Genomic DNA, 54,873 nt, shown 5'->3' on the forward strand with positions numbered 1-54,873 from the left:
GTGTTGGTTGTTCGGTGGTTTTGGCGAAGGGGAAACACCCGGTCCCATTCCGAACCCGGTAGTTAAGCTCTTCAGCGCCGATGGTACTGCATGGGTGACTGTGTGGGAGAGTAGGACGCCGCCGGACGTTTTCTTCAGTTGGGAGGCCCCCGCGTTGTGGCGGGGGCCTTTCTCTTTTCCTCGAGGTGTTTTCCGGGGTTGTTTGGTGGCGGTGCCGCCGCCGTTCTGGTTTTTGTGCCGGTCGTGATCAGGGTGTGGCCTGGTCGGTGTCGCCGGGATTCCCCGCGGGATCTCGAAATCTCGATATCTCGCGCTTATGCGGTGTCGAGATCTGTCGGGGATCTTTCAGGCGACGACCGGCGGCAACCTCCACCTCGTACGCGGTGTGCGCGTTCGGCATCCAGGTGCTCAACACCACCAGCGCGCAATCCTCGCTTGTCTGTGCGATGTGATGCTCGTCGTCGGGGCTCGGCCCCGAGGGCTTCTTCCGGCCGGTCGGCGGTGAATGGCCCGGCGACCCGACCGGCTCCGCTTCCGCCTGCTCGGCACGTCCGACCGTGTGCACCCGGCTGCCGTTTCCGCGTTGCCAGGGGCTGTTATCGGCTCGCCTGCGGAGCGACTGAGAGTGGTCTGCTCGGCGCGGCCTGGTCGCGGCCGCGGTCGGCCGACGGACGCCTGGGCCGCCGACGAGGGCGGCCAACCCCGCTACAGCGCGGCCGACCGGCACCGCCAGGACTTCTGGGGGGATCCGGTTGCGCGAAGTGGTGTCGAGCTCCGTTGCCGATGTTTCGAGGGTGGATTTTCTGCGAGGCGGCTGCGAGAAGTCGGCCCGGCGCGGCCTGCTCGCGGCCGCGGTCAGGCTGCGGACGCCTGGGCCGCCGACGAGGGGGCGTGCAACGGTCCTTCGGACGGGCGGCGCGGCCTCCAGAGCGGCGGCTGTGTGACATCGTTGCGGTTGCCGCCGGCCGTCGCCGAGGCGAGCCGGGGCGCCGGGGCCCGCGGTGAGCGTGTGGTGCTCCGAGCCGCCTTGGGCAGCGGTCGGCCGGGCTCGGCTGGGTTTGGGACTGCCCCAGAGCACCCGCACGGGGAAGCCGGTTTATAACCCTGGACCCGCCCGGCCGCCCAGCGCCATGCGGTTCCTTGCAGCCCTCCAGCCGCTGGTGGCCGGGATGACGCGTGCCACGCTCGACTTTCGACGGTAGCACTCCGGCGGGGCCTGCTCTTGGCTCGGGACGCGGTCCGGCGTGGCGGTGCCGGGATGGGTTTGCGCTGCCTAGTGGCGTCCGCGGAGCTGGTCAGGTGCTTGCTGACCGTGATCGCGGTGGGCCTGGTCGGCGTGCCGGAATCTCGTGCGGATCCGCACTCACGGTGTTGTGTGAAGCCGGTGCGGCTTTGCTGCGGGTGCCGGCTTTGCCCCGGTGCCTGGGCTGTCACACCGCCTCCGGGAGGGGCGCAGGTTTACTGCGATCTGCGGCCTGGCAACTGTGACACCGCTGCCCTGATCGACTGATTGCCCGGCTTAAGGCGTTATTGCCAGGGAGGAATGCGTGGTGTTGATCTGGGACGGGCCGGGCGCGTGCCAGATGCCGCGAAATGCGGGCATGGGCGGTCGGGCGGGCCCGGCTCACAGCTGCCCGCCTACGCCCCCAAGCCTCAACCCGGTCGAGATGCTGTGGTCGAGCATCCCTGCTCCAACGCGGCACGGACCTGCTCGACCTGGGCGTCATCGAGCTTGGCGGGACGGCCGGTGGCCGGGCGGCGCCGCAGCGCGCCCACTCCGCCCGCCTGCATGCGCCGCTTCCAACGCCCGGCCGACACGCCCAGCATCCGGGCGATCTCGGCCTGGGAACGGCCCTGCTCGAGCAGTCCGGTCGCACGCATCCGCCGCGCCTCGGCCAAATGCGGCCGGGTCAACGGCGGGACGGTTTTTCGAGACCTTCAGGCCGGGCGTTGGGGGCATGCCGCGATACTGACAGCCGTCACCTCGTCACGCCCACAGAACTAACGAGAAGCTCAGTAGGTGTGCTGTTCGGGGACGTTGGTGACAGGCGACATGCTGTGTGCGGTTCTTGAACGGCAAGAAAGCCTTCTGGGTTCGGTGTGGATTGCGACATCTACCACCGACGTTAAGGAGGCCCTCGTGTCCCACCGCAACGCCCCCTTTACTCCGATCGGACGCCTGCGTCTGGCCCGGTGTGTCGTCGAGCGGCCGGCCGCTGCGCCGAGCTGCCGAACGCTTCGGCGCCGGCCACACGACCGCCGCATGGTGGGCCGCCCGCCGCAGTTGGGCGCTGCCGGCATGCACGACCGCACCCGACCGGACACCACCACTGCGTCGAGGCGCAAATGATTGCCCCGGGACGGGCGTATCGCATCGGCCCGCGTCGGGCGTATTGCATCGGCCCGGTCCGCCCGCCCGCATCGGCATTGCGCTCTCGACCGCGCACCGCATCACGGTCCGCCACGGCGTGGTGCCCCTGGCGGCATCCGACCGGGCCACCGGCGAACCCGTCTGCCGCTTGCGAGCACCAGCGCCCGGCGACCTGGTCCAAATCGACGTTGAGAAACTCGGCCGCACCCCCGGACGGCGGCGGGCACAGGGTGCTCGGGCGTGCCGCAGGCCGCCCGCGACGGCATCGGCCACCTCTACTTGCACGCCGCCCCGGACGGAGCACTCCCGTCCGGCCTGCACCGAGATCCCGAGCCTCCGCCTGCGCTGCGTTCTTGGCGTGCCTAGGGCGGTGAGATGCGGGCGGGGTCCGGGCCCGCACGCCACCGGCGGGGCGGCGGCGGGGGCGTCCCGGCCAGCCGCAGCGCGTGCTCGACCAGCCCCACCAGCACCTCCTTGGCCGACGCGCGCCGCCGCGCGTCGCACAGGATCACCGGCACGTGCGGGTCGATGTCCAGGGCGGCGCGGATCTCCGGCGGCTCGTACCGGTCGGCGCCGTCGAAGCAGTTGACCGCCACCACGAACGGCGTGCCCCGGCGCTCGAAGTAGTCGATCGAGGCGAAGCTGGCCGCCAGCCGCCGGGTGTCGGCCAGCACCACCGCGCCGAGCGCCCCGCGCGACAGCTCCTTCCACATGAACCAGAACCGCTCCTGCCCGGGCGTGCCGAACAGGTAGATCGCCACGCCGTCGCGCAGCGTGATGCGGCCGAAGTCCATCGCCACGGTCGTGGTGGCCTTGGCCGCCACGCCGTCCAGGTCGTCGACGCCGATGCCGACGTCGGTGAGCGCCTCCTCGGTGCGCAGCGGGCGGATCTCGCTGACCGCGCCGACGAGGGTCGTCTTGCCCACCCCGAACCCGCCGGCCACCAGAATCTTCAGCGCCACGCGCGGGCCGTCGACGCCCGGCCGCTCCACCGGCGGCCCGGCGCTGCGCGGCGGCCCGGCGGGCGGGAGCGGGCCGGCGGACGGGCCGTCCGCCGGCTCAGAGCGCGCGGATTCCATCGAGGACCCTCCTGAGCAGGTTCGGATCGGTGTGCGGGGCGGCCGGGGCGGACCAGCGCTGGACGCCCAGCAGGCCCGCCTGGATCAGCTCGTCGGCCAGCACCCGGACCACGCCGAGCGGCAGGTCCAGGTCGGAGGCCAGGTCGGCCACCGTGTACGGGCGGCGGCACAGCGCCAGCAGGCGGCGCCGCTCGCGCGACAGCCGCTCCGGTTGGGCGGGCGCCGCGCCCGTCGCGACCAGGATGGTGACCAGGTCCAGCGGCTCGCCGCGCGGCCGGGTCCGGCCGCGGGTCACCGCGTAGGGGCGGACGATCGGCCCGGCGGCCTCGTCGAGCCACCGCTCCCCGCCCGGACCGGGGACGCTGCCGTCCACGCCCGCTCACCCGGATCCCGGCCCCGGGCCCGTTCCCCGTCCGCTATGGCGCAGCCCGGTGGACAGCTGCCTGCCGACCCGCTTGACCAGCATCGTCATCTCGTAGGCGACCAGGCCCGCGTTGGCGCCCGCGTCGCTGAGCAGGGCCAGGCAGCTGTTCGCCCCGGCCGGGACGACGAAGAACAGCCCCTTGTCCATCTCGACGATCGTCTGCCTGATCTCGCCGGCGTCCAGGTGCGGCCCGGCACCGACCGCCAGGCTGTGGAACCCGGACGCCAGCGCGGCCAGGTACTCGGCGTCCTCGCGGCCCACGTCCCGGGACGCCCCCATCACCAGCCCGTCGCGGGACAGGACGACGACCTTGCGGACCGGCGGCACCCGGTCCACCAGATCGTCCAGAAGAAAGCCCAGCTGGGCCGCCACTTCCTGCTGCGTCATGGTGACGTTCCCCTTTCCTGCCGGTGGTCCCCCGGTCCCTCGTCCTCCTCCCGGCCGCGCAGCCAGCCCGCCTGCAGGGATGCGAACAGCTCCCGCGACGCCTCGGCCGACCGCCGCTCCCACGCCTCCAGCGGGTCCTCGCCCTGCGGGGCGGGCGCCGCGAGCGGGGCGTCGTCGTCGCGCAGCTGCGGCGCCAGGTTCGCCTGCCGCACGCGGCGCGGCAGCGGCGCCCGCCCCCTGCCGGACGCACCCGTGCCGTTCGAGGTGCCCGGGTCCTCCTGGCGGGGCGGCGGCGGGGCGGCCGCGCGGTCGGTGTGCGATGCGTCGAAGGCGACGGCCCCCTCGAACGACGGCGGCCTGTCGGATGGCGGCTCCGTCCCCGATCCCCAGGTGTCGACGGCGGGCGGCGCATTCAGCATCGCCTTGGACGGGGGAGTAGAGGGCGACCAGGCGGCGGTCGGGACGTCCGCGCCGTCGGGGCGGGCCGAACGCGGCGGCCGCTGGGGCGCCGGCCGCGGACCCGCCGCGACCGCCTCGTCCTCGGACTGCTCGACGTTCACGATCAGCTTGCGCGGTATCAGCACGACCGCGCTGACACCGCCGTACAGCGACGGCTGCAGCGCGACCCGGATGCCGTGCCGCCCGGCCAGCCGCCCGACGACGAACAGGCCGAGCCGGTCGGTGACGGCCAGGTCGAACTCCGGGGGCTGCGCCAGCCGCAGGTTGAGCGCGTCCAGCTCGGACTGGTCCAGGCCGATGCCGCGGTCGATGACGTCGACCGCGAACCCGTTGGCGCCCATCTCGCCGCGCACCAGCACCTCGGTCGGCGCGGGCGAGAACACCGTGGCGTTCTCGATCAGCTCGGCCAGCAGGTGGACGACGTCGGCGACCACCTCGCCGATCAGCGCGGCCCCGGACGACACCACGACCACCTCGACGCGGGTGTAGTCCTCCACCTCGGCGACGGCGGCGTGCAGCGCGTCCTCGATGTGCACGGGCCTGCTCCAGCCGCGCGCCGGGGTCGCGCCGGACAGGATGACCAGGCCCTCGGCGTGCCGGCGCATGCGTGTGGTCAGGTGGTCCAGGCGGAACAGGTCCGCCAGCACCTCCGGGTCGGACGTGCGGCGCTCCATCTCGTCCAGCATGTGCAACTGGCGGTGCAGCAGCGACTGGCTGCGCCAGGCGACGTTGAGGAACACCCGGCTGATGCCCTGCCGCAGGTACGCCTCCCGCACAGCGGTGTCGATCGCGGTGTGCTGCACTTTCGTGAACGCCTCGCCGACCCGCGACACCTCCCGGGTCTTGCCGATCACCAGCGGCGGCGCCTCGGCCTCGACGTCCACCTCCTCGCCGCGGCGCAGCCGCGCCACCACGCCCGGCAGCCGGTCGGTGGCCAGGTCCAGCGCGGCCCGCTGCAGGCCGCGCAGCTCGCGCGACAGCCCGCGCGCGGCCAGCAGCGACAGCACGATGGAGGCGACCACCGCGAGCAGACCGAACCCGCCCGCCAGCACCAGCCGCCGCACGATCCGGTCGCCGATCGGCTCGGCCAGGTCGTTGAGCGCCGCGCTGGACTGGGTGAGCCGCTGCTCCCAGACCTGCGACAGCTGCCCCGTGGCCGCCTGCAAGGACGCGGCCTCCGCCGGCAGCCGCCCGCCCGAGGAGTTGACGACGGCGGTCTCGGCGGCCCGGTACCGCCGGTACTCGGGAGACTCGGCCAGCTGCTGCAGCGGCGCGCGGACGGCGCCGTCCAGGTCCGCCAGCCCGGCGTCGAACTCCCGCCGGCCCGCCGCCGCCCACTGCACGAACGCCAGGTGCTCGGCCGCGGTCAGCCGCCCGTCGCGCAGCCGCGCCGCCGTGATCAGCGCGTCCTGGCGCAGCATGTAGGCGCGCGCGTTGCCGATGCCGATCAGCGCCCGGCCCTGCTCGAAGATGGCCAGGTCGTTGACCAGCACCAGGTTGCCGAACACCTGGATGACCTTGTCCAGGACGGCGCTGTAGTCGTCGATGACCTGCAACACGGTGGCGTCGCCGGCGTCGACCCGGCCGCGGTACTGCGGCAGCCGGTCCAGCCAGCGCAGCGCCTCGGCCAGGCGCTGCTCGGTCTCGGGCTTGGCGGCGTCGGTCGCGTCCCGGGACAGGGCGCTGCCGCGGAAGACCCGCTGGACGGCGTCCACCCGGGCGCGCTGCACGCCGAGCCGCTGGCGGGACTGCGCGTCGCGGCCGGTCATCGCGACGACGCTCAGCGAACGCTCCTGCTGGAGCTGGTTCACCAGATACAGGCCCGGCTTGACGATCTTCTCGTAGGTGGTCGAGAAGTCGTATTTGTCGAACGCGGGCCCCAGGGTGAGATTTGCGGCGAACACCCACAACGCGACCAGCGATGTCAGCGGGACCACCAGCAGCGCCGTGATCCGCAGGCGTATCGGACGCTTCCGGCGGGTTTTTCGGGCCGGTTTCCGGGAGTCCCCGCGGGCCTTACCGTCGAGGTCGCCGCCGGGGTTCCCGCGGGCACCGCTCTCCCTTTCCGGATCGCTGTCCGCCGCGTCGTCCGCGGCCCCGGACGGGAAGGGAAGCCGATCTTCGGTGGCCATCACCTCACCCCCCATCCGCGGCCCCGCCCGCCGTCCCGTCGGATGCTCCGTCTGCGGCGGCCCGCGCGACCAGGTCGCGCAGCCGTTCGGTGATCAGCGCGACCGCCTCCCGATGGCCGCGCTCGGCCTGCTCCCGCGTGGTGTACCGGCCGACGTCCGCGTGCATCGACAGGTCGGATACAAGTGTCTGCCATAGCAGTGGCCTTCCGTTCGCCGCCAATCCCAGATCGGTCACGGTGAACCATGTGGAGACGACCACGACGACCGGTCCGACGCGAACGACGTCCTGTGCGAGCAGGCGGGCGTTCGTGTCGAGCAGGAGCCGTTGCGCCTCGTCCGCCGTGGCGGGCGTCCCGTCCGCCCGGTACCAGTCCACGGACATTGCCATCCCCATCGCTGCCGATTCAGCCGTCTGCGCCCCGTATCCGACGAACCATAAATAGGCATGTAGACCCGCATGGCTTTTCCGTTCCGGGAATTGCGGTTCGTGTGGTGGGTCCGAGCGAGGGCGAGGGTGCGCGGTTGCCCGGTCAGGCGGATCCGGTGCCCGGCCGGGCGCGGATCAGCAGGTGGGCGCGGTGGGCGCGCGGGACGCGGGCCGGATCTCGCAACGGGGACGGATGTCGGAACGGGGGCAGGCCGGGGAAGGGGGACGGCGGCGCGGCGGGGACCGGCGGCGTGGCGGTCGCCGGGGGCGGCGCCGCCACGGCCGGTCGCGGGGGACCGCTACTTCGCCGTTCGATGGTGCGGTGGTCGCCTGACATGGTGGACGCCTCCTCGGGCGGGGCGCGGAGGGGACGGCACGGTCATCCGCCCTCCTCGGTCCGGGCCGCGGCGCGCTCGCGCAGGAGCCGGGCGGTGCTCTGGAACCACTCCAGGTTCTCCTGCTCGAACCGCAGGCCCCGCAGGCAGGTGAGATACGGGCCGACCGGGGAGCCGTGCCGCAGATAGGTCTCCTCGTCCATGTCGCCGCGCAGGCGCTGCAGGGTGCGCCGGAAGATCTCGATCTTGGCGGCCGAGATCTTGGCGCGCTCCTCCAGCTGGGCGATCACGGGCTCGGCGGAGATGTGATCCACGGCCTGCACCATGACCAGCAGGTTCTCCCGGATGATCCCCGGCTTGGCCGCGGTGGCGGCGAACCGCTCCAGCTCGGCCAGCCCGGCCGGCGTGACGGTGTAGACCCGCTTGTTGGGACGGTCCTTCTGAATGACGCGCCGTCCGCTGATCAGCCCCTCGGTCTCCAGCTTGGCCAGTTCGGCGTACAGCTGCTGCGGCACGGCGTGCCAGAAGTTCGAGACCGACACATCGAAGATCTTGGCGAGCTGATAGCCGCTGTACTCGCCGTCGAGCAGCGCTGCGAGCACCGCGTGACGAAGCGCCATGGCCCATGTCTCCCCGCCTGACTCAGGGTGGTGTCAGACGTTAGCACCCGATTGTCGGGCCAGTCACTGTTTTGACTAGGAAATTTTCAGATCGCCAGAGCGCCGGAGCCGTTACCCGTTGGCGACGCCGCCCCGCCGGTTTTCGGCACGCGATTCCGGGCGCGTTCAATGCCCGGTTTCGGCGCCGCCGGGACCGGTTCCGGGTCGGCGGCGAGGACGTCGATCCGCCCGTCCAGGAAGTCCCGCCGGGTCGCCCGCCGCCGGGTCTTGCCGCTGGTGGTCCGCCGCACCGCGCCCCGCCGGGCCAGCACGACGCTCACGGCGGGCAGCTCGAACGCGCGGGCCACGCGCTCCCGGGTGAGCGCGGCCAGCTCGCCCAGCGGCGTTCCGCCCGCCGCGCCGGTGCTGATCTCCTGCACGACCACGACCCGCTCGGCGCCGCCCGGCGCCTGCTCGTCCGGATCGAGCGGGAACGCGGCGGTGGTGCGGGCCGCCGGATGCGCCGCCTGCGCCACCTCCTCGATGTCGTGCGCGTACAGGTTGCGGCCGTTGACGATGATGAGGTCCTTGATCCGCCCGGTGACGTACAGCTCGCCGTCCGCGCGGAACCCCAGGTCGCCGGTGCGCAGGTAGGGGCCGGCGCCGTCGGCGGTGACGGCGCCGAACGCCGCGCGCGTCGCCTCGGGGGCGCGCCAGTAGCCGCGGGCGACGCTGCCGCCGCGCACCCAGATCTCGCCGACGCGCCCGTCGGGGAGCGGGACGCGGGTCTGCGGGTCGACGATCCGCACGTCCAGCGTGACCGGGCGGCCGCAGCTCACCAGCCGCCGCACCCCGGCGTCTTCGGCCCGCGCCGGCGGCTGCGGGCCGAGGGGCGCGGCGGGGACCGCCTCGCCGCGGCCGAGCGCCTCGGCGTCGAAGGAGCGGACCACCGGCCCGGCGCCGACCGGCGCGGCCGTGATGAGCAGCGTCGCCTCGGCCATCCCGTAGCACGGCATCCACATCTCCCGCCGGAACCCCACCGGCCCGAAACGCTCCACCATCCGGTCCAGCGTCGCGGCCCGCACCGGCTCGGCCCCGTTCTTGGCGGTCCGCAGCGACGCCAGGTCGAGGCCGTCGAGCTGCGCGTCGGTGACCCGGCGCAGGCACAGCTCGTAGCCGAAGTTCGGCGCCACCGTGATCGTCGCGCGGTGCCGGGTGATCAGCTCCAGCCACAGCACGGGCCGCTTGATGAACGTCAGGGGCGAGGTGAACACGTAGCGGCAGCCCAGGTACAGCGGCTCCAGGAACTGCCCCACCAGGCCCATGTCGTGGTAGTGCGGCACCCAGCCGACCCCCACGGTGTCGGCCGACCCGCCGATGCGGCGTTTGATCTCCTCGCCGTTGCACAGCAGGTTGCCGTGGGTGACGAGCACGCCCTTCGGGGCGCTGGTCGAGCCGGAGGTGTACTGCAGGAACGCCGGGGTGCCGGAGTCCATGCGCGGCACCGGACCAACACCCGGATCGAAGCCGTGATCGGCCGATGCCGTCTCGGTGTCCAGGCACCGGACCCGCCCGGTCAGCCCCGTGCGGGCCAGCCACCCCTCGATCGGGCCCCGGTGCGCCGCGTCGGTGAGGATCCAGGCGATGCCGGCGTCGTCGATGATCCGCAGGGTGCGGTCCGCCCGGCCCGCGTCCAGCGCGGGCAGCGGCGCCGGGACGGCGACGACCCGGGCGTACAGGCAGCCGAGGAACGCCGCCAGGAACGCAAGGCCCTCCGGGTACAGCAGCAGGACGGCCGAGTCCCGCAGGCCCCGCTCCTGCAGCAGGCGCGCCAGCACGCGCGCCCGCCGGTCGAGTTCGGCGAAGCCGAGGAAGTTCTCCCGGTACCGGCGCCCCGGCCCCGGCTCCTCGCTGACGAAGGTGAAGCCGCGCCGGTCACCGTGCTCCTCGACGGCGTCCCGGACGACCGACACGAAGTCACCGCGCGGACGCATCCGCCGTCACCCCCTCGTCGGCCAGGGCGGTCAGCGAGAACCAGCGGCGCGCGTCCCGGCACCGGAGCATCGCCTCCTCCACCGGCGGCACGAACTCCTCCGACAGCGCGGTGTCGGGCCGGGCGCGCTGCACGAGCCGCTCCAGGCACAGCACGAGCCACTGCCCGTCGGCGAACGCCCCGCCGAACGCGCGGTGGTTGTGCAGCCAGGTGAGCATGCACGACACCATCGCGTGGACCTCGCAGTGACGGCGGGCCCGGTCCAGCGCCGCCACCGACGAGGTGTCATCCGGGGTGGCCATGACACCCCTGCGCATTTGGGTGCGCAGGTCGCCGACGATGTCCACCAGGTCGGCGAGCCTGGCCGCCACGCCCGGGGCCGCGTGGACGCCCGCCTCGGCCACGACGGCGCCCGCGGTCTCCTCGAAGTGCGCCCCGATCTCGTCCCGCCCCTCGTTGGTGAGCCGCAGCGCCCGGCCGTCGGGACGCCAGGCCGGCGGCGCGTGCGTCCAGGAGAACAGGTCGGCGAGCAGGCCGCCGTCGCCCGGGCCGCCGCCGTCTTCCACGAGGTGGGGCAGCTGGGCGGCGATGTTGGCGAGGTTGACGTGGGTCGTCCCCTCGAAGACGCTCGCGATGGCGTGGTCGCGCTGCAGCTTCTGGAACGCGCCGTGCGCGACGCCCTCCCGCAGGTAGCCGCGCGCCGCCAGCACCCTGCCGATACCGGCGACGACCTCCTCGCCCTGCACGGGCACGAAGTACTTCACGACCGACGACCACAGGCTCAGCCGTCCGGGCGCCACCGTCAGCGCCCGCGCCACCGGAAGCGCCACGCACTCGGCGACCAGCAGGTCGAGATGCGCCTTGAGGAGCTGGTCGCGGATGACCGGGATCCGGTAGATCTCCGCCCCGTAGAGCGTGCGGCGCACCGCGTACTCCATGCCGATGCGCACCACCGCGTCCATCGTGCCGAGCGACAGCGCGGCGATGGCGGTCCGGGTGATCTGCAGCGTCTTGAGCGTCTGGACCAGCCCGGAACCGGGCCGCCCGATGACGCACCCGGCGGGCAGCCGCGCGCCGGCGAACTCCACGCCGCTCAGGTCGTGGCCGCGCAGCCCCACCGTCCGGACCGGCGGCAGCGCCGACCAGCTCGCCGGATCGAGCTCTTTTTTGTCGACCAGCAGGAGGGAGAAGTCACGCGGGCCCGTCCTGGCGTAGGCGGTGACGAACCGCCCGCGGGTGGCGTTGCCGACCGGCCACTTGACGCCGGTGAGCACCAGGCCGTCCCCGGCCGCCTCGGCGCGCGCCTCGCACGCCGTCACATCGCTGCCGTGGTCGGCCTCCGACACCCCGAAGCAGGCCAGGTCGCCGCGCAGGACGCCCTCGGCGACCGTCTTCTGCTGCCGGGGGTCGCCCCACAGCCATACCGGGTTGACCGCCAGCAGGCCCGATCCGTACATCACCGCGACCGTGACGCTGCGCCGCGACACCGCGCGGGTGACCAGGAACAGCTCCTCCAGCGTCGTCAGCCGCCCGCCGAGGTGGCCGGGCACCAGGTAGCCGGGGAACCCCCAGGCCCGGACCGCCTCGACCGCGCCCGGCGGCAGCTCGTCGCGCTCCTCGGCCTCCACGATCGCCCGGTAGGAGAACGGGCCGGCGCCGTCCTCCATCGGGTCTCCCAGATAGGCGTCCAGGTCGGCGGCGACGCGGTGCGCCGGGGACAACCGCGCCTGGACGGTTCGCGTGCGGGTGTGACTGTCCATCTCTGCGACCCCTCCGTCGGGTCCGTGAACGTCCGGCGCCGCCGCCCGGTCAGGGCGCGGCGGGCGCCGCGGGCTCCTCCAGCCGCCGGCCGACCAGCCGGGCGAGCGTCATCGCCGCGGGAAGCGGCCGCACCATGACGGTCAGCCCGGTGACCAGGCCGTCCGTCCCGAACTCCAGCAGGTCCACGCCCTGCACCGCGGTGCCCGCGGCGCGGGCGCGGAAGATCAGCGCGCGGGGCGGCGGGCCCGCGGCCGGGGCGGGGCCGACCAGCTCGTCGGTGTAGCGGAAGTCCTCGAAGACCTCCATCAGGACGCCGAGCAGCCGGACGACCGCGTCGCGGCCCAGGTAGGGCCGCACCACCACGGGGCTGTGGAACACGATGTGCGGGTCGAGGGTGCGGGTGATCGCGGTGAGGTCGGCGGCCTCCACCGCAGCCCGGAACGTTCCGGTCACGATGCCGCCCCTCCCGCCGTCGTGGCCTGCGGTACGTGCGTCGCCGCGGCCCGCGCCAGGTCGTCGGCCCATGCCCGGTAGCCGGCGGGGGAGGGGTGGAACCCGTCGGCGGCGAACAGCCGCCGGTCGCGGGCCATCGCCTCGTCCATGGGCGCGTGCACGGCCCCGTGGACGAGCGCCACCTCGCGCATGACGCGGTCCATCGCCCGCGCCCGGGCGCCGATGACCAGCCGCAGCGGCTGCGGCAGCGCCGGGAACCGGTGCACCGGCGGCATCCCGGCGACCAGCACCGCCGCGTCTCGGTACGCGCCGCGCACGGCGGTGAGGAGCGCGGACAGGTCGGCGGCCCACGCCTTGAGCGGACGCCGCCGGATCAGGTCGTTGATCCCGACGGTGATCACGACCAGGTCGGCGGCGCCGTCCAGCGCGGGCACCAGGTCGGTGGCGACCCTGCGGGCCGTCGCGCCGCTGCGCCCGGTGACCGACCACGCCACGCTCCGGCCGAGCCGCCGGTGCAGCGCGGCGGCCAGGGCCCCCGGCAGCGCCTCGGCGTGCGCGGCCGCGCCCACCCCCACGGCGGTGGAGTCGCCGATCACCACCAGGCGCAGGTCCGGGGCGCCCGTGCCGGCCACGCCGTGGTCGGCGCCGGACGCGGGGTCGAGCCGCGGGGTGCGGCGCGCCGTCCGCCGCGCCTGCACCAGCAGGACCGGCGCGAGCGGCAGCAGCAGCGCCGTCGGAAAATTGACGCGGAAACTCGAAAGGGGAAGGGAAAATGCTTTCTTCATGTCCGTCCTCGGTTCGTTGCGGTGCCGGCGAGGCGTGCTGCGAGCAGGGATCTGGCGATGGGGGCGATCACCTCCGCGACATAGGCGTGTCCCGCCGGATTGAGATGGATTCCGTCCGCGCTCCACAGCGCCGGATCGGCCACCCGGCCGACCGCGCCCGGCGCCAGGAACGCCATCCCGTGTTTCTCGGCGGCCCGCCGGAGCTCGGCGTTGCACTCGTCAATTCTTTGCCGGGTCCGCTTCCTGCGGAAAGCCGACATGGGAACCTGTTGTAGGAACGGCGGACAGGGCACCGGTGCCGCGATCGCCACCGCCCCGCCCCGGTCCGCCCAGGCGAAGACCTCCGCGGCGCGGCGCGCCACCCGCTCCCGGTCGAACCCCGCCAGGGCGTCGTTCATCCCGCAGTTGAGCACCACCAGGCCCGGTTGCGGCTCCCCGGCCGCGGCGAGCTGCTCGCCCGCCACGTCCGCGATGGTCGCCCCCGGCCGGCCGAAGTTGGCGACCCGGTCGCGGGGGAGTTCCAGCAGGTCGGCGAGCCTTCTGGCCCAGCCGGTCCAGCCGCCTGCGGGGTCCGGGTCGTCGCGTCCCTCGGCCACGCTGTCACCGAACACCACCAGCCGCCAGGGGAGGGCGGCCATCACGCGACGAGACCGATCAAGTAGTCGGTGAGGGAGGCGGCGGTGCCGCGGCGGCGCGCCTCGGCCATGTCCACCTCCACCTGGAGGTGGTCCTCGATGTCACTGACGACGCTGATGGCGTAGACCGAGTCCATGCCGTACCGGGCCAGTTCCACCGACGGGTCGATGTCCTCGGCCGGCCGGTCGAGGTAGAACGCGATCCGGTCAATAAGCCACGATTGCAGCTGGTCGTGAGTAATAATTTCCGATCTGCTCATCGCTTTCCTCTCTCCGGTAGGGGCCTTTGATATGCCCGGCGGCAAGAGCATCTTGAAGATACCTGCGGCCCCTCCGGCTGTCACGACCCGAGCTCAAACTGATCGGAACCATACATTTTCTGTCCCGCGAATCAGGTAATCCTGTGCGCAATAGGGGCCATTAAGGACACTCCGCCTGCGCCGCCCGGATATGGGCCCAAACCGCACCCCGCCCGGTTCCACCGCGCCCACCCCGCGACCGGACCCGCGCCGCGCCCGCTCCCGTGACCTGCGCCTTCACCATCGGCCCAGGCCACCCGGCCAGACGCCGCTCGCGCACCCGTCACCTCCTGCTCACGGGGTTTTGGGCCTCCCGGGCCCCACCGCACCGTCATCGACCTGTCACCGTCTGGTGATACGGCCCACCGGTTGTACCGTTCCGGCGGACCGGCATGCGCGCACCCGCAGGCCGCCGACATGCGAGAACCTGGCACTGCCAGACTCGCTGAAACTTGCCGCCGCACCCACCACCCCGAAGCGAGCCCCAGGACGCGAACGCCACCCGATCGCTCCAAGCAGCACATGGGCCGCCCCGTCCACCAACAAGTCGCCGACGGCCCCACGCCTTGGGAGCGAAGATGCGTCAGGGGCACCGCGCGCAGGCCCTGCCAGGCTCGGCGGAAGCTGCCACCGCGGCCGCACCGGCCACCCGGAGAGTGGGGTCTCCGTGCGCGGGCGTCGCCGTGCATGCTCCGGGTGGTGCGGAAGCCCGGCCGTCCGCTGGCGGCCTGCCGCATGCGGGCGGATCTGCGGCGCGGGGGTGCCGCGCGCTGGGACTGCCGGGCTCGGTGGCTATCGCTGCCGCGGCCGCACTGGCCGGACTCGGAGCGGGGTCCCCGCACGTGGACGGGGCCATGCTCGCTCCGGGCGGCGCGTGGACTGGGCTGTCCGCCGGCTGTCCGCCGGCGGATCCGTCGTAGGTAAGGCGGAGGTGTGCCGTGGGGGCGTGCGTTGGGGTTGCCGGACTCGGTGGAAGGTGCGGCTGCGGGCCACACCGGGCCTGGGGCGGGGGGCGGCGATGGGGGCGCGGCGGTCGCGTGGACGGGTGCGGCGGGGTGGGTGGTCAGACCGGGACGTTGTAGGCGAGCAGGCCGGTCTCCGTGCCGTCGATCTCCAGCTCGGTGAGCGCGCAGTTGAGGACCTTGGGGAACACGCGGCGGTAGCGCGACAGCGGGATGCCGAGCAGCTCGCACAGGGTGAGCCGCAGCAGGGTGTTGTGCGCGACGACCAGGACCCGTTCGCCGGGGTGCGCGGCGGCGACGTGGCGCAGCGCGGCGGCGCCGCGCGCGGCGGCCTTGCGCGGGTCCTCGGCGCCGGGGAACGGGGCGTCGACCGGGTCGGCGCGGAAGGCGGCGACCTGGTCGGGGGGCAGTTCGGAGAGCGTGCGGCCCTCCGCGGAGCCGAAGTCGACCTCGGTCAGGTCGGCGTCCACCTTGAGCGGCAGGCCGAGCGCGGCGGCGGCCGGGGCGGCGGTGGCGCGGGCGCGGCCGAGCGGGGAGGCCCACAGCGCGTCGATCCCGGCTCCGGAGGCCCAGCGGCCGAGCGCCTCGGCCTGGCGGCGGCCGGTGGCGTTGAGCGCGATGTCGCTGACGCCGGCGTACCGGTTCTCGGCGTGCCACACCGTCTCGCCGTGCCGGGCTACGAACAGCCTTGTCACCTGGTCATCCCGTCGTCGTCGCGCGGCGGCCCGGGGGGGGGGGACCGCCAGCTGGTTGCAATGCGCCGGCAAGCCGAGGGTACGGCCTGTTGTAACGTTCCAGGCAGCGGTGATGCCGCGGTGCGGCCGCACCCGGCCATCGTCCGTCGAGCGGGTCGCGGAAGGGTGTGCGTCGCCGGGTTGATCGGGCACGGCACCCCCGGCAAATCGCGACTTGCTCTGTGAAGTTATAGCCAGCAAGCGTTAACAAATCAAGTGGATCAGGTTTGAGGCTGTCCGCCAGGCCTCCTCCACGCTCCCGCACGAGGTGCGCCCGGGCGGCGTTCTGCGAGGAAGTTGCAGGAAACGGCCGTCCCGCTTCACAAATACGTAACGAGCTCTTGACGCTGGAGAGGCCTGTGTTACAGGCTCTGTGAACTCCATCACCTCGGGTGTTATCTGCTGGAGGGGCACATGAGCGGGCGTTCCCGCGCCGTCGTCGCCGCCGACCTGGGCGCCGAAAGCGGCCGCGTGGTCCTCGGCCGGTTCGACGGATCCCGCGTCGAGCTGACCGAGGTGCACCGCTTCCCCAACGGCCCGCGGCCCGCCGGCGGGCTGCTGCGCTGGGACCTGGAGCACCTGTGGTCGCAGATGCGCACCGGCCTGGCCAAGGCGGGCGCCCTGGCCGGCCGGGTCGACTCGGTCGGCGTGGACACCTGGGGCCTCGACTACGGCCTGCTCGACGCCGACGGGGAGCCGCTGGCCGACCCGGTCAGCTACCGCGACCCGCGCACCCGGGGCGTGCTCGCCGACGCCGTGCGCCGCGTCGGCGCCGAACGGCTGTACGCCGACACCGGCACCCAGCTGATGGAGATCAACACCGTCTACCAGCTGATGGCCGACGCCGGCCGCGGCGTGCTGGCGGACGCGGCGACGCTGCTGATGATGGCCGACCTGTTCCACCGCCGGCTGTCCGGCGCGACCGTCGCCGAGTACACCGCGGTCAGCACCACCGGCGCCTACGACGTGACCCGCCGCGCCTGGGCGACCGGGCTGCTGGACGACCTGGGCGTCCCCACCCACATGCTGCCCGAGGTGGTGGACGCGGGCACCGTCCTCGGCCCGGTGCTGCCCGCCGCGCTCGACCACCCCGCCTACACCGGAGCCCAGGTGATCGTCCCCGGTGCGCACGACACCGCCAGCGCCGTGGCGAGCGTGCCGTTCGTGCACCCCGACGCCGGATACGTCTCGTCCGGCACCTGGTCGCTGGTGGGCGTGGAGACCGGCGAGGCGGTCGTCACCGAGGCGGCCCGCAAGGCCAACCTCACCAACGAGGGCGGTGTCCGCGGCACCATCCGGCTGCTGCGCAACTGCATGGGCCTGTGGCTGCTGCAGGAATGCCGCCGCCAGTGGGAGCGCGAGGGGCGCCGCTACGGCTACGACGACCTGGTGCGCCTCGCCGAGTCGGCCCCGCCCGCCGTCAGCGTGGTCAACCCCGACCACCCCGGGTTCGTGCAGCCCGGCGACATGCCCGCGCGCATCCGCGACTACTGCCGGCGCACCGGGCAGCCGGTCCCGGCCGGGCCGGCCGAGGTCGTGCGGTGCGTGCTCGACAGCCTGGCCCTGGGCTACCGCGCCGCCTTCGACGACATCGCCGAGGTCACCGGACGTCCCGTGCCCGCCGTGCACATCGTCGGCGGCGGCTCGCGCAACACGCTGCTCAACCGGCTCACCGCCGAGGCGACCGGGCTGCCGGTGATCACCGGTCCGGTCGAGGCCACCGCGCTGGGCAACGTGCTCGTCCAGCTCATGGCGCTGGGCGAGCTGTCCGGACTGGACGAGGCGCGCGCGGCGGTACGGGCCGGGACGCGCACCGGCCGGGTCGAGCCGTCCGGCTCGGACCGCTGGTCGGACCTGTACGGCCGCCTGCGCGCGTTCGCGGCGGCCGACCAAGCGGCGGCGTTTGCCGACGAAAGGAGATCATGATGAGGCTGACCAGGACGGTCACCGTCGGTGTCGCGTTCGCCCTCGCCGCGGGCCTGGGGCTCGCCGGGTGCAGCAAGAAGGAGAACGCCTCCGGCTCCGGCGGCTCGGGCGACGGCAAGATCAAGGTCGCGTTCGTGCCGAAGCTGCAGGGCATCCCCTACTTCGAGGCGATGAACACCGGCGGGCGCCAGGCCGCCGCCGACCTGGGCGTGGAGTGGATCTACAAGGGCCCCACCACGGCCGACCCGGGCGCGCAGACCGAGGTGGTCAAGTCGCTGATCCAGCAGCGGGTGGACGTGCTGGTGGTCGCGCCCAACGACCCCGACTCGATGGCGCCGATCCTCAAGGACGCCCAGTCCCGCGGCATCAAGGTGATGACGTCCGACACCGACGCGCCCAACTCGGTGCGCGAGCTGTTCGTCAACCAGGCCACCGCCGAGGGCATCGGGCAGACCGTCACCGACGCGCTGCTGGAGAAGATGGGCGGCAAGGGCGAGTACGCCATCGTCTCGTGCGGGCAGACCGCCGGGAACCTCAACTCCTGGATCGCGGTGCAGCGCAAGTACACCGCCGAGAAGTACCCCGACGCCAAGATCGTCGACGTGGTGTACGCGGGCGAGGACGAGGCCAAGGCCACCTCGATGGCCAAGGACCTGATGAACGCCCACCCCAAGCTGACCGGGCTGGTCGGCGAGTGCACCACCTCGGCGCCGGGCGTGGCCAAGGCCGTCCGAGAGACCGGCAAGATCGGCAAGGTGTTCACCGTCGGGGTCGGCACCCCGGCGTCGATGAAGCCGTACCTGATGGACGGCTCGTCCAGCACCTCGGTGCTGTGGGACGTCGAGCAGCTCGGCTACCTGACGGTGTGGGCCGGCACCCAGCTGAAGAAGGGCACGCCGCTGCAGGCGACCAACAAGGTGAGCGACAAGCTGCCCGCGGTGAAGTACTTCCCCGACCAGAAGATGCTGCTCCTCGGCGACCCGCTGCGGATCACCAAGGACAACGTCGGCAACTACAACTACTAGAGGGCCCGGCCGGTGGAAGAGGAGACCAACGGCGCCGGGGGGCCGCTGCTGCGGCTGACCGGCGTCCGCCGCCGCTACGGCGGCGTGCAGGCGCTGCGCGGCGTCGACTTCGAGGTGCGCGCGGGCGAGGTGCACGCGCTGGTCGGGGAGAACGGCGCGGGCAAGTCCACCCTCATCAAGATCATTTCGGGGGCGGAGGCGGCCGACGCGGGCACCGTGGAGATGGCCGGGCGGGTGCTGCCCGGCGGCAGCACGGCGGCGGCGTTCGAGGCGGGCATCGCCACCGTCTACCAGGAGCCGCAGCTGTTCGGCGAGCTGCCGGTCGCCGAGAACATCTTCCTCGGCCGGGAGCTGCGCCGCCGCGGCCTGGTGGACCGGGCCGCGCAGCGCCGCCGCGCCGTCGAGCTGCTGCGCCGCCTCGGCCTCGATCCCGGCCTGGCCGACGTGCGCGTCGCCGACCTGCCGGTGGCGCAGCGGCAGCTGGTGTCGATCGCCAAGGCGTTCGCGCACGAGGCGAAGGTGCTGATCCTGGACGAGCCGTCGGCGATCCTCACCGACCGCGAGATCGAGGTGCTGTTCGACGTGCTGCGGTCGGTGCGCTCGCACGGCGTCGGCGTCATCTACATCAGCCACCGGCTGGACGAGCTGACGGTGATCTCCGACCGCGTCACCGTCATGCGGGACGGCACCCGGGTCGCCACCCGGCCGACCGCCGAGCTGACGATCCGCGAGATCGCGCGGCTGATGGTCGGGCACGCGCCGGCCGGGGCGGCGCAGCGGCGGGCCGTGCCGGACGGCCCGCCGGTGCTGGAGGCGGCCGGCCTGTCCCGGCGCGGGGCGTTCCGGGACGTGTCGCTCCAGGTGCGGGCCGGCGAGGTGGTGGCGCTGTTCGGGCTGGTCGGGTCCGGCACCGGGGCGATCGCGCGGGCCCTGTACGGGATCGACCCGCCGGACTCCGGCACGCTGCACGTGGCGGGCCGCGAGGTGCGCCCCCGCACGCCGGCGGACGCGGTCGCCGCCGGGCTGGCGATGCTGCCGGGCGACCGCAAGGTGCAGGGCGTGTTCGCGTCCAAGAGCATCGGCTTCAACATCTCCGTCGGGCACCTGCCGGTGCTGAGCCGCGCCCGCGTGTGGGTGGACCGGGCCCGCGAACGCGCCGTCGCCTCCCAGTTCATCGACCGCATCCGCATCAAGGCGCCCGGCCCGGCGACGCCGGTCGGCACGCTGTCGGGCGGCAACCAGCAGAAGGTCGTGCTCGCCCGCCAGCTTGTGCGGCGGCCGCCCGTGCTGGTGCTGGAGGAGCCCACCCAGGGCGTGGACGTCGGCGCCAAGGACGAGATCCACGACCTGGTGCTCGGCCTGGCCGACGAGGGCAGCGCCGTGCTGGTGGTGTCCAGCGACCTGCCCGAGGCGATCCGCCTGGCCGACCGCGTCCTGGTGGTGCGGGGCGGGCGGATCGTCGCCGAGTTCCCGCACGGCGCCGCGCAGGCGGACGTCCTGGCCGCGGCCGCGGGCGACGCCGGAGACCAGACCCCGGACCAGGGCGCGGACCAGGGCGCGGACCAGGGCGCGGACCAGGGCGCGGACCAGGGCTCGGACGACAGAGGGGAGGAACGATGACGGCGCTCGCACGGCCCTGGACGCGGCGTCCCGCCGCGGGCGCGATCGAGGGCCAGGAAGCGGTGCTGATCGGCGTGATCGCGCTGCTGTGGACGGCGCTCGGCCTGTCGGTCGACACCTTCTTCACCGCGTCCAACCTGCAGAACATCCTGGCCACGGTGGCGCCGGTGACGATCGTCGGGGTCGGCATGACGGCGGTCATCGTCACCGCCGGCATCGACGTGTCGGTCGGCAGCACCATGGCCGTGGTGATGGTGATCGTGGCGCAGCAGCTGCGCGACGGCGGCCTGGCGTTCGCGCCCGCGGTCGGGCTGGCGCTGCTGGTCGGCGGCGTGCTCGGCCTGATCAACGGGGCGCTGGTCGGCTACGGCCGGGTGCACCCGATCATCATCACGTTCGGCACCCTCAACCTGTACCGGTTCGTCGCGCTGCAGATCTTCGGCGGGCGGGAGGTCGCCGGGGTGCCCGGCACGCTCGGCCCGCTGGGCGGCGGCGCCGAGGGCCGCACGTTCGGCCTGCCGCACTCCTGGCTGCTGGCCGTCGCGCTGGCCGCGCTCATGTGGGCGTACATGCGGCACGTCCCGACCGGGCGGCACCTGTACGCGATCGGCGGCGACGCCGAGGCGGCGCGGCTGGCCGGGGTGCGCGTCACCCGGCGGCTGCTCACCGTGTACGCCGTGACCGGGCTGCTGGCGGGGCTGGCCGCCTGCTGCATGATCGGCGGCGGCGGACTGGTCGCGCAGAGCGCCGGAACCGGCATGGAACTGCAGGTCATCGCCGCCGTGGTGATCGGCGGCACCAGCATCCAGGGCGGCCGCGGCACCGTGCTCGGCACCGTGCTGGGCGCCCTGCTGGTCGGCACCGTCACCAGCGCGGTCACCCTGCTGAGCTGGCCGAACGAGCTGACCTCGCTGTTCATCGGAGTGTTCATCCTCGTGGCGGTCGGATCTGACCTGCTGCGCGAGCGCCGGAGGCGGTCCCTGTGATGCCGCAGTCGACCAGTGAGCCCGCGGACACCACCACGCGCGACGGCGCGGCCGGGGCGCGGCCGCCCTCGCCCCTGGCCCGGCTGGGCCGCCTGCTGCTGCACGACCGGGTGGCGCTGCTGGTGCTGCTGCTGGCCGTGCTGGTCGCCTGGATGAAGGTCCTCGACCGGGGCGGCTACCTGCTCGGCCCGTACGACGCCGCGTACATGGCGGCGGCGCTGGAGTCGTTCGTGCCGCTGTGCATCCTGGCGCTGGCCGAGATGCTGGTGATCCTGTCGGGGCGCGGCGGCATCGACCTGTCGGTCGGGGCGATGGTGAGCCTGACCGGCATGGCGTTCGGGTTCATGGTGGGCGAATGGGGCTGGCCGCTGTGGCCGTCCCTGGTGGCCGCGCTGGCGTTCGGGACGGCGCTCGGCGCGGTCAACGGGTTCCTCGTCGCCGTGCTCGGCTTCCCCTCCCTGATCGCCACGCTGGCCACCGGATACGCCTACAGCTCGCTGGCGCTGGTCAGCCACGACAACGCGCCGATCTCCACCAAGCCCGTCCAGGACCTGCACGACCTGACCAGCATGGTCCGGCTGCCGCTCGGCCTGCCGCCGGTGCCCAGGCAGTTCTTCACCTTCCTGCTGCCCTGCGCGGTGCTGGTGTGGCTGCTGGTCAACCGCACCGCGTTCGGGCGCCGCCTGTACGCGGTCGGCACCAACGAGACCGCGGCCCGGTACGCGGCGCTGTCGGTCGGCGGCGTGCGGTTCCGCGCGTTCGCGCTGGCGGGGCTGCTGTCGGGGGTGGCGGCGGTCGTCACGGTGGGGCAGTTCGCCTCCGCGCGCCCCGACGCCGGGACGGTCGGCAACGGCATGGCCCTGCCCGCGATCACCATCGCCGTGCTGGGCGGGGTCGCCATCACCGGCGGCGTCGGCCGGGTCGGCGGCGTGATCGTCGCGGCGCTGCTGGTGGTGTGGCTGAACGCCGGGATCCTGCTGTACTTCGAGGGGTCGGCGGGCTCGCGCTACCAGCTGCTGGCCCTCGGCGTGCTGCTGATCGCCTCCACGCTGCTCAACGCGGTGGCCGGACGCCGCCGGCGGCGACGCACCCGGTAGACGGCCGACGGACCGGTGACAGGGCCGGCGGGGGGCTCGCCGCGGGTGCGCGGGGAGGCCGCCACACGCGCGAGGATGGTGCCATGGAGCAAGGGGAGAGCGAGGCGCGGGGCGCCTCGCGGCGGGCGCAGGGACCCGCGGAGCGGCAGCGGCTGATCGCCGAGCAGGTGCTGTCGGAGGGGTCGGCGTCGGCCGCCGACCTGGCCGAGCGGTTCGGCGTCAGCCTGATGACGATCCACCGGGACCTGGACGAGCTGGAGCGCCAGGGGGTGGTCCGCAAGTTCCGCGGCGGGGTGACCGCGCAGCCGTCCGGGGTGTTCGAGAGCAACGTCGCCTACCGCCGCAAGTCGATGCGGGCGGAGAAGGAGGCGGTGGCCGAGCGCGCCGTCCGGCTCATCGAGCCGGGCATGGCGGTGATGCTGGACGACTCGACCACCACGCTGGCGCTGGCGGCGCGGCTGTCGGAGGTGACGCCGCTGACGGTGGTCACCAACTTCCTGGAGGGGCTGAACCTGCTGGCGCAGTTCCGCGGCATCCGGCTGATGGCGCTGGGCGGCGACTACGACGCCATGCACGACTCGTTCCTGGGCGTGTCCTGCGTGGAGGCGATCGAGTCGCTCAGCGTGGACCTGTGCTTCGTGTCGACGTCGGCGGTGTCGGCCGGGTACGCCTTCCACCAGGAGCAGCACATCGTGTCGGTGAAGCGGGCGATGCTGGCGTCGGCGGCGCGCAACGTGCTGCTGCTCGACCACACCAAGCTGGGCCGCACGGCGCTGCACCGGGTGGCGCCGCTCGGCGAGTTCGAACGCGTCATCGTCGACGCGGGGGCGTCCCCCGAGGCCCTGCGCGACCTCGACGAGCACAAGGTCCCCTACGACGTGGCGCCGCTGTGACCCGGGCCACCGCGCCGCCCGAGGTGGAGGCCGGAATATTCCGGGCATGGTGGTGGTCTGATACCGGATGCATGATTTCAACACCCATGTGAGCAGGGAGATTTCGTGACCGTTCCCAACGTCACGTTCAACAACGGCGTCACCATGCCGCAGCTCGGCTACGGAGTGTGGCAGGTCCCCGACGCCGAGGCCGAGCGGGTCGTCAAGATCGCGTTGGAGACCGGCTACCGCAGCGTCGACACCGCGGCGATCTACGAGAACGAGGAGGGCACGGGCCGCGCCCTGCGCGCTTCGGGCGTGCCGCGCGAGGAGCTGTTCGTCACCACCAAGTTGTGGAACAGCGAGCAGGGCTACGACTCCACGTTGCGCGCCTTCGACGCCAGCCTGGAGCGGCTCGGCCTGGAGTACGTGGACCTGTACCTCATCCACTGGCCGGTGCCGAGCCGCGGCCTGTACCTCGACACCTGGCGCGCGTTCGAGAAGCTGTACGCCGACGGCCGCGTCCGCGCCATCGGCGTGTCCAACTTCACCGTGGACACGCTCACCCGGCTGCTGGACGAGACCGATGTGGTGCCGGTCCTCAACCAGATCGAGCTGCACCCGTACCTGCAGCAGGAGGAGCTGCGCGCCTTCCACGCCGAGCACGGCATCCTCACCGAGGCGTGGAGCCCCCTCGGCCAGGGCCAGGGCCTGCTGGACGACCCCGAGCTGGGCCGCCTGGCCGCCGAGCACGGCAAGACCCCCGCGCAGCTGGTGCTGCGCTGGCACCTGGAGCTGGGCAACGTGGTCATCCCCAAGTCGGCGACCCCGTCGCGCATCGCCGAGAACTTCGACGTGTTCGGCTTCGAGCTGACCGACAAGGACAAGGCCGCGATCGCCGCCCTCGACAAGGGCACCCGCTTCGGCCCGGACCCGGCCACGTTCGCCGGCTGACCTGGCGGCCGGCGCTCTCACCGCGGGGTCGTGCCCGCGGTGGAACGTCGCGATGCCGGGCACCTGCGGCGGCGCCGTCCGCGGGTGCCCGGCGTTCTCCTGCGCTTTCGGGCCGCCGTGGCCGCCGGCGGTGCTCAGCGGTGCTCAGCGGTGCAGGTCGCCGCGCAGGATCCGCTGGACGAGGTCGCCGCGCAGCTGCCCGTACCCGGTGCGGGCCCACAGGCTGTCGTCCGCGTCGACCTCGAAATACGGCACCGGGCGCCCGTCCACCCTGTCCAGCAGCACCTGCGGGGTGCGGCGGGCGCGGACGGCCTTGGCGCAGTCGTGGCACGCCTTGATGCGCAGCCGTTCGCGGCTGCCCAGGGGACGCCAGTTCACGGCGACCGCCGAGTCGCCGTGCAGCGGGTTGAAGAAGCACAGCGGGCTGCTCGGGACCTCCCGGCCGCCGTCCGCCAGCGACCGCGCCGACTCCAGCGCGTCGCGGCCCCGGTCGACCAGCACGAGCACCCCGGCCAGGTCCGGCAGCCCGCGCGCCGCGTCCAGCACCTTGCCCGCCGCCTGGTAGGCGTCCAGCGCCTCGGTCATCAGGGCCCGCACGCGCGGGGCCGAGGCGTCGACGTCGGTCCGGTCCAGCAGTTCGCCGAACGCCACGACCTCGCGGGCGGCCTGCCCGCGCAGCTCCTCCTCGTTCGCGCGCAGCGCGGTGGCCAGCACGGTGCGCGGCAGCCGGTGCTGCGACGGCGGGGGGACGCGGCCCGTCCGCCGCCACCGCCACACCGCCAGCCCGGCGACGGCGGCCGCGCCCAGCCCCGCCGAGCCCAGCACCACGGGCAGGGTCGCGCCGCCGTCGTCGTCGTCGCTTTGGTCGGAGCCGGTGGAGGTGCGCGTCCGGCCCAGGTGCGCGGTGGCGGCGTCGTACTCGGCCTTGCCCCGGCCCGCCGCGATCAGGTCGACGGCGCGTATCAGCCGGTCGGCCAGCGGCGCGTCCTCCATCTCGTCCAGGAAGAACGGCACCTGCGCGGCGTAGCGGGTGTTCTCCTGCTGTTCGGGCGTGCCGCCCCACTGCCGCGCCGCGAGCTGGTCCTGGAAGTCGTCCAGGGACAGGTACGCGCCGTCGCGGCCGAGCCGGTCGTGCACGACGGTGAGGAGCTGCTCGGGGTCCTCCCACGTGCCGCCCTTCACCAGCGGCACGAGCACGACGTAGACGGGGATCGGCGACCGGCGCATGTGGGCCAGCAGCTCCTGCCGCCGCGCCTTCGGCAGGGCCGACGCCAGCGACGAATCGACGTAGATCGGCGACTTGCGCAGCGCCGCCGCGATCCGCTCGCCGGGCGACGGCGCCCTTGCGGCGCCCGCGGGACGTGCAGGCCAGTGTTCAGTCGACACCGAGAGACTCCAGTACCACCGAGGGCAGTTCGCGGCCGTGCGCCGCGGACGCGAACCTGGACCAGCGTCCGGGCACACCGTGGTGGAGGCGGCCGCCCGGGACGCGCAGCGTCCTGCCCGCCAGCGACGACGGGGGCGCGGCGGCGCAGTCGGCGCACACGGGGCGGCGCCCGTGCCCCTTGATCTTGCGGCGGGCGGCGGACGGCTCGTGCAGCGGGTTGACGAAGCACGGCGCCGACGGGCGGTCCTTCGCCCCGTCCAGCACCTCCCGGCCCTGGCGTGCCAGCACGACCGCCCACACCAGGTCGAGCACGGCCTCGTCGGCGTCCGCCGGGTCCTCGGCGACGTCGTCGAAGAGGATCTGCGCGGCGTCGTAGGCGCGGGCGGCGTAGCCGTGCCCGGGGGACTCCTCGTGGTCGGGCAGCATGTCGCGCAGTTCGCCGAGCGCGCGAGCGGCGCGCACACGCAGGGAGCGCACCGACGGCTTGGTCTCCCCCCGGGACGGTGTCCCGGACCGTGCGCGCAGGGCGCGTACCCCTGCGACCGGGGCGCGGATCAACGCGAACAGCAGCAGCGCCCCGAAGGGGCCGACGAGGAGGAGTCCGGTGAGGAACGGCCCCCAGAACTCGGCCTCCAACGGCGGATGCTCCTGCCCGAAGGGAGGCGGTGTGCTGTTGAGCGTGGGCGTGCTCGCGGGAGCGGACGGGGCCGACGCCACGGAGTCGAACAGCTGCCGCAGCCGTGCGGGCACGTCCGCCATGGGCGCGTCCAGGTCGGCGGGGGAGTAGACCTTGCTCGGCGCGTAGGGGATCCGGCGCGGGACGCCGAACGCCACGGATTCGATGTGTCCGTGCTCGTCGACGAGGACGTACAGGCCGTTGCGCCCCACCCGTTCATGCAGGCCGAACAGGAACGCCTCGTCCTCCCCGTAGGACTCCGACTCCATCGGGTTGGGCGCGACGACGACGTACACGGGAACGCCGATGCGCTTGGCCGTCGCGGCCATCTCCGCCTTGATCCGCCTGCGGTCGGCCCGGCTGAAGGCGTCCGCCAGGTACATGTCGACCGACAGCGGATCCTCGGCCAGCTCCGCCGCCACCCGGGCGAACCGGGTCTCCTCGTGCGGCGCGGGTGACGGCGCCGCCGCGGCGGGGCCCGCCGGCGCCCCGAGGCAGGCGAGCAGAAGTGCGGCGGCGAGCACGGCCGCCAGGCGCCCGATCACCGCCGCGCCGCCCGGGCCGCGCCGCGGCGGGACGACCGGCGCAGCAGCAGCACCAGCATCGGCACCCCGGTCAGGGCGGTGCCCGCCCCGAACGCCGCCATCTCCTTGCGGTCCCTGATGTCGCTTTCGCTGGGACCGTCGGACGAGTCGTCCCGGCGCGCCTCCTCGCGCGCCTGGTCGATCCTGCGCTGCGCGTCGGGCGCGGTCACGATGTCGACGAACCGCGTGATCTGCTCCACGAGCCCCTCGTCCCGATCCGACCGCAGGTACGCCGCGGTCCACGCGCTATCGGCCGGGAGCGTTCCACCGAACTGCCGCGCCGTGCCGGACCCGGACGAATCGGTGACGATGTACACGCCGTCCTTGCCGAGCCGGTCGTGCAGCGACGCGATCAGGTCGTCGTCCCTCGGCGAGACCTCTGTCAAGCCCGGCGTCACCACCACGTACGCCGGGACGCCCAGGCGCGCCACCGCGGCGCGGATCCGCTCGTGCGCGTCGTAGGGCAGTGCGCGCAGGGCGTGGTCGGTGACCTGGACCGGGTCGTCGGCCAGCAGCCGCGCGAGCCGGTCGGCGAGGCTCCCCGACGTCGGTGATGGCGACGGCGACGACGGCGGCGAGGGCGCGGCGGCCCGCGCCGTGCCGGTCAGGACGCACCCGGCCAGCGCAAAAGTAATGATCAAGGCGAACCACCGCACGTGCGGAGTCTAACGGCGTTCATCCCCGGCCCCATCGGCCCCTGTCGCCACAACCCCGGAACGTGCCGAGATGTTCACGGAAAGTAACATCGCTCCGTGGGGGAAGATCGGGGGGATGGTGAACGCGGCTGCTGGGCGGGCCCGGGCGGGGTACGGGTCACCGCCGTCCGGCTGATCGGTGCGCACCGGGTGTGGGCGGACGCCGCCGGCGTCCCCGCGGGGGTGCCGGGCGCGTTCCTGGTGACCGACGCGGGCGCCCGCGTCGGTCGCGGCTACTACCCGACCGTCGAGGAGTTGTCCGAGGTGGTGGATCTGGCGTCGCTGCGGCCCTGCGACCCCGGCACCTGACCGTGGTGGCAAGCTTGAGCCCTGCGTCCGTACGGCTTCGGTGGCGAGGAGGGTGCGGTGTCGGAGGAGTTCGACGTCGTCGTGGTGGGATCGGTCAACGCGGACCTGGTGGTGGGCGTCGAGCGGCGCCCGGCGCCCGGCGAAACCGTGCTCGGGTCCGACCTGGCCGTGCATCCGGGCGGCGTGGGCGGCAACCAGGCGGCGGCCGCGGCGCGGCTCGGCGGCCGGGTCGGCATCCTGGCCCGGGTCGGCGACGACGGGCACGGCGAGTTCCTGCGCGCGGCGCTCGCCGACGCGGGGGTGCGGCTGGACCACCTGCTGGTCACGCCCGGCCCGTCCGGCGTCGCCCTCATCACCGTGGGGCCGGACGGCGACAACAGCATCATCGTCTCGCCCGGCGCCAACGCCCGGCTCGCCCCGGACGACGTCACCGCGGCACGCGGCATGATCTCCTCGGCGGCGGTCGTGTCGCTGCAGCTGGAGACCCCCGTGCCGACCGTCCTGGCCGCCGCACGGGCGGCCGCGGACGCCGGGGCGCGCGTCGTGCTGAACCTGTCCCCGCCCGCCGTCGTGCCGGACGAGCTGCTGGCGCTGTGCGACCCGCTGGTGGTCAACGAGCACGAGGCGGCGTTCCTGCTCGGACGCGGCGGCGGGGAGCGCCCGGAGGCCCCTTCGGCGATGGCGGAGGCGCTGCTGGAGCGCGGCCCCCGGTCGGTGGTCATCACGCTCGGCGGGGACGGCGCGCTGACGGCCGACGCGTCCGGTGCGGTGACCGTCGCGGCCCCCAAGGTGGAGGTCGTGGACACCACGGGCGCGGGCGACGCCTTCACGGCCGCGCTGTGCCTGCGCCTGGCCCGCGGCGACGCCCTGGACGAGGCCGCGCGCTACGCGGCGCGGGTGGGGGCCGCAGCCGTCCGCAAGCCCGGCGCGCAGAGCTCTTACCCCGCAGCGGAAGACGAGCTGCCCCTCTGACCGCCGTCCCCCGGCGCGCCGGCGGTCGGCCACCAGTGCGCTTTCTGATGGGTGAGGAGCCTGTTACCACGTCAGACGTCATGATCTGAGAATGCACCGGCCGGCATTCGGTGGTGCGACCATGGTGCTCCCGTTGAGGGAGGAAGCCGATGCGGCGGTTCGTTCACAACGCCGTGGTCGTCGCGGCGCTGGGTGCGCTGGCGGTCGCCTACGGGTGGCTCGTCAGCAGGGGAGTCGAGCTCGACGGCACCGTGACCAAGGTCGTCGTATCGAAGGACGAACGGAGCATCGAGGTGCATGCCCAGATGTCGTCGGGCCTCTACTGCGCGATAGGGGCGGCAGAGACGCGGGACCGGGTGACGGTTCACACTCGGTGTTACCGAGGGTGGAATCCGTACGCCGATGAAGGAGGCGGTGTCGGCGTGCTGAAGGTGACGGAAACGGTGAAGCTGCAGTCCCCGCTCGGTGGCCGCAGCATCCGTACCGGCGACGGTAGGGCCGTTGAGGTCGAGCGCCTCGGCGCTCCCGGGGGTTCCTGACAGGCGGAGCGTGCGGCCGCTCGTCCTCCGCGTCGGGTGGTGCGGCGGTTCAGTGTGTCTTGGGGCGGCGTCGGGGGCTCACCCTGGGCGCCGCCCGGCGTGCGTCTCGCGCAACGCGGGCGCGGCCTCGCCGTAGGCGCGGATGCGGCTCGCGTCAGGCGGTGGGGGCGTTGCCGTTGCGGTAGCGCCTCGGGAGTTCGGATGCGTCCAGCCGCGCGGGCCCGGGCGGGGGCACCACCGGGTGTTCGGGGGGTGCGGGCGGCGGAGTCGGGGCCTCGGTGAGAGAGATGAAGCCGTCCTGCAGCAGTGTGGCCAGGTCCGACATGACGGGGAACAGGCCGCGGCCCAAAGTGAAGGCGATGTCGCGCGGGGTCCGCCGTCCGTTGACGCGGCCGAGGACCTCGCGCCGGGCCGGGTCCACGATCTGATCGGGTTCGTTCCGCACGACCCGCGGCCGGGACCGCACCGTCAGGTCCAGCACGCGCCAGCCGTCGGCCACCTCCAGCCGCCGCGTGATCTCCCTGAGCAGGCGGTCGGTCTCCAACCCGGGCTCCACCGGCACCAACGGCCCGGGCCCGGCCGCGCCGGCGTGCTCGACCGTGCAGGTGTGCACGCCGGTCAGCGCCATCGCGAACAGCGCGTCGACGACCGCCGTCCGGGCCAGCACCTCGACGCCGACCTCGCCGAGCAGGCCCCGCTCCACCAGCTCGTCCGGCAGCCGCCCCGCCGGGGCCGCCGCCGCGAACGCCCGCGACCACTCGGGCTCGGCGATCCGGCCCGACCGCAGCAGCAGCGACTCGGGGCCGGGCGAGGCGGGCGTGGCGGCCGCGACGATCCGGCCGTCCCGCATGGTCACCGTGCCGCCCGGGTTGCCGTCCAGGCGCAGAGTCCCCGAGAAGCGCTCCTGGCCGCGGCGCCTGAGAGCCGAGATCAGAATGCCCGACGGCCGGCCGGCTGCGGCCCCCGAGGGCGTGATGGGAGAAGCGGTCACGTCGTCACTTCCAGCCGAACGCAGCTCTGTGTTGCTGACGGTGGCAACATCATGCCAGGCCCCCCGGAGCGGTCAGGCACCCAGCGTTGGCGTAGATTACTTCCGGTGCCGTCACCGGACAGGTGGAAAATAACGTTTGCGAAAGTCCCGATCCGCCTCGCCCGGGGTGTCCTAGATCGTTACGTTGTTCTCCGGCACTGCTGAGTGGTCCGGTTCAGGGGGTGGAAGACCGATGAACATCGAAACCGCGCTCAAGGAGACGATGGCCATCGACGGGGCGCTCGGGGCGGCGCTGGTCGACTACGACAGCGGGATGGCGCTCGGCGCGCTCGGCGAGTCCGGCAGCGCCGAGGAGGTCGACATGGAGCTCGCGGCGGCCCGGAGCGCCGAGGTCGTGCGGGCCAAGCTCCGCACCCTGGAGGCGCTGCGGATCAGCGACTCGATCGAGGACATCCTCATCACCCTGGACACCCAGTACCACCTGATCCGGCTGCTCTCCAACGCCGGCGGCAGCCGCCTGTTCCTCTACCTCGTCCTCGACCGCGAGCGGGCGAACCTGGCCCTGGCGCGCCACCACCTGCGGCGCATCGACGGCGAACTGCGGGTCTGAGGCGGGACGATGAACAACGAGGCCGTACTCGCCGAACTGCGGGCCCTGCGCGAGCAGGTGACCGGCGTGACCGACGCCGCGGTCGCCTCCTCCGACGGGCTGCCGGTCGCCTCCGACACCGACGGGGTCCGCCCCGAAGTGCTGGCCGCCCTCGCCGCCGCCGCGCTCGGGCTGAGCAAGAGCGCGGGCAACGAGGTCGGCATGGGCGAACTGCGCGAGGTGACGATCCGCTGCTCCGGAGGCCACATCGTCGTCTACGCCGTCCGCGACCGGAACCTCCTCGTCGTCCTCGGTGACGAGGGGCTCGACATCGCCCATCTCCACCTGCAGTCCCGCCCCGTCGTGGACCGTCTCGCCGAAATCCTCGCCCCCGTCTGACGCGTCCGGTTCGGGTGATCCGCCCGTCTGCGGCCGATCGCCGCGCCTAAGCTGCCGGCGTGCGTCGAGACCCCTCCCTCACCTACCAGGGTGCGCTGAACATCCTCGGCCAGTACGACCGTTCCCGCCTGGACAAGCTGAACGGGCTTCTCGGCGGCGTGATCCTCGGCGCAGGTGCCGTGCCGCGCACACCACCCTTGTCGGCGCCGCGTTCTTCGAGGCGCTGGAAGGGTAACCGGGCGCGGACGCGCTCAGGCGCCAGGCCGTCACCGAGGACGAACGCCGCGCTGCGGCTTTGGGGCGTTGTCGCCGCGAAGCGGTGTGCTTGCCTGACATGACCGTGGGACGCCCTGACCGCACAGTCCGGGCATCCCACGGGTTCTGAGAGGGAGAGGTCAGCTCATCAGGGCGGCCGCCAGGTCGGACTCGCGGGCCTGGGCGGGCACCGACGCCTCGGCGGGCTCCTCGGCCGCGGCGGCCGGGTGGGGCTCGTCCTCCTCGGGCGGGAGGAGCCGGCCGTAGGCGCGCAGGGTCTCGGCGGCGATGCGGCTCCAGGAGTAGCGGGAGTGGGCGCGGTCGGCGGCGGCGATGGCGTACCCGTGCCGGGTGGTCTCCTCGGCCAGCAGGCGCCGCACCGCGCGGCCGATCTCCACCGGGCGCCCGGCGGGCACGTGCAGCCCGGTGATGTGGTCCAGGACGCTGTCGGCGTTGCCGCCGACCGGGGTCGTCACGACCGGGACGCCGCACGCCATCGCCTCCAGCGCCACCAGCGGCGACGGGCGGTCCGGCGACAGGCACAGCACCAGGCGGGCGGTGCGCAGCAGCTTGGGCAGGGACCGGCGCGGCATCCGGCCCATGAAGACCACCCGGTCGGCGACGTGCAGCTCCTTGGCCAGCATGCGCAGCCGGTGCACGGCCGTGTCGTTCTCCAGCTCCTCGCGGGCAGGGCCGCCGGTGACGGCCAGCTCGGCGCCGGGGACGCTGACCAGCGTGCGGATCGCGGTGGCGATCCCGCCGTCGGTCAGGTCGCGGCACACGGTCACCAGGCGGGGCCGGCCGCCGCGGGGCAGCGTGGGGCCGGTCTGGCTGAAGTGGCCGCCGTCCACGCCGTAGGGGGTGATGCCGATCCGGGGGCGGGGCACGCCGAGCCGCACCAGTGCGTGCGCCTCCTGCTCGCTGCCCGCCAGGACGGTGTCGGCGCCGCGTCCGAGCGCGGCCTCCAGGCGGATGCGGGCGGGGTGCACCGCCCGTCCGGCGCGGCGCTCGACGGTGCCGAGCCCGTGGTAGGACTGCACGAACGGGATGCCCAGTTCCCTGGCCACCGCGCAGGCCGCCAGCCCGCCGATCCAGCCGTGGGCGTGCACCACGTCGGGGCGTGCGGCGCCCGACCAGCGCCGCCGCAGCTCGTCGGCGACGTCGCGGACGTGCCGCAGGAGTTCGTGCTCGGTCAGCGGGCGCGCCGGTCCGGCATCGATCAGCCGCAGCGTGGCTCCGGGGCCGAGGCGCGTCCGCTCGCGCGTCGCTTCGTCATAGCGGCGCGCGTAGACGGTCACGTGGTTGCGCTGGTCGCCGCCGGGCACCGGACGTGCCAGCGCGCGGGCCAGCTCACGCACCACGGAAGCGTGGGTGTGCTCCCCGGTAAGAACGGACATCGAAACCAAAGCGATGTTCAGGGAGCTTTTCATGACGCAGACCTCCGAAGGCACACATGGCGCAAACCTGGAGGTATCTGCGTCGTAGACACCCGCCTGTGATGGTCTCTTTCCGTAGCGCCCTGGGATCAAACCTCCGAACGTCGTGACGCACGCGACAGACCCCATATGAGACATGTGGGAACCATGTGGCGCCCGAGGTGCCTTCCGCACCCCCAAAAAGGCCCCCGACCTGGCGTGGGACGTTCAAAGCACGGGAGATCGGCGGTAATACTGGGTGACCGTGTGCGCAGATCACGTCTGGTACGTGGCCTACGGGTCCAACCTGGCGCGGGAGCGGTTCTCCTGCTACCTGGCCGGTGGGCGCCCCGAGGGGGCGATGCGCCACTACACCGGCTGCCGGGACCCCCGGCCCGCGCGCGACGAAAAGGCGGTGACGCTGCCCGGCGGCGTCTACTTCGCCTTCAACTCGCTGACGTGGGGCGGCGGCATGGCGTTCTACGACGCCGAGCTGCCGGGCCGCACGGCCGCCCGCGCCTACCTGGTGACCCGCGAGCAGTTCTGCGATGTGATGGCCCAGGAGATGCGGCGCGAGGTCGGCGCCGACCACGATCTGTCGCAGGCGCTGGCCACCGGGCGGCAGCGGATCGGCCCCGGGCACTACGAGACCGTTCTGAAGGTCGGCGAGCGGGACGGGTACCCGATGCTCACCTTCACCGCCCCGCACGGTGCGGGACGGGCCGTGCTGAACGCCCCGTCCGCCCCGTACCTGACCATGCTGGCGCGCGGCCTGCGCGACGCCCACGGCTGGCGGACCGGCCAGGTGGCCGCCTACCTGCGCGCCTGCCCGGGCGCCCGCGGCATCTGGTCCGCACCGGCGATCTCCGCGCTGCTGCACCGCGCCGACACCGCCGCCGCGGCGTCCGCGCCGCGGGCCTCCCTCCAGGCGATGTTCGCCGCATTCCGGCCGGGGCCGGGTCTGCCGCTGGAGCCCGCCGCCGGATAGCGTCGTCGCCATGAACGTCGGTGACGTGGTGGACGATTTCGAGCTTCCGGACGAGACGGGACGGCTGCGCACCCTCAGCGGCCTGCTGGCGGACGGCCCCGTCGTACTGTTCTTCTACCCGGCCGCGATGACCGCGGGCTGCACGGCCGAGGCGTGCCACTTCCGCGATGTGGCCGCCGAGTTCGCCGCGCTGGGCGCGCACCCGGTCGGCATCAGCGGCGACCCGGTGGACAAGCAGAAGGAGTTCGCCGGCAAGCACTCCCTCGGCTACCCGCTGCTGTCGGACGTCGACGGCACGGTGCGGGACCGCTTCGGCGTCAAGCGCGGCTTCGCGCTGGCCCCGACCCGGCGGCAGACGTTCGTGATCGACACCGACCGCCGCATTCTGGAGGTCATCAAGAGCGAGATCCGCATGAACGTCCATGCCGATCGCGCCCTGGAGGCCCTCCGCCGCCGCGCCGCCGCCTCCTGACCGCCCCGCGGATCCCGGTGGCCCGCGCCGCCCGCGCGACCGCGGTGGCCCGCGCGGCCACGCAACCACGCAGGGTCGAGCCGCGTCGGAACTGTATGCGGCCGAGTGCGTTGATCGTCACCGCGGTGGCGGCGCTGTGCGGGTTGGCGGCCTGCTCCACGGGCGGGAGGGATGCCGCCTGCCCGGGGACCAGGCCTGGCGTCGCGGTCCGGGTCAAGGCGCCGCTGGCGCAAAGGGCCGAGAGCGCCTCGGTGACGGTGTGCTGGGACGGGCGGTGCCGCACCAGCGGGGCCCTGGGGCTCATGCCGTCCAGCGTCGCGGTGCCGCAGAACTGCCCTGGCGGGCCGCCCGAGGGCGTCTGCGGTGCGTCGGCCAGCCCGACCGGCGACGCCGACGCCTTCGTCGACCTCAAAGGCCTGCCGTCCGAGCCGGTCGAGGTCGCCGTCGTGCTGCGCGACGGCGCCGGCGGGAAGCTGTTCGACCGCGAGGTCACCGTCACGCCGAAGGGCGTGGGCGGGCGGTGCCCGCACCCTCCGCACGCCGCCGTCGTCGCCGACGGCGCGCGGCTTGCCCCCGCCTGAGCGCGGCCGCCGCGGGTCGGCCGGGCGGCTCGGGCAGGACGATCGCGGACGGGTGTTCTGGGTCGTGGAAGATCTCCTGGCGGGCGGGCGGCATGCGGGTGGCAGGACCGATCGGCTCGCCCGTCCCCGCGGCGGTGACGGGCGGGTCGCGGCGGACGGCGACGCGGTGGGGGCCGTTGGGCAGGCCGAGCGGCGAGACCTCCAGCCGGCGCACCACTCCCAGACTCAGCATCCGGTCGATCGTCACCGCGGGTCAGCGCTTCCTTCCCTCCGAGAGGCCCCCGCCCGCGCCGGCACCCCACTACGATCACCACGTATCGGGACTGGTGCGACATGTCGCACATTTGCCATGCATCGGTCATTTCGCAGGTCCGGCCGGTCCGCCGGACAACCGTCCAGCAGAGGGAGAGAACTCGCGCTATGCCTGACTCACTGGAGTGGGGCTCGGTCATCGCCGCCGCAGTGATCATGGCGGTCGCCGTCGTGGTCGCCATCGTCCTGCGCATCCTGTCGGGGCGGCTGGCCCGGCGGGCCGGGGACACCCGGTGGGCCTGGGACGACCTGGTCGCCCGGCTGCTGCACGACCTCGCGCTGCCCCTGTCGCTGCTGGGCGGCGCGTGGCTGGCGGCCAACGCGCTGCACCTCACGCCGCGCACCCTGGACATCACCGGCCGGGTGCTGACCGCGATCACCGTGCTGATCGTCGCGCTGGCCCTGGCGCGGATGGGTGCGGGCATCGTCGCCTCGATCGCCCTCGGCAAGCAGGACACCCCCGCCAACGTGACGATCTTCGCCAACATCACCCGGGTGGTGGTGCTGGGCGTCGGCACGCTGGTGATGCTGCAGACCCTGGGCGTATCGATCACCCCGGTGCTGGGCGCCCTGGGCGTCGGCGGCCTGGCCGTGGCGCTGGCCCTGCAGGACACCCTGGCCAACCTGTTCGCGGGCGTGCACGTGCTGGCGTCCAAGACCATCGAGCCCGGCGACTACATCAGGCTCAGCAGCGGCCAGGAGGGCTATGTCGTCGACATCAACTGGCGCAACACCTCGATCCGCACCCTGTCGGACAACATCGAAGTCATCCCCAACCAGCGGTTCTCCGACACGATCCTGACCAACTACCACCGGCCCGCCCAGGACATGAGCTTGATCATCGGGTGCAGCGTCGGCTACGGCAGCGACCTGGAGCACGTGGAGAAGGTCGTCGTGGAGGTCGGCCAGGAGGTCATGGCCGAGGTGCAGGGCGGGGTCGAGGGCGCCGAGACGCTGGTGCGCTTCCACACCTTCGGCGACTCGCGCATCGGCTTCAACGTGATCCTGCGCATCTGCGAGTTCGGCGAGCAGTTCCGCATCAAGCACGAGTTCGTCAAGCGCCTGCACCGCCGCTTCCGCGCCGAGGGCATCGAGATCCCCTTCCCCATGCGCCGCGTCCTGGTGGACAGCGACCACTCCGCCGACCTCCTCACCGCCCCTCCCGGACGGTCGTGACGCCCCGGCGGGGCGAACCGCGAGCCCGCTTCCGCCGGGGCACGGTCCCGGGGCCGCGGCCGTGGCGGTCCACGCCGCCGGTCCGGCGCTCCGCCCGGCCGCGCGCCGCCGGTCAGGTGGCGATGGCCTCGTCGAACCAGGCGAGGTACTCGGTCAGGTCGAACATCCGCGCGGTCTCGATCGCCGACGGGCGCCCGGCGCGCGGGTCGGCGCCCGCGTCCAGCAGCGCCCGCACCACCTCGGCCTCCTGCTTGAACACCGCCCCCGCCAGCGGGCGCTGGCCGCGGTCGTTGGCGCGTTCGGGGTCGGCGCCGCGGGCCACCAGGGCGCGGACGGTGTCGGCGTGGCCGTGGTAGGCGGCCAGCATGAGCAGCGTGTCGCCCTTGTCGTTGGTGAGGTTCACCGGCACGCCGGCGTCGACGTAGGGGATCAGCTCGTCGGTTCGCCCCCCGCGCGCCAGGTCGAACAGCCTGGTCGCGAACTCCTGCAGCTCCGGGTCGGCCTCGCTCATGATTCGGACACTACCTCCCGGCCACCGGCCGTCCGCCGCGTGGTCGGCGAGCAGGCTGCCCAGGGAGTCGCGCCCGTAGTGCAGGTGCTTCTCCAGCGACACCAGGGCGCCCTGGCGGGACGCCGTCCCGAACCGCACCCCGTCGGCCAGGGCCCGCATGAGCAGCATCCCGCGGCCGTGCTCGGACAGCGGGCCGGGCGCCTCGCCGAGACCCGCGCCGTTTCCGGAGCCGGCGCCGTAGCCGGGGCCCGAGTCGACCACCTTGATCACGCAGCGCTCGTCCAGGATGCATACCCGCACGGTGTACTCCTCGCCCCGGCCGGCGTGCCGGATCGCGTTGGTGCACGCCTCGGTGAGCATCAGCTCGATGTCGCCGCGGATCGCCGCGTCCACCCCCAGCGCGCACAGGGACGAGTCGAGCAGGCGCCGCGCCGCGGGAACGCTCGCGGCGTCCCGGGGCAGGCGAAGATCAAGGCTGATCTCCATGTCGGCTCTCCATGTCGGCTCCGTCCGGCGGCTGGTGTCCTCGCAGGCTCCCTGCCCGTGACAGACGGCCCGAATCGTGGCCCGTGCGGCGAATGTCCAGGTCGGCGGGCCGTCAGGTGGGCCAGGCGCCCGCGGCGACGATGTCCAGCACGAGGGCGGCGATGTTCCAGGCGTCGTCGGCCCCGCTGTGGTGGCGGCCCTCCAGGGGGAGGCCCGCGTGCCGCAGGGCTCCGTCCATGCCGAGCCTGCGCGGCAGGCCGTGGGCCGCCGAGTAGGCCGCCTTGGCGTTGGTGTGGCGGCGGCCGAACGGGTAGCGCACCCGGGCGGCGGCGCACTGGCGCTCGAACTGCTTGCGGTCGTAGTCGCCCCAGCTCGCCCAGGCCCGCGAACGCGCGTGGTGCTCGCGTTCCAGCAGCGCGCACGCCTCCGCGAACGGGACCCCGCCGTCGACCTCCTCCTGGGTCAGCCCGGTCAGCTCGGTGCAGAACGCGCTGACGGTCGAGCGCTCGGGCCGCACGAGCACGCGGTGCCGCTCGACCCGCTCGCGGGTCTGCAGGTCCACCACGCACAGCCCGATCTCGATGATCTCGCTGACCTGCCCGGCGGGCGGCCGGCCCTGCCAGCAGGTGGCCTCCACGTCGACGACGTTGAGAAAGCGGTCGTGGGGTTCCATGGCCCGGCACGCTAGCGCTCCCGCCCGGCCCGCGGCGATCGCTTTTCCCGCGGCCGCCCGGCGCCCGGGCCGCGGCGCCGCCGGGGCGCTCAGCCGAGGCCGGACGCGGCGTCCAGGGCGGCGGTGGGGCGTTCCAGCGAGCGGTGCAGCGCGACCAGCTCCGGCTCGTCCAGGCCGGTCGCCGCCATGATGCGGAAGGGCACCGCCGCGGCCCGCCGCCGCAGCTCCCGTCCGGGGCCGGTCAGCGACACCGTCACCTGGCGCTCGTCGCGGGCGCTGCGCTCGCGCCGCACCAGGCCCGCCGCCTCCAGCCGCTTGAGCAGGGGGGAGAGCGTGCCGGAGTCCAGCCGCAGCGCCGGCCCCAGCGTCCCCCGAGGGTGACGCCTCTCCGGCTCCTGCGCCAGGCAGATGTCCCTGATCCACCGGTCATCCGGCGGCGGCGGCCGCGTGGTCCGCGCGGATCACCTTCCGCACGGCCCCGGCCGCCGGACCGGTCCGCGCGCTCAGCTGGCTGATGCGCAGCCGGTGGCGGCGCCGCTCCCGGCGGGGCAGCACCGTGTTCAGCTCGCCCGCCGCCGCCAGTGCCACCGCCGCCGCGTCATAGCTGTTGACGTGCGCCACGGGCCTGCCCTGAAGCGCCGAGGACGCCCCGCGCCACAGCGTCTTGACCACCCGAGGGTCCTTCACCTCCACCCGGTGCGCGGGGAACACCCCCAGCACCCGGCGCTCGAGCACCCGGATCCAGCCGCCGGCGGCCAGCTCGTCGCGCACCCTGCGCACCATCACGCGGCTGTCCTTGCGCACCCAGTAACGCCACGACCGGGGCCGCGACGCCGAGATCTGGGCCACCAGGCCGTACGGGTCGTCGCCCGGGGTGCCGGGGCGGGGGCCGTGGCGCTCCTCGACGAGCCGTCCGTCCAGGTAGAGCTCGGCCAGGGCCGCGCCGCGCAGCACATAGCCCAGACGGCCGCCGCAGTGGGCCATGCGGCCCCGCTTCAGATCGTAGGCCAGCAAGTACATCCTGGCCGGCAGCGATTCGGGAATCCTCACCATGACCTAACCCCCGCCCTGGTTCTCGTCCTGTTCCTCGTCCTTCTGCCCGGTCTCGTTCTTGCGGGGCCGGCCCGGCCGCCGCATCCGCGCGGCCCCGCGGGGCATGCGCCCCGCGTCGGTCAGCGCCTTGCGCAGCAGGAACTCGATCTGGGCGTTGGTGCTGCGCAGCTCGTCGGCCGCCCAGCGGGCCAGTGCGTCGTGCACGGCCGGGTCCAGCCGAAGGAGAATCTTCTTGCGTTCCGTCACTGGTAGAGCGAACCGGTATTGACGACCGGCTGCGCGTCGCGGTCGGCGCACAGGACGACCAGCAGGTTGCTGACCATGGCGGCCTTGCGCTCCTCGTCCAAATCCACCACGTTCTCCTCGTCCAGCCGGTCGAGCGCAAGCTGGACCATGCCGACCGCGCCCTCGACGATCCGCTGCCGCGCCGCCACCACCGCGCCCGCCTGCTGGCGGCGCAGCATGGCCTGCGCGATCTCCGGCGCGTACGCCAGCCCGGTGATCCGCGCCTCGACGATCCGCACCCCGGCCGCGGCGACCCGCAGCGTCAGCTCCTCCTGCAGCTTGGCGGTGATCTCATCGGCGTTCTCGCGCAGCGACAGCCGGTCGTCGGCGTCGTAGGGGAAACTGCCCGCGATGTGCCGCAGCCCGGCCTCGGTCTGGAACGCCACGAACTCCACGAAGTCGTCCACCGCGAACATCGCGCGGGCGGTGTCCTCGACCTGCCACACCACCACCGCGGATATCTCGATCGGGTTGCCGTCCAGGTCGTTGACCTTCGCCCGGTCCGTCTCGTGGTTGCGGATGCGCGTCGACACCCGCTTGCGCTCGCTGATCGGGTTCACCCAGCGCAGCCCGTCGGTGCGGACCGTCCCGGAGTAGCGCCCGAGCACCTGCAGCACCCGCGCCTCGTTCGGCTCCACCGCGGTCAGCCCTACGGCCACCAGTAGGCCGGCCAGCACCAGCACAACCCCGACCGCGATTCCGGCCGCGAGTGCCGCGCCTCCCTGCAGGATGCCGAGCCCGGTCGCCGCCGCGCCCAGCAGCACCAGCACCAGCACCAGCCCCAGCATGGGCACCCCGTTGAGGTTGCGGGCCTCCCGCTCGGTGATGTCCACCTTGGGCAGCTCCACCAGACCGGCGGCACCCACGTCGACCTTCATGTCCAGCTCCTCTCAGTATGTCACCAAGCTAGCAAACTGATATCACTTTTTCCAGCCCGCTTCCCGGCGGGCGGCCGTGGGCGCCGCGCGGCCCGCGCACGGGGGGCGACGGCGCCGGTGCCGCTCCATGGCCGGCCCGCGGGGGAGCGGCGCCCGCGCGACGGGGCCGGGCGGCGGTGGCCGGATGGGGTGCGCGAGTCGCATGCGAAAGGCGCCGACAGTCTCTTCGGCTGCCGCCGGCGACTTTGTCATGCGTTCTTGCGGGGTAACTTTCGCCCCCGCCGCATGGTGGTGCCCGCCAAGGCGGGCCCGGCATGAGAAATTTCCGCATTCCCGGTGATGGCGGGGCTGCCGCGGCGATTCGACAGCCGCATTGACAGACTGTCGCGGCTCTGGATGTGAGCATTGAAATCGCGCTGCCCCCCGAGAGGTCGTCCCAGATCTCCCGAGCCCGAGGTATCCGATGCTTCTGTCCACACCACCGACCGCCCTGTACTGGCGCCGGTCCTTTCCCGGTGACGCCGAACAGGCCCGCGCCGCACGGCGGTTCACCTCCTGCCTGCTGACCGGATTCCCCGCCCTCGACGAGGTGCTGCTGACCGTGGACGAACTCGTCGTCAACGCGCTGCGGCACACCAAGTCGGGGCAGGGGAACGGCTTGTTCACCCTCGAGGTCCTCGGCCGTCGCAGCGGTGTGGCCGTGGCCGTCACCGACCAGGGCGGCCCCGGAGAGCCCGCCGTCCGGGACGTCGACGAGCTCGCCGAGAGCGGGCGCGGCCTGCGGACCGTCTCCCACCTGGCGACGAGCTGGGGCTGGTACGGCGACGAATCCGGCCGCACGGTCACCGCCATGTTCACGGGGGAGTGGCTGCAATGATCTGCGAAGGTCTCCGGCCTCCCGGCCCGGGCCGCGCCGGGAGGCCGCAATCCGCCGGCGCCGGGCCGGCGCGGGCTCACCTTGCGAACGCATTTCGATGATTTCCGCGGCGGGCGCGCTCCTGGCGGGCATATGCGGATGTGACCCGCCGGACGGCGGAAGACGCCGGTTGATGCGGTGCGGGCTGAGCCATCGCGCTCGGGCGGCGGGACATTACCGGAACACTGCGGACCACTTCAGGTGCCGGCGTGGTCCACGGGTCGGCCGGTGCTTTGTCCGGGACGTGGGCGGCGGGAATACGAGCGGATTCTTCGAGGTCAGGAGAAGGCGCACGCCGGGGTCGGCCTCACCCGCCGCCCACGGGGGCGATGAGTATTTCGCGTTCGCCTCCGCCGGCCCGCCCCAGTCGGTCGCGGAGGCAGCCGCGAGCATCGCCTCAGGTGGCCGCCGGGGCGGGCGTGTCGTCGTGCACCTCGTCGTGCACGTCGCCCGGGATGACCTTGGGCACGGACCGCAGGGTGAACACCGCGGTCACCGCGACGCACGCCATCACCGCGGCACTGGCCAGCATGGCGGCGTGCATGCCGTCGACGTAGGCGGCCCGCGCGGCGTCCAGCAGCCGGGCGGCCAGGTCCTGCGGCAGGGCGGCGGCCGCTCCCGCCGCGGAGGCCAGGGACTCGCGGGCGGCGTGCTCGGCGCCCGCGGGCAGGCCGGACGGCACCTCCAGGGCACGCCGGTAGACGGCGGTCACCACGCTGCCCAGGACCGCCATGCCCAGGGCGCCGCCGAGTTCGGCGGCCGTCTCGGAGATCGCCGATGCCGTACCCGCGCGCCGCCGGGGCACCGAGGCCAGCACCGTGTCGCCGGTGACGGTCAGCGCCAGGCCCATGCCCAGGCCGCCCAGCAGCATCGGGACCACCAGGAGCGGGTACGACGGGTCGGTGCCGAACCCGGCGAACGCGGCGTACGACACGGCGGAGACCGCCATGCCGATCGCCACGGTCCGGGCCCGGCCGACGGCGGAGATCAAGGGCGCGGCCAGCGCGGCGCCGCCCGCCGCGGCGCCCACCGCACCGGGCAGCCCGGCAAGGCCCGCCCGCAGCGGCGACCAGCCCAGCACCAGCTGGAAGTACAGCGAGAAGATCAGCGACTGGGCGACCAGGCCGAACATCGCGAACAGGTTGATCGTCACCGAGCCGGCGAAGGCGGCCCGGCGGAACAGCCGCACGTCGATCAGCGGGTGCGCCAGCCGGGTCTGCCGCCACAGGAACAGCGCCAGCCCGGCGGCGCCGACCGCGACGCCCCAGCGCACCTGCACGGCGTCCGGGCCGTGCGCCGCGGCCTCCTTGACCGCGTAGACCATGCCGAGGACGCCGGCGGCCGACAGCGGCACGCTCAGCACGTCCACCCGGCCGTGCCCGGGCCCGTGCGAGCCGGGCAGCAGCACGGCCCCCGCCGCCAGGATCACCGCCATGATCGGCACGTTGATCAGGAAGACCGCGCCCCACCAGAAGTGCTCCAGCACGGCGCCGCCGAGCACCGGGCCGAGCCCGACCGCCAGCGCGCCGGACCCGAAGAACGCGCCGAGCGCCGCGGTGCGTTCCTTGGGATCGGTGAACACGCGGCGGATCAGCGCCAGCGCGGACGGCATCAGCGTGGCCCCGGCCACGCCGAGCAGGGCGCGCGCCGCGATCAGCAGCTCGGCGTTCGGGGCGTAGGCGGTCAGCGCGGACGCGGCGGCGAACACCGCGACGCCGGTGAGCAGCAGGTTGCGGTGCCCGACGCGGTCGCCGACGGCGCCCATCGTGATCAGCAGCCCGGCCAGCGCGAAGCCGTAGCTGTCGGCGATCCACAGAATCTGCGTGGCCGACGGGTCCAGGTCGGCGCTGATGTGGGGGACGGCCAGGTTCAGCGCCGTCAGATCGATGCCGGGCACCAGGATGAGCAGGCACCCGATGACGAAGGTGCCCCATTTGCGGTGGGACGGTACGGCTGAGGTGTTCATGCACGGCAGCGTCCGGCCCGCCGCTGACCGCCGGTGCACCGTCCGCTGACCGGTCCGCCGACCGGGCGGTGCGCGGCCGGGCGGCGGGCCGTCAGGAGCCGTCGTCCGCCTCGCCGTGGGCGGCGGCGAGGGCCTCCTCCGGGGTCAGGGCGGCACCGCGGTCGTGGGCGGAGGCGAAGGCTGCGTCGCCGAGCAGCGCGCGCACCCGTGCGGTGACCTGGGCGGCGTCGGGCGTGCTGTGGGGCTGGCCGCCGCGCAGCGCGGCCGCGGCGCCCAGCAGGAAGGCGGCGCGCTCGGCGTCGCCCTCGCGCAGCGCGACGCCCGCCAGCCCCACGACGGCCTCCGCGCGGTGCAGGAAGACGGGGTGGTCGAACGACATGTCCAGCGCCCGCCGGTGCAGCCGCCGCGCGGCCTGCAGGTCGCCCTCGGCGACGGCCACCCAGCCGAGCCCGACGTGCGCCGCCGACTGCGCGGCCCGCGCGAGGAACCGCTCGCTGCCGAAGGCGTGCATCGCCGCCTCATACCGCCGGCGGGCCTCGGCCAGGTCGCCGCGCAGCCGCGCCACGTCGCCGAGCCAGCCGTACCCGGTTGCGATCTTGTCGGGGGCGCCCGACCGGCGGGCCAGCTCGACGGCCGCGGCGAAGTCGGCCTGGGCGGCCGCCAGGTCCCCGTCCTGCAGGGACATCAGGCCCCGGGTGCACAGCAGGTCGGCGGTGTCCTCCATGGCGCCGAGCGGTTCGATCATGGTGAGCGCCTCGTCCAGCAGCCGCCGGGCGCGGTCGCGGTCGCCCCGCCACGCGGTCAGCTGGGCCAGCTGGTCCAGGGTGTTGGCGATGCCCCACCGGTCGCCCACCGCCCGGAACCCCGCCAGCGCGGCCTCGCACTCGGCCTCGGCCTCCGGCAGCCGCGAGCGGAACTGCTGGATGAACGCCTGGCTCATGTGCAGCAGCGCCGTCGTCCACGGGGCGGAGCCGATCAGCCTGTCGTCCGCCACGGGGTCGTCGTCCCTCGGGCCGGTGGTCAGCCCCCACAGCACCAGCGTGGCCGGATACCGCAGCTCGCGGTCCAGGCGCCGCAGCGCGGCCGACGCCGCCTCCAGCAGCGGGCGCGCGTCCCCGCCGGTCACCTCCGACCCGCCCGACACCGCATTGGCGACGCAGGCGACGTACTCCTCCTCCAGGCCGTCCGGCGGTTCGGGGCCGATCACGCGCAGCAGCTCTGCGGCCAGCGCGGCGCCCTCGACCCGGCCGCGCAGCCACCAGTACCACGACAGCGCCGCGACCAGCCGCAGCGCCAGCGGCGGGTCGGCGCGCACGCAGTGCCGCAGCGCCGCGTGCAGGTTGCCGTGCTCGGCGGCCAGCCGCTCCAGCCACTCCAGCTGCTCGGGACCGCGCAGGTGCGGGTCGGCGGTCAGCGCCAGCTCCAGGAAGTACTCGGCGTGGGCGCGGCGCACCCGGTCGTGCTCGCCCGCCTCCTCCAGCCGTTCGGCGCAGAACGCCCGGACGGTGTCGAGCATGCGGTAGCGGGGGCCCCCGCGGACGCCCGCCGGGGCGGGCTCGGGCTGCAGCAGCGACTTGTCGGCCAGGCCGATCAGCAGCTCGTCGGCGTCGGGTTCGGGCAGGCCGCACACCCGGGCCGCCGCCGCGGGCGAGAACCCGCCGGCGAACACGGTCACGCGGCGGGCCAGCCGCCGCTCCTCCTCGCCGAGCAGGTCCCAGCTCCACCCGACGACATCGCGCAGCGTCTGGTGCCGGGGCGCGGCGGCGCGGCTGCCGCGCGACAGCAGCCGGAACCGGTCGTCCAGCCGCGCGGCGACCTCGTCCACCGGAAGGGAGCGCAGCCGCGCCGCGGCCAGCTCGATCGCCAGCGGCAGCCCGTCCAGCGCGGCGCAGATCCGCAGCACCGCCGGGAGCGTGCCGTCGTCGACCGCGAACCCGGGCCGCACGGCGGCGGCGCGGTCGGCGAACAGCCGGACCGCCGGGTACCGCAGGGCCTGCCCGGCGGGCAGCTCGGCGGGCGGCACCGGCAGCGGCGGCACCGGCCGCACCGACTCGCCGGTGACGCTCAGCGCCTCCCGGCTGGTGGCCAGGACCCGCAGGTCCGGGCAGGCGGTCAGCAGCCGGTGCGCGATCCGCGCCGCGTCCTCGACCACGTGCTCGCAGTTGTCCAGCACGAGCAGCATGCGGCGGCCGGTCAGCGCGGTGATGAGCCGCCCCACCGGGTCGACGGGCCCGGACGGCTCGCCCGGCGCCTCCGGCCGCACCGGGTTCTCCCGCAGGCCGAGCGCGCCCAGCAGCGCCTTCGGCACCTCCGCCCCGGCGCCGAGGGGGGCCAGGTCGACGAAGCACACCGGGCCCCGGTCGCGTGCCGCCGCCTCCACCGCCAGCCGCGTCTTGCCCGCGCCGCCCGGCCCCAGCAGCGTCACCAGCCGCGCCTCGGCGAGCAGCTCGCCCACCTGCCGCAGCTCCTCCTCGCGCCCCACGAAGCTGGTCAGCTGCGCGGGCAGCGAGGCGGGGGCGGGCGGAGCGGGACGCGGCCGGTCCAGGTCGCCGCGCAGCATCGACAGGTGCAGGTCCGACAGTTCGGCGGACGGGTCGGCCCCCAGCTCGTCGGCGACGATCCGCCGCCCGTCCTCGTAGACGGCGAGCGCCTCGGCCTGCCGTCCGCTGCCGTACAGGGCGCGCATCAGCAGGCCCCGGGCGCGTTCGCGCAGCGGGTGGGCGTCCACCACCTCTTGGAGGGCGGGCAGCACGGACGCGTTCTCGCCGAGCGCGAGCGCGGCTTCGGCATGGTCTTCCACGGCGGCGATCCGCAGCTCCTCCAGGCGCGCGGCCTGGCCGCCCTGCAACGGCACGTCCGCCAGGGCGGGGCCTCGCCACAGGTCCAGGGCCTCGCGCAGCGACGCCGCGGCGCGGGCGTGGTCGCCGGCGGCCAGGGCGTCGCGTCCCTCACGGGCCAGGCGTTCGAAGCGGTGGGCGTCCACGCTGTCCGGCGGGACGGCCAGGCGGTAGCCCGCGGCGGTGCCCTCGACGAGCTTGGCGTCCCCCAGGGCCCGGCGCAGGCGCGACACCTGGGACTGCAGCGCGTTCGCCGCCCCGGCCGGGGGCTCCTCCCCGTACAGGTCGTCGATGAGCCGTTCGGCGGGGACGACGCGGCCCGCGCCCAGCGCCAGCAGGGCCAGCAGCGCGCGCACCCGCGGACCCCCGACGTTCACGGCGCGTCCGTCGTCCAGACGCACCTCCACCGTCCCCAGAACGCCGAACCGCATGGCGGTGATTCTTCCGTATGGAGCGGTTCGGCGCGTGTGCGTCGCCGGTCGCCGCACCCGGGGCCGCGCCCCGGGGTCACCGGCGCAGGCCGCCCCCGGCCTCCTCTTCGCCGTCGCCCATCTCGAGTTCGACGTCGAGGTACTCGTCCTCGGGCCACAGGTGGTCGGCCAGCCAGGCCAGGTACTCCTCGTCGGCGGGGTCGAGGACGGCCGTCATCGACTCGGGGTGCCCGCCCGGCCCGTCGGGCTCGCCCGGGCGGCCCGGCGCGCCCGGAAGGCCGCCGGGGCGGGCAGGGCGCACCCACCGGCCCACCCACAGCAGGCAGGCCAGGGAGACCAGGACGAGGACCACGAACACGCCGCGCCGCCCTTCCGCGAAGAACCTTGCGTAAGGAGCAAAACAACTGAACGCTACAAGACCGGTTCCGGCGGCGGGGAGAGCGACATGCCGTGGCGGTGCGCCGCCGGGGCGGCCCGGCGACGCGTGAAAGCGTACGCCCGGGGCACGTTTTCGCAGCTCAACGCGCCGTCGAGACGGCGGGCGGGCTGGGCGCGAACAAACGTGCGGGCCTTCGGCCGTAGGCCGGCCGAAGGCCCGCACAACAGAGGAGACACGTCCCGCGACGGGGTTGGAGTGGTGCGGGGGATGCGCGGTCCGTGCTCCCCGGGGGGTCTGGTCGGTGAGCGTGCGCCGCCTCAGCCGGGCGGCGGGGCGTTCACCTCAAGGAGGCCGTCGCTGTCGCAGCGGTGCGGCGCGGCTGCGGGGCGGGACGGTGCGGCGCGATCACACGGCCGTCGGGCAGCAGCTCGCCGGTGTCTTCGAAGAGGACGATGCCGTTGCACAGGAGGCTCCAGCCCTGCTCGGGGTGGCTGGCCACGATGCGGGCCGCGTCGTGGTCGGCGCTGTCCGGCCCTGGACAGGGCGGCCGGTGGACACAGGCCGGGAGTCGCTGAGCGGTCACGGGATACCTCCACAGATGTCCTCAGATTTAGGACATACATCGAGTTTGCAGAGCATCGACCGAAACTCGCAAGCGGATGGCGGATTCTTTACCTTCCTGGCGTTTAATGCGGCGCTCAGGTGAGCAGGTCGCCCGCCTCGCCGCCCCCGGCCTCGTCGCCGCCCGCCACGTCCAGGCCCACCACCGAGCGGCATCCGGTGCAGATCCACTCGCCGACCACGGCCTCGGACCCGGCGCCCTGCGCCCGGTACGGGCGCGCGACCCGGCGCCGGCGCATGCCGTGGCCGCACGAGGGGTGCAGCAGCCTGCCGCAGTGCGGGCACGGCCACACGTCCTCGCGGCGCAGGCGGCACTGCGGGCACAGCGGGGACTCGTACGGCTCGGGCAGCTCGCCGGCCTCCAGCTCGGCGCGCCACTGCTGCTCCAGTTCCAGGTACTCGTCGCCGGGCCACAGATGGTCGGCCAGCCACGCCAGGTACTCCTCGCTGTCCTGGGTGAGGACGGCGGTGAGCGACTCGGGATGGTCGGCCGAGCCGTCGGCGTCCGGGGCGCCGGCGGACCCGGCCGGGTCGGCGGACAGGCGGGGGGAGCGCCCGGTCGCGAGCCACGCGGCGGCCAGCAGCGTCAGCAGGCCGAGGAGCGCGGCCGCGGCCAGGCCTGTCGCCGTGGGCATCGCGAGCTCCTTTCGCGATCTTGTGGCGGGAAACCAAGATCAGGAAAGCGGTTTACAAAACGCTGCGAACGCTACAAGAAAGGCAGTTATCGGAAAAGTCGATCAGAAAAGAATCTCCGACGGGGTCGGGCGGGGGCCGCCGCCCGGCGCCCCGGTCCCGTCCCCCGCGCCCGCGGCGGCCTGCGGATCCGGTGCGCCCGCCGTCCGCGGCAGGCCGCCGGGCGGCGTGACGCATCTCTCTCCGCGGCCCCGGCCGGACGGGCGCCCGCGGCGGCGCGACGCCGCGCCGTCCTTAAGTTCGCTTTCGCCCCGGACTGCTGTGATCGTCGCGTGCCGTCCGGCCGGAGCGGCCGGACACCACCGAGCGGAGAGCGAGGGGACGGCGAGCATGAGTCTCAGCGGACGTAAGAGGATCGTGATCGCGGCGGCCGGGCTGGCGGGGGGCGGAACGCCCGTCGCCGGGAGCGCGGCGCTGGCCGACAGCGGTCCGCAACCGGTCCGCACCGAGCTGCGGATCGTCGATTACCAGGCCCAGGACGCCGCCCGGACGGCCGAGGACTGCCCGTGGCGCCGCGGGCAGAGCTCCGAGGCCGCCGACACGCGATGAGCCGGCCGGAGGAGCACGGCCGGCCGGGCGCGCCGCCCAAGACCCCCGGCGGCATCGACGCCGCCCGGGTCCGGCCGCCGGCCAGCGCGCTGGCCGAACGGGCGCTGTTCGAGGTCAAACGGGTGATCGTCGGACAGGACCGGATGATCGAACGGATGCTGGTCGCGGTCCTGGCCGGGGGCCACTGCCTGCTGGAGGGCGTGCCGGGGGTGGCCAAGACGCTGGCCGCCCAGACCCTGGCCGGGTTCTGGCGCGGTGCCGAGACACGCCGCTCCCGCGACCGGGACCGCCGCACCGGCCTGGGCCTGGCGATCTTGCGCAGCATCGTCGAGGCGCACAACGGCCACGTGCGGCTGTTCTCCGCCCCCGGCGCGGGCAGCACGTTCGTGCTGTGGTTTTCGGTGTCGGCGGGCGGTGCGGGGACGCCGGGCTCCGGGCCGCCGGCGAGCGCGGCGCCGCCCGAGACCGACCCGCTGCCGCCCGAGACCGACCCTCTGCTCAGCCGCGCGCACCGCCCGACGACCGGGCCGCGCGGCGTCCCGTTCGATGAGCCTTCATCCGGCCGACACGAGCCCGCAACACGGGAATGAGGGAATGGCGGTGCCCGGCCCGGGCCGTGCGCGCCCGCGTCCCGGCGGCGCGCCGCCGCGCCCGGCGTCCGGGACGGCGTGAAGGGCGTGAGGGGGAGGCGCGCATGCGCAGGCAGACCGTCCGGTTCGACGAGGTGGTCGCCCGCTTCCGCGGCGTCCGGCTCTACGAACGCGACGCCGAGCAGGCCGTCTACCTGGCCGAGCGCGGCGGGCTCTGCCACGTGGTGATCACGCGGGAGGACGCGCCGCCCGGCGCCCCGGTCATGGCGACCGTGCTGGCGTTCGACAACGAGTGGGAGCGCGGCGCGCACCTGGCGTCCCGCCGCGGCGACGCGTCCGCCGCCCTGTCCTGACCCGCCCCGGCCCCGCACCGGCCCCGCTCCCGGCCCCGCTGCGTCACCCGCTTGGTCCCGAGCGCGGCCGCGTCCCGGGCGTTCGCCGGTACCCTGTGGTTTTCCGCAGGTGTCCGGTGCGGCGCACGGCCGGTGAACCGGGTGGTCGTTTTCATGGCGGGGCACACTGCGGCATCCGTAGCCTTTGGGACATGATCGCAATGACGCACCTGGCGCTCGCCGGGGGGCGGGCGGACGCCGGCGGCGCCGCCGAGCCGACCGGCGGCATCACGGGCTGGGCCACCGACCTGATGGAGCGGCTGGGCGCCATCGGCGCGGGCGCGGCCATCGCCCTGGAGAACATCTTCCCCCCGCTGCCCAGCGAGGTGATCCTGCCGCTGGCCGGGTTCACCGCGGCGCGCGGAGACATGAGCCTGGTCGCCGCGCTGATCTGGACGACGGTCGGCTCGGTGGTCGGCGCGCTGGCGCTGTACCTGATCGGCGCCATGATCGGACGGGTCCGCATCCGCCGCCTGGTGGCCCGGATGCCGCTGGTCAAGCTGGAGGACCTGGACCGCACCGAGGCGTGGTTCGCCCGGCACGGCGGCAAAGCGGTGTTCTTCGGCCGGTTCATCCCGCTGTTCCGCAGCTTCATCTCCGTGCCCGCGGGCGTGGAGCGCATGTCGATGCCGGCGTTCCTGATCTACACCGCGGCGGGCAGCGCCATCTGGAACACCGTGTTCGTGCTGGCCGGGTACCAGCTCGGCGACAACTGGCACCTGGTGGAGGAGTACGTCGGCGCCTACTCCAAGGTCGTCGTCGGGCTCGCCGGGCTGGCGGTGGTCGTCTTCCTCATCGTGCGCATCGTGAAGGGGCGCGGCAAGGGCGGCGGCCAGCCGCCGGGGGCGCACCGGCGCACCCGCGGCTCCCAACGTGAGCACGTCGGCTGACCGGACGGCCGCGGACACATGGCATCGTTGGGACGCGAAACGACACAGGGGAGAGACGAAGCGATGCTGGGAAACCTGGACTGGGCGCCCGCGGCCGAGCGGCCCGACCTGCTCGCCGAGCCGGTCGCCGCGGCCGTGCGCGACGTGCCGGAGGCGTACGTCGCGCCGATCGACCCGGCCCTGGCCGACACCGCCGAGTTCTGCGCGCACTACGACGTGCCGCTGGAGGCCAGCGTCAACTGCGTGATCGTCGCCGCCAAGCGGGGCGGCGAGGTCCGCTACGCCGCGTGCATGGTGCGGGCCACCGACCGCGCCGACGTCAACGGCGCGGTGCGCAGGCACCTGGGCGCGCGCAAGGTGTCGTTCGCCCCCATGGACGAGGCGACCTCCCGCACCCGCATGGAGTACGGCGGCATCACGCCGTTCGGCATCCCCGGAGACTGGCCGGTGCTGGTGGACGAGGCGGCCGCCGCGCTGCCGCAGGCCGTCGTCGGCAGCGGCATCCGCGGCTCCAAGCTGCTGCTGCCCGGCAAGGCGCTGGCCGCGCTGCCGGGCGCCGAGGTCATCGCGCTGGCCCAGCGGTGACCTCGCCCGCCCTGCGGCGCGCGCTGACGGCGCCCGGCCCGCCGCCGCTGCCCGCCCGCGCCGCCCGCCTGCTGGCCGACCTGGACGCCCCGCCCCGGCTGGCCGCCCACCTGCGCGCCGTGCACGAGGCGGCCGGCGAGCTGGTCGAGTGGATGGCCGCGGCGTACCCGGGCGTTCCGGTCGACGCCGAGGCGGTGCTGTTCGGCGCGGCGACGCACGACATCGGCAAGGTGCTGCACCCCGCCGAGCTGTCCGGCCCCGGCGACCGGCACGAGGCGGCCGGGCACGCCCTGCTGCGCGCGCACGGCGTGGAGGAGCGGCTGGCCCGGTTCGCCCGCACCCACGCCGCCTGGGACGGCGACGGCGTCACGGTCGAGGACCTGCTGGTCGGCCTCGCCGACAAGGCGTGGAAGGCCAAGCGCGTCCCCGACCTGGAGCAGCGCCTGGTCGACCGGCTCGCCGCCGCCTCGGGCGAACCGGCCTGGGAGGTCTTCCTCGAACTCGACGACGCGCTCGGCCGCATCGCCGCCCGCGCCGACGACCGCCTGGCCTTCCAGGCCGCCCACCCGGTCCGGGACGGCCGGGCGCAGGAGCCCGGCTGATCAGGAGGCGGGGTAGGGGACGCCGCCGGCGGCCGCGGCCCGCTCGTGCAGGCGGCGGTTGGCGGCCGCCATCTCCGCGGCCGTCCGGCAGCCGGGCGAGGCGGTGCGCAGCATGCCGAACAGCACCGGGTCGGCGGGGGAGCGCAGCATCGGCACGCGGCCGATCCGCAGCGCCTTGACCAGCACGACGCCGCTGAGGCCGACGTCGCGGACCTCCGTCCCGGCGAGCACCTCGCCGATCAGCTCCGCCGCGCGGGCGGCGGGCAGCAGCACCATCGCCCACGGATGCGGCCGCGCCCACTCGCCCAACCGGACCAGCTCCGCCACGTCCGGCCGCATCCGGTCGGCGAAGTCGCGGTAGGGGAGCCGCTCCACCTTCGACGGCGCCACCCCCTCGGGCGGACGCGTCCCGTCGAACACCGCGGCCTTGGCCTCGAACCGCCACCCCGCCTCGGCGGGCTTGGCCTGGCCGGAGACGTGATCGGCCCGGACGCGGCGCTGGAGGGCGACCAGGTCGCCCGCGTCCCGGCACGGCACCGTGCACACCAGCACCCGCTCGGGCGCCGCGACCAGCCGCAGCGTGGCCCGCGTGATGACGCCGTGCCGGCCCATGCCCCCGCGCACCGCGTCGAACAGCCCGCGGCGGCGCGACGCCGAGCACGCCGCGATCTCGCCCTGCCGGGTGACGACCTCCAGCGCCGACACGTTGTCGGCCTGCGTCCCGTGCACGTGGGACGTCCCGCCCACCCCGCCCGCCGACAGCGTGCCGCCCACCGTCAGGTCGAGGTGGTCGGTCAGCACCGGCGGCGTGAGCCCGTGCGGCAGGGTGGCGTCCAGCACCTCCCGCCACGTCGCGCCCGCGTCCACGGTGATGTGATCGCGGCCCACGTCGTGGACGGCCCGCATGCCGCGCATGTCGATCATGACGCCGCCCGGGGCCTGCGACTCGCCCGCCGTGGAGTGCCCGCATCCGCGCGCCGCCACCGGCAGGCCGTCCGCCGCGGCCCGCCGCACCGCGTCGGCCACCTCGCGCGCGCACGACGGGCGGGCCACGCGCAGCGGCCGGGTGCGGACGATGCCGCCGAAGTCGTCCACCGCGCTACCGGCGGCGCTGCCGGGACCGTTCGCGCAGCCGCTCGGCCACGCGGTTCAGTGCCTCGCCCAGCACCTCCAGCTCGTCGTCCGACAGCTGCTCGATGAGCAGTTCGCGCACCACCGCCCGGTGGCCGGGCCGGACCCGGGCCAGCGCGGCGGCGCCCTTGTCGGTCAGCTCCGCCCACACCGCGCGGCGGTCGGCGTCGCACGGCCGACGCCGCACCAGCCCGTCCTTCTCCAGCCCCGCCACCTGGTAGGTGAGCCTGCTCTTGGAGACCATCGCCTCGCGGGCCAGGTCGGACATGCGCATCCGGTGCCCCTCTGCCCAGTCCAGCCGCACCAGCACCTCGAACTCCCCGTGCGACAGCCCGCCGTCGCGCTTGAGCTGGCGTTCGATCTCGTGCTCCAGCAGGTGCGAGGCGGTCAGAAAGCCCAGCCAGGCGCGCATCTGCCGGGGATCGAGGGGCGAGGTGCCTGTCACATCACCATCATAGTTCGTTCGGATTTGAACTAACCGTCCGTGCGGACGTCGCCCGCGCCCGCTGACCGGCGCCGTTTCGGGTGGGAGCGAACACGCGATGCGGAACGACCGCGTGAACGGCCGAGTGAAAGCGACCGGAAGAGCGCCCAGGTCCCGGCCTGGTGCTATCTGTCGCGTTATGTACCGACTGGTTGCGTCTACAGCCCTGTCATGCCGATGTCATATGGATCACGGCAGAATGGCGAGAAGTTCCAGATTGCCGTTTCTGGGCATGTGATCGTCGAAGATTGCTGGGAAGGCGGTGCGTTGGTGACGCACGGTAGTGAGTTCGTGGTGGTGGCCAACCGGCTGCCGGTGGACCGGGTCGTCGACGAGGACGGGACGGCCTCCTGGCGGCGCAGCCCGGGGGGCCTGGTCAGCGCCATCGCGCCGGTGATGCGCCGGCGTCACGGCACATGGATCGGATGGGCGGGCGCGCCCGACGAGGAGCTGGAGCCGTTCGAGGAGGACGGCATGTCCCTGTGGCCGGTCAAGCAGACCAGGCGGGACGTCGAGCTCTACTACGAGGGGTTCTCCAACGCCACGCTGTGGCCGCTCTACCACGACGTGGTGGCCCCGCCGGTGTACTCCCGGGAGATGTGGGACGCCTACGTGAGCGTCAACGAGCGGTTCGCCGACGCGGCCGCCGAGGTCGCCGCGGAGAACGCCGTGGTGTGGGTGCAGGACTACCAGCTGCAGCTCGTCCCGGCCATGCTGCGGCGCCGCCGCCGCGACGTGCGGATCGGCTTCTTCCTGCACATCCCGTTCCCGCCGCTGGAGCTGTTCTGGCAGCTGCCGTGGCGGCGGCAGATCCTGGAGGGCCTGCTGGGCGCCGACCTGGTCGGCTTCCAGCTGCCCGGCGCGGCGGCCAACTTCGTCCGGCTGTGCCGCCGCCTGCTGGACGCCCGGCACTTCCGCCAGGACGTGCTGTGGGAGGAGCGGGTCGTGCGGGCGCGCGCGTTCCCCATCTCCGTCGATGTGGACGAGCTGAAGTCGCTGGTCGCCCAGCCCAGCGTGCGCGAGCGGGCCGAGGAGATCCGTGCCGACCTCGGCGACCCCACGATCCTGCTCGGCGTCGACCGGCTCGACTACACCAAGGGCATCGCCCAGCGCCTGCAGGCGTTCGGGGAGCTGTTCGAGGACGGCCACCTCAAACCGGGCCAGGCGGTGTTCGTGCAGATCGCCACGCCCAGCCGGGAGCGGGTCGAGCAGTACCAGCTGCTGCGCGACCAGATCGAGCAGCAGGTCGGCCGCATCAACGGCGAC

The 54,873-nt window shown here is 74.0% G+C and carries 58 protein-coding genes, 1 rRNA gene and 3 pseudogenes (1 of these 62 only partly in view); 28 read left to right on the forward strand and 34 right to left on the reverse strand.

Features of this window, described 5'->3' with window-relative positions:
* The first annotated feature begins 10 nt into the window (after positions 1–10).
* Positions 11–127 (forward strand): 5S ribosomal RNA (gene rrf / locus QSK22_RS07815).
* A 120-nt stretch (positions 128–247) separates the two neighbouring features.
* Here rrf and QSK22_RS07820 read toward each other — a convergent pair.
* Together QSK22_RS07820 and QSK22_RS07825 are read right to left on the reverse strand one after the other, a co-directional pair.
* A complete protein-coding gene (locus QSK22_RS07820; RefSeq protein ID WP_285493335.1) occupies positions 248–565 on the reverse strand; it encodes a hypothetical protein in 318 nt (105 codons plus the stop codon).
* Between the two features lie 1,088 nt (positions 566–1,653).
* Positions 1,654–1,881, reverse strand: coding sequence for a helix-turn-helix domain-containing protein (locus QSK22_RS07825; RefSeq protein WP_285493336.1), 228 nt, complete (start codon positions 1,879–1,881; stop codon positions 1,654–1,656).
* Positions 1,882–2,140: 259 nt separating this feature from the next.
* Here QSK22_RS07825 and QSK22_RS33980 point away from each other — a divergent pair.
* Together QSK22_RS33980 and QSK22_RS33985 are read left to right on the forward strand one after the other, a co-directional pair.
* Positions 2,141–2,283 (forward strand): annotated as a pseudogene (locus QSK22_RS33980) (IS481 family transposase); the annotation flags it as partial.
* A 134-nt stretch (positions 2,284–2,417) separates the two neighbouring features.
* Positions 2,418–2,626 (forward strand): annotated as a pseudogene (locus tag QSK22_RS33985) (IS481 family transposase); the annotation flags it as partial.
* Between the two features lie 107 nt (positions 2,627–2,733).
* Here the strand turns inward: QSK22_RS33985 and QSK22_RS07830 are convergent.
* From QSK22_RS07830 to QSK22_RS07890, 13 genes are all read right to left on the reverse strand, one after another.
* Positions 2,734–3,450 carry a GTP-binding protein gene (locus QSK22_RS07830; protein ID WP_285493337.1) on the reverse strand — a complete coding sequence of 239 codons (717 nt, stop codon included), beginning with the start codon at positions 3,448–3,450 and terminating at the stop codon, positions 2,734–2,736.
* Positions 3,431–3,823, reverse strand: coding sequence for a DUF742 domain-containing protein (locus QSK22_RS07835; protein WP_285493338.1), 393 nt, complete (start codon positions 3,821–3,823; stop codon positions 3,431–3,433). Before QSK22_RS07835 ends, QSK22_RS07830 begins: the two co-directional genes overlap by 20 nt.
* Positions 3,824–3,829: 6 nt before the next feature.
* On the reverse strand, positions 3,830–4,261 hold the full coding sequence (locus QSK22_RS07840) for a roadblock/LC7 domain-containing protein (protein WP_285493339.1): 432 nt from the start codon (positions 4,259–4,261) through the stop codon (positions 3,830–3,832).
* The gene (locus QSK22_RS07845; RefSeq protein ID WP_285493340.1) at positions 4,258–6,657 is read right to left on the reverse strand and encodes a sensor histidine kinase; all 2,400 of its coding nucleotides are present in this window, start codon (positions 6,655–6,657) and stop codon (positions 4,258–4,260) included. Before QSK22_RS07845 ends, QSK22_RS07840 begins: the two co-directional genes overlap by 4 nt.
* A gap of 199 nt (positions 6,658–6,856) precedes the next feature.
* Positions 6,857–7,234, reverse strand: coding sequence for a hypothetical protein (locus QSK22_RS07850; protein ID WP_285493341.1), 378 nt, complete (start codon positions 7,232–7,234; stop codon positions 6,857–6,859).
* A 424-nt stretch (positions 7,235–7,658) separates the two neighbouring features.
* On the reverse strand, positions 7,659–8,234 hold the full coding sequence (locus QSK22_RS07855) for a PadR family transcriptional regulator (RefSeq protein ID WP_285493342.1): 576 nt from the start codon (positions 8,232–8,234) through the stop codon (positions 7,659–7,661).
* Positions 8,235–8,320: 86 nt separating this feature from the next.
* Positions 8,321–10,207 carry a fatty acyl-AMP ligase gene (locus tag QSK22_RS07860; RefSeq protein ID WP_285493343.1) on the reverse strand — a complete coding sequence of 629 codons (1,887 nt, stop codon included), beginning with the start codon at positions 10,205–10,207 and terminating at the stop codon, positions 8,321–8,323.
* Positions 10,191–11,966: an acyl-CoA dehydrogenase family protein gene (locus QSK22_RS07865; RefSeq protein WP_285493345.1), complete on the reverse strand. Its 1,776-nt coding sequence runs from the start codon at positions 11,964–11,966 to the stop codon at positions 10,191–10,193. Before QSK22_RS07865 ends, QSK22_RS07860 begins: the two co-directional genes overlap by 17 nt.
* A gap of 49 nt (positions 11,967–12,015) precedes the next feature.
* A complete protein-coding gene (locus QSK22_RS07870; RefSeq protein ID WP_285493346.1) occupies positions 12,016–12,420 on the reverse strand; it encodes a nuclear transport factor 2 family protein in 405 nt (134 codons plus the stop codon).
* Entirely contained in the window at positions 12,417–13,205 is a 789-nt protein-coding gene (locus QSK22_RS07875) for an SGNH/GDSL hydrolase family protein (protein WP_285493347.1), read from the reverse strand. The genes QSK22_RS07870 and QSK22_RS07875 overlap by 4 nt, the downstream gene beginning before the upstream one ends.
* Entirely contained in the window at positions 13,202–13,843 is a 642-nt protein-coding gene (locus QSK22_RS07880) for an SGNH/GDSL hydrolase family protein (RefSeq protein ID WP_285493348.1), read from the reverse strand. The genes QSK22_RS07875 and QSK22_RS07880 overlap by 4 nt, the downstream gene beginning before the upstream one ends.
* The gene (locus QSK22_RS07885) at positions 13,843–14,100 is read right to left on the reverse strand and encodes an acyl carrier protein (RefSeq protein WP_285493349.1); all 258 of its coding nucleotides are present in this window, start codon (positions 14,098–14,100) and stop codon (positions 13,843–13,845) included. Before QSK22_RS07885 ends, QSK22_RS07880 begins: the two co-directional genes overlap by 1 nt.
* A gap of 1,102 nt (positions 14,101–15,202) precedes the next feature.
* Positions 15,203–15,796 carry a histidine phosphatase family protein gene (locus tag QSK22_RS07890; protein ID WP_285493350.1) on the reverse strand — a complete coding sequence of 198 codons (594 nt, stop codon included), beginning with the start codon at positions 15,794–15,796 and terminating at the stop codon, positions 15,203–15,205.
* 453 nt (positions 15,797–16,249) lie between these two features.
* On the opposite strand from QSK22_RS07890, the gene QSK22_RS07895 reads away from it, so the two are divergent.
* The 7 genes from QSK22_RS07895 (at position 16,250) to QSK22_RS07925 (ending at position 24,315) form a co-directional block, all read left to right on the forward strand.
* Positions 16,250–17,761, forward strand: a complete 1,512-nt coding sequence (locus tag QSK22_RS07895; protein WP_285493351.1) for a rhamnulokinase — start codon at positions 16,250–16,252, stop codon at positions 17,759–17,761.
* Positions 17,761–18,786 (forward strand): autoinducer 2 ABC transporter substrate-binding protein, encoded by a 1,026-nt coding sequence (locus tag QSK22_RS07900; RefSeq protein ID WP_285493352.1) that lies wholly within the window; start codon positions 17,761–17,763, stop codon positions 18,784–18,786. The genes QSK22_RS07895 and QSK22_RS07900 overlap by 1 nt, the downstream gene beginning before the upstream one ends.
* Positions 18,787–18,798: 12 nt before the next feature.
* Entirely contained in the window at positions 18,799–20,406 is a 1,608-nt protein-coding gene (locus QSK22_RS07905; RefSeq protein WP_285493353.1) for a sugar ABC transporter ATP-binding protein, read from the forward strand.
* The gene (locus QSK22_RS07910; RefSeq protein WP_285493354.1) at positions 20,403–21,392 is read left to right on the forward strand and encodes an ABC transporter permease; all 990 of its coding nucleotides are present in this window, start codon (positions 20,403–20,405) and stop codon (positions 21,390–21,392) included. The genes QSK22_RS07905 and QSK22_RS07910 overlap by 4 nt, the downstream gene beginning before the upstream one ends.
* On the forward strand, positions 21,392–22,489 hold the full coding sequence (locus QSK22_RS07915) for an ABC transporter permease (RefSeq protein WP_285493355.1): 1,098 nt from the start codon (positions 21,392–21,394) through the stop codon (positions 22,487–22,489). The genes QSK22_RS07910 and QSK22_RS07915 overlap by 1 nt, the downstream gene beginning before the upstream one ends.
* 83 nt (positions 22,490–22,572) lie before the next feature.
* The gene (locus tag QSK22_RS07920; RefSeq protein ID WP_285493356.1) at positions 22,573–23,382 is read left to right on the forward strand and encodes a DeoR/GlpR family DNA-binding transcription regulator; all 810 of its coding nucleotides are present in this window, start codon (positions 22,573–22,575) and stop codon (positions 23,380–23,382) included.
* A gap of 144 nt (positions 23,383–23,526) precedes the next feature.
* Positions 23,527–24,315 carry an aldo/keto reductase gene (locus QSK22_RS07925; protein WP_285493703.1) on the forward strand — a complete coding sequence of 263 codons (789 nt, stop codon included), beginning with the start codon at positions 23,527–23,529 and terminating at the stop codon, positions 24,313–24,315.
* A 144-nt stretch (positions 24,316–24,459) separates the two neighbouring features.
* Here the strand turns inward: QSK22_RS07925 and QSK22_RS07930 are convergent, their stop codons facing one another.
* Genes QSK22_RS07930 through QSK22_RS07940 form a run of 3 tightly spaced genes read right to left on the reverse strand, consistent with a single transcriptional unit; the run spans position 24,460 to position 27,618 of the window.
* Positions 24,460–25,701: a hypothetical protein gene (locus tag QSK22_RS07930; RefSeq protein WP_285493357.1), complete on the reverse strand. Its 1,242-nt coding sequence runs from the start codon at positions 25,699–25,701 to the stop codon at positions 24,460–24,462.
* Positions 25,691–26,923 (reverse strand): hypothetical protein, encoded by a 1,233-nt coding sequence (locus QSK22_RS07935; protein WP_285493358.1) that lies wholly within the window; start codon positions 26,921–26,923, stop codon positions 25,691–25,693. Before QSK22_RS07935 ends, QSK22_RS07930 begins: the two co-directional genes overlap by 11 nt.
* Positions 26,920–27,618 (reverse strand): hypothetical protein, encoded by a 699-nt coding sequence (locus QSK22_RS07940; RefSeq protein WP_285493359.1) that lies wholly within the window; start codon positions 27,616–27,618, stop codon positions 26,920–26,922. Before QSK22_RS07940 ends, QSK22_RS07935 begins: the two co-directional genes overlap by 4 nt.
* Before the next feature lie 96 nt (positions 27,619–27,714).
* Here QSK22_RS07940 and QSK22_RS07945 point away from each other — a divergent pair, with 96 nt between their 5' ends.
* The 3 genes from QSK22_RS07945 (at position 27,715) to QSK22_RS07955 (ending at position 29,477) form a co-directional block, all read left to right on the forward strand.
* Positions 27,715–27,966, forward strand: coding sequence for a hypothetical protein (locus tag QSK22_RS07945; protein ID WP_285493360.1), 252 nt, complete (start codon positions 27,715–27,717; stop codon positions 27,964–27,966).
* Between the two features lie 57 nt (positions 27,967–28,023).
* Positions 28,024–28,938: a ribokinase gene (locus tag QSK22_RS07950; RefSeq protein WP_285493361.1), complete on the forward strand. Its 915-nt coding sequence runs from the start codon at positions 28,024–28,026 to the stop codon at positions 28,936–28,938.
* A gap of 149 nt (positions 28,939–29,087) precedes the next feature.
* Entirely contained in the window at positions 29,088–29,477 is a 390-nt protein-coding gene (locus QSK22_RS07955) for a hypothetical protein (RefSeq protein ID WP_285493362.1), read from the forward strand.
* A gap of 154 nt (positions 29,478–29,631) precedes the next feature.
* Here the strand turns inward: QSK22_RS07955 and QSK22_RS07960 are convergent, their stop codons facing one another.
* Positions 29,632–30,468: a DUF4388 domain-containing protein gene (locus QSK22_RS07960; protein ID WP_285493363.1), complete on the reverse strand. Its 837-nt coding sequence runs from the start codon at positions 30,466–30,468 to the stop codon at positions 29,632–29,634.
* Between the two features lie 232 nt (positions 30,469–30,700).
* Between QSK22_RS07960 and QSK22_RS07965 the strand changes: the two genes are divergently transcribed.
* From QSK22_RS07965 to QSK22_RS33990, 3 genes are read left to right on the forward strand one after another with little or no spacing between them, the layout of a single operon-like run.
* The gene (locus tag QSK22_RS07965) at positions 30,701–31,078 is read left to right on the forward strand and encodes a hypothetical protein (protein ID WP_285493364.1); all 378 of its coding nucleotides are present in this window, start codon (positions 30,701–30,703) and stop codon (positions 31,076–31,078) included.
* A gap of 9 nt (positions 31,079–31,087) precedes the next feature.
* A complete protein-coding gene (locus QSK22_RS07970) occupies positions 31,088–31,456 on the forward strand; it encodes a roadblock/LC7 domain-containing protein (protein ID WP_285493365.1) in 369 nt (122 codons plus the stop codon).
* A gap of 59 nt (positions 31,457–31,515) precedes the next feature.
* The gene (locus tag QSK22_RS33990) at positions 31,516–31,794 is read left to right on the forward strand and encodes an NACHT N-terminal helical domain 7-containing protein (RefSeq protein WP_502872287.1); all 279 of its coding nucleotides are present in this window, start codon (positions 31,516–31,518) and stop codon (positions 31,792–31,794) included.
* A 57-nt stretch (positions 31,795–31,851) separates the two neighbouring features.
* Here QSK22_RS33990 and QSK22_RS07975 read toward each other — a convergent pair whose 3' ends face one another.
* Complete coding sequence (locus QSK22_RS07975) at positions 31,852–33,069, reverse strand: glycosyltransferase (RefSeq protein ID WP_285493366.1); 1,218 nt, start codon at positions 33,067–33,069, stop codon at positions 31,852–31,854.
* A 322-nt stretch (positions 33,070–33,391) separates the two neighbouring features.
* Here QSK22_RS07975 and QSK22_RS07980 point away from each other — a divergent pair, with 322 nt between their 5' ends.
* The 4 genes from QSK22_RS07980 to QSK22_RS07995 all read left to right on the forward strand — a co-directional run bounded on the left by QSK22_RS07980 (position 33,392) and on the right by QSK22_RS07995 (position 36,655).
* On the forward strand, positions 33,392–34,114 hold the full coding sequence (locus QSK22_RS07980) for a histone deacetylase (RefSeq protein ID WP_285493367.1): 723 nt from the start codon (positions 33,392–33,394) through the stop codon (positions 34,112–34,114).
* A gap of 10 nt (positions 34,115–34,124) precedes the next feature.
* On the forward strand, positions 34,125–34,586 hold the full coding sequence (locus QSK22_RS07985) for a peroxiredoxin (protein WP_285493368.1): 462 nt from the start codon (positions 34,125–34,127) through the stop codon (positions 34,584–34,586).
* 95 nt (positions 34,587–34,681) lie between these two features.
* Positions 34,682–35,167, forward strand: a complete 486-nt coding sequence (locus tag QSK22_RS07990; protein ID WP_285493369.1) for a hypothetical protein — start codon at positions 34,682–34,684, stop codon at positions 35,165–35,167.
* 420 nt (positions 35,168–35,587) lie between these two features.
* Positions 35,588–36,655 carry a mechanosensitive ion channel family protein gene (locus QSK22_RS07995; protein WP_285493370.1) on the forward strand — a complete coding sequence of 356 codons (1,068 nt, stop codon included), beginning with the start codon at positions 35,588–35,590 and terminating at the stop codon, positions 36,653–36,655.
* A 112-nt stretch (positions 36,656–36,767) separates the two neighbouring features.
* Here QSK22_RS07995 and QSK22_RS08000 read toward each other — a convergent pair whose 3' ends face one another.
* From QSK22_RS08000 to QSK22_RS08030, 7 genes and pseudogenes are all read right to left on the reverse strand, one after another.
* Positions 36,768–37,166, reverse strand: coding sequence for an ankyrin repeat domain-containing protein (locus QSK22_RS08000; RefSeq protein WP_285493704.1), 399 nt, complete (start codon positions 37,164–37,166; stop codon positions 36,768–36,770).
* A 105-nt stretch (positions 37,167–37,271) separates the two neighbouring features.
* Positions 37,272–37,652: pseudogene (locus tag QSK22_RS08005) on the reverse strand (ATP-binding protein); the annotation flags it as partial.
* A 112-nt stretch (positions 37,653–37,764) separates the two neighbouring features.
* Positions 37,765–38,325, reverse strand: a complete 561-nt coding sequence (locus QSK22_RS08010) for a 3'-5' exonuclease (protein WP_285493371.1) — start codon at positions 38,323–38,325, stop codon at positions 37,765–37,767.
* A gap of 89 nt (positions 38,326–38,414) precedes the next feature.
* On the reverse strand, positions 38,415–38,744 hold the full coding sequence (locus tag QSK22_RS08015) for a MarR family winged helix-turn-helix transcriptional regulator (RefSeq protein WP_352231427.1): 330 nt from the start codon (positions 38,742–38,744) through the stop codon (positions 38,415–38,417).
* Between the two features lie 7 nt (positions 38,745–38,751).
* Entirely contained in the window at positions 38,752–39,378 is a 627-nt protein-coding gene (locus QSK22_RS08020) for a GOLPH3/VPS74 family protein (protein ID WP_285493372.1), read from the reverse strand.
* A gap of 3 nt (positions 39,379–39,381) precedes the next feature.
* Positions 39,382–39,624, reverse strand: coding sequence for a type II toxin-antitoxin system antitoxin (locus tag QSK22_RS08025; protein WP_285493373.1), 243 nt, complete (start codon positions 39,622–39,624; stop codon positions 39,382–39,384).
* The gene (locus QSK22_RS08030; protein WP_285493374.1) at positions 39,621–40,541 is read right to left on the reverse strand and encodes an SPFH domain-containing protein; all 921 of its coding nucleotides are present in this window, start codon (positions 40,539–40,541) and stop codon (positions 39,621–39,623) included. Before QSK22_RS08030 ends, QSK22_RS08025 begins: the two co-directional genes overlap by 4 nt.
* A 463-nt stretch (positions 40,542–41,004) precedes the next feature.
* Here QSK22_RS08030 and QSK22_RS08035 point away from each other — a divergent pair, with 463 nt between their 5' ends.
* On the forward strand, positions 41,005–41,418 hold the full coding sequence (locus QSK22_RS08035; protein ID WP_285493375.1) for an ATP-binding protein: 414 nt from the start codon (positions 41,005–41,007) through the stop codon (positions 41,416–41,418).
* 436 nt (positions 41,419–41,854) lie between these two features.
* Here the strand turns inward: QSK22_RS08035 and QSK22_RS08040 are convergent, their stop codons facing one another.
* From QSK22_RS08040 to QSK22_RS08060, 5 genes are all read right to left on the reverse strand, one after another.
* A complete protein-coding gene (locus tag QSK22_RS08040; RefSeq protein ID WP_285493376.1) occupies positions 41,855–43,423 on the reverse strand; it encodes an MFS transporter in 1,569 nt (522 codons plus the stop codon).
* 91 nt (positions 43,424–43,514) lie between these two features.
* A complete protein-coding gene (locus QSK22_RS08045; protein ID WP_285493377.1) occupies positions 43,515–46,691 on the reverse strand; it encodes an AfsR/SARP family transcriptional regulator in 3,177 nt (1,058 codons plus the stop codon).
* A 76-nt stretch (positions 46,692–46,767) separates the two neighbouring features.
* On the reverse strand, positions 46,768–47,049 hold the full coding sequence (locus tag QSK22_RS08050) for a hypothetical protein (protein WP_285493378.1): 282 nt from the start codon (positions 47,047–47,049) through the stop codon (positions 46,768–46,770).
* Positions 47,050–47,407: 358 nt separating this feature from the next.
* A complete protein-coding gene (locus QSK22_RS08055) occupies positions 47,408–47,653 on the reverse strand; it encodes a DUF5999 family protein (RefSeq protein ID WP_285493379.1) in 246 nt (81 codons plus the stop codon).
* A 115-nt stretch (positions 47,654–47,768) separates the two neighbouring features.
* On the reverse strand, positions 47,769–48,326 hold the full coding sequence (locus QSK22_RS08060; protein WP_285493380.1) for a hypothetical protein: 558 nt from the start codon (positions 48,324–48,326) through the stop codon (positions 47,769–47,771).
* 388 nt (positions 48,327–48,714) lie between these two features.
* On the opposite strand from QSK22_RS08060, the gene QSK22_RS08065 reads away from it, so the two are divergent.
* The 6 genes from QSK22_RS08065 to QSK22_RS08095 all read left to right on the forward strand — a co-directional run bounded on the left by QSK22_RS08065 (position 48,715) and on the right by QSK22_RS08095 (position 51,992).
* The gene (locus QSK22_RS08065; protein ID WP_285493382.1) at positions 48,715–48,933 is read left to right on the forward strand and encodes a hypothetical protein; all 219 of its coding nucleotides are present in this window, start codon (positions 48,715–48,717) and stop codon (positions 48,931–48,933) included.
* Complete coding sequence (locus QSK22_RS33700; RefSeq protein WP_502872288.1) at positions 48,930–49,523, forward strand: AAA family ATPase; 594 nt, start codon at positions 48,930–48,932, stop codon at positions 49,521–49,523. Before QSK22_RS08065 ends, QSK22_RS33700 begins: the two co-directional genes overlap by 4 nt.
* Before the next feature lie 104 nt (positions 49,524–49,627).
* Entirely contained in the window at positions 49,628–49,876 is a 249-nt protein-coding gene (locus QSK22_RS08080) for a hypothetical protein (protein WP_285493383.1), read from the forward strand.
* Positions 49,877–50,067: 191 nt separating this feature from the next.
* Positions 50,068–50,805, forward strand: coding sequence for a DedA family protein (locus tag QSK22_RS08085; protein ID WP_352231421.1), 738 nt, complete (start codon positions 50,068–50,070; stop codon positions 50,803–50,805).
* 63 nt (positions 50,806–50,868) lie between these two features.
* Positions 50,869–51,390 carry a YbaK/EbsC family protein gene (locus QSK22_RS08090; RefSeq protein ID WP_285493384.1) on the forward strand — a complete coding sequence of 174 codons (522 nt, stop codon included), beginning with the start codon at positions 50,869–50,871 and terminating at the stop codon, positions 51,388–51,390.
* Positions 51,387–51,992: an HD domain-containing protein gene (locus tag QSK22_RS08095; protein ID WP_285493385.1), complete on the forward strand. Its 606-nt coding sequence runs from the start codon at positions 51,387–51,389 to the stop codon at positions 51,990–51,992. Before QSK22_RS08090 ends, QSK22_RS08095 begins: the two co-directional genes overlap by 4 nt.
* On the opposite strand, the gene QSK22_RS08100 is transcribed toward QSK22_RS08095, so the two are convergent.
* Both QSK22_RS08100 and QSK22_RS08105 read right to left on the reverse strand, forming a co-directional pair.
* Positions 51,993–53,087: an FAD-binding protein gene (locus QSK22_RS08100; RefSeq protein ID WP_285493386.1), complete on the reverse strand. Its 1,095-nt coding sequence runs from the start codon at positions 53,085–53,087 to the stop codon at positions 51,993–51,995.
* 4 nt (positions 53,088–53,091) lie between these two features.
* A complete protein-coding gene (locus QSK22_RS08105; RefSeq protein WP_285493387.1) occupies positions 53,092–53,568 on the reverse strand; it encodes a MarR family winged helix-turn-helix transcriptional regulator in 477 nt (158 codons plus the stop codon).
* Between the two features lie 309 nt (positions 53,569–53,877).
* On the opposite strand from QSK22_RS08105, the gene QSK22_RS08110 reads away from it, so the two are divergent.
* On the forward strand, positions 53,878–54,873 hold the 5' portion of the coding sequence (locus QSK22_RS08110) for an alpha,alpha-trehalose-phosphate synthase (UDP-forming) (RefSeq protein WP_285493388.1). Its footprint extends 402 nt past the window's final position; the window shows 996 of its 1,398 coding nt (coding positions 1–996); it begins with the start codon at positions 53,878–53,880; the stop codon falls past the right edge of the window.

It is taken from the genome of Actinomadura sp. NBRC 104425 (assembly GCF_030269545.1).
GTDB lineage: Bacteria > Actinomycetota > Actinomycetes > Streptosporangiales > Streptosporangiaceae > Spirillospora > Spirillospora keratinilytica.

Excerpts from the sequence above, each read along its gene's own strand:
- QSK22_RS07825 (WP_285493336.1), bottom strand. The coding sequence starts at position 1,881 with ATGCGTGCGACCGGACTGCTCGAGCAGGGCCGTTCCCAGGCCGAGATC.
- QSK22_RS07830 (WP_285493337.1), bottom strand. The coding sequence starts at position 3,450 with ATGGAATCCGCGCGCTCTGAGCCGGCGGACGGCCCGTCCGCCGGCCCG.
- QSK22_RS07840 (WP_285493339.1), bottom strand. The coding sequence starts at position 4,261 with ATGACGCAGCAGGAAGTGGCGGCCCAGCTGGGCTTTCTTCTGGACGAT.
- QSK22_RS07850 (WP_285493341.1), bottom strand. The coding sequence starts at position 7,234 with ATGTCCGTGGACTGGTACCGGGCGGACGGGACGCCCGCCACGGCGGAC.
- QSK22_RS07855 (WP_285493342.1), bottom strand. The coding sequence starts at position 8,234 with ATGGCGCTTCGTCACGCGGTGCTCGCAGCGCTGCTCGACGGCGAGTAC.
- QSK22_RS07860 (WP_285493343.1), bottom strand. The coding sequence starts at position 10,207 with ATGCGTCCGCGCGGTGACTTCGTGTCGGTCGTCCGGGACGCCGTCGAG.
- QSK22_RS07865 (WP_285493345.1), bottom strand. The coding sequence starts at position 11,966 with ATGGACAGTCACACCCGCACGCGAACCGTCCAGGCGCGGTTGTCCCCG.
- QSK22_RS07875 (WP_285493347.1), bottom strand. The coding sequence starts at position 13,205 with ATGAAGAAAGCATTTTCCCTTCCCCTTTCGAGTTTCCGCGTCAATTTT.
- QSK22_RS07880 (WP_285493348.1), bottom strand. The coding sequence starts at position 13,843 with ATGGCCGCCCTCCCCTGGCGGCTGGTGGTGTTCGGTGACAGCGTGGCC.
- QSK22_RS07885 (WP_285493349.1), bottom strand. The coding sequence starts at position 14,100 with ATGAGCAGATCGGAAATTATTACTCACGACCAGCTGCAATCGTGGCTT.
- QSK22_RS07895 (WP_285493351.1), top strand. The coding sequence starts at position 16,250 with ATGAGCGGGCGTTCCCGCGCCGTCGTCGCCGCCGACCTGGGCGCCGAA.
- QSK22_RS07900 (WP_285493352.1), top strand. The coding sequence starts at position 17,761 with ATGAGGCTGACCAGGACGGTCACCGTCGGTGTCGCGTTCGCCCTCGCC.
- QSK22_RS07910 (WP_285493354.1), top strand. The coding sequence starts at position 20,403 with ATGACGGCGCTCGCACGGCCCTGGACGCGGCGTCCCGCCGCGGGCGCG.
- QSK22_RS07915 (WP_285493355.1), top strand. The coding sequence starts at position 21,392 with ATGCCGCAGTCGACCAGTGAGCCCGCGGACACCACCACGCGCGACGGC.
- QSK22_RS07920 (WP_285493356.1), top strand. The coding sequence starts at position 22,573 with ATGGAGCAAGGGGAGAGCGAGGCGCGGGGCGCCTCGCGGCGGGCGCAG.
- QSK22_RS07925 (WP_285493703.1), top strand. The coding sequence starts at position 23,527 with ATGCCGCAGCTCGGCTACGGAGTGTGGCAGGTCCCCGACGCCGAGGCC.
- QSK22_RS07955 (WP_285493362.1), top strand. The coding sequence starts at position 29,088 with ATGCGGCGGTTCGTTCACAACGCCGTGGTCGTCGCGGCGCTGGGTGCG.
- QSK22_RS07965 (WP_285493364.1), top strand. The coding sequence starts at position 30,701 with ATGAACATCGAAACCGCGCTCAAGGAGACGATGGCCATCGACGGGGCG.
- QSK22_RS07970 (WP_285493365.1), top strand. The coding sequence starts at position 31,088 with ATGAACAACGAGGCCGTACTCGCCGAACTGCGGGCCCTGCGCGAGCAG.
- QSK22_RS07985 (WP_285493368.1), top strand. The coding sequence starts at position 34,125 with ATGAACGTCGGTGACGTGGTGGACGATTTCGAGCTTCCGGACGAGACG.
- QSK22_RS07990 (WP_285493369.1), top strand. The coding sequence starts at position 34,682 with ATGCGGCCGAGTGCGTTGATCGTCACCGCGGTGGCGGCGCTGTGCGGG.
- QSK22_RS07995 (WP_285493370.1), top strand. The coding sequence starts at position 35,588 with ATGCCTGACTCACTGGAGTGGGGCTCGGTCATCGCCGCCGCAGTGATC.
- QSK22_RS08000 (WP_285493704.1), bottom strand. The coding sequence starts at position 37,166 with ATGAGCGAGGCCGACCCGGAGCTGCAGGAGTTCGCGACCAGGCTGTTC.
- QSK22_RS08010 (WP_285493371.1), bottom strand. The coding sequence starts at position 38,325 with ATGGAACCCCACGACCGCTTTCTCAACGTCGTCGACGTGGAGGCCACC.
- QSK22_RS08020 (WP_285493372.1), bottom strand. The coding sequence starts at position 39,378 with ATGGTGAGGATTCCCGAATCGCTGCCGGCCAGGATGTACTTGCTGGCC.
- QSK22_RS08030 (WP_285493374.1), bottom strand. The coding sequence starts at position 40,541 with ATGAAGGTCGACGTGGGTGCCGCCGGTCTGGTGGAGCTGCCCAAGGTG.
- QSK22_RS08035 (WP_285493375.1), top strand. The coding sequence starts at position 41,005 with ATGCTTCTGTCCACACCACCGACCGCCCTGTACTGGCGCCGGTCCTTT.
- QSK22_RS08040 (WP_285493376.1), bottom strand. The coding sequence starts at position 43,423 with ATGAACACCTCAGCCGTACCGTCCCACCGCAAATGGGGCACCTTCGTC.
- QSK22_RS08045 (WP_285493377.1), bottom strand. The coding sequence starts at position 46,691 with ATGCGGTTCGGCGTTCTGGGGACGGTGGAGGTGCGTCTGGACGACGGA.
- QSK22_RS08060 (WP_285493380.1), bottom strand. The coding sequence starts at position 48,326 with ATGCCCACGGCGACAGGCCTGGCCGCGGCCGCGCTCCTCGGCCTGCTG.
- QSK22_RS08065 (WP_285493382.1), top strand. The coding sequence starts at position 48,715 with ATGAGTCTCAGCGGACGTAAGAGGATCGTGATCGCGGCGGCCGGGCTG.
- QSK22_RS33700 (WP_502872288.1), top strand. The coding sequence starts at position 48,930 with ATGAGCCGGCCGGAGGAGCACGGCCGGCCGGGCGCGCCGCCCAAGACC.
- QSK22_RS08080 (WP_285493383.1), top strand. The coding sequence starts at position 49,628 with ATGCGCAGGCAGACCGTCCGGTTCGACGAGGTGGTCGCCCGCTTCCGC.
- QSK22_RS08085 (WP_352231421.1), top strand. The coding sequence starts at position 50,068 with ATGATCGCAATGACGCACCTGGCGCTCGCCGGGGGGCGGGCGGACGCC.
- QSK22_RS08090 (WP_285493384.1), top strand. The coding sequence starts at position 50,869 with ATGCTGGGAAACCTGGACTGGGCGCCCGCGGCCGAGCGGCCCGACCTG.